Below are 42,059 nucleotides of genomic sequence, written 5' to 3'. Positions count from 1 at the left end.
CACTGCAATTAATTAATCCACAACACCTAAAAAATTGGTTTACAAATTGTTGTTACTGTACCTCATAAACCCCAAATATGCTGTAAGTGCAAGTGACGACCGACAAGTAAAGTCGAGCGAAATTATCCAGAAATACGATCCAGAAATATACTACTCAGAAATCAGCTATAGAAGGAAAAATTTGTATGTTATATATATTTCCATCTGTGCTGTTGACAAGATAAATGTGGGAGGTTATGAGATTTTTAGTAAGCCAAAGCTTCTAAAGTTTCCCGCAAGTAACATTGTACTTGTTCCTCTAAGGGCAATTTTTTTAGCTGATTATCTCCATCGTGTAGCCAGCGTTGGAAGCCAGAACTAGCGGCGATAGCAGATTTCAGGCTATACCAAATTTCATTATCACCAGAAAATAGTTGTTCGCTAGAAGCTAAAGTGTGATTCATAGTTTTGATCCTTGTATTTTTTTAGAGAATCAAGGAGAACAAGACTTGGGTAGATCCATAATCCGTATCTCCAGCGTGAAATATTGCTTAATACAATCTCAAGGTAATAGTTTTACAGTAACAAATTCTGTTTAATTGGCAACTAAATTTGCTTTTCTAAGATGTTTTTTTTATATCAACCGCATTAATTTTAACGCTTTGTAGAGAAGGATTCAGAATTCAGAAGTCATAAATTTAAATAAGAATTTATACTTTTAAATTCTTTTATGACCTTAAAAACTATCTTTGTGTCTTTATCAAAAGTTTTTCCAGCTTAATCTTACAAGAGTTGTAATCATAGCACTACATAATAAAGTTAGGGCATAGGTAAATCCTGTTTGTCCTACGGACACGCGCTTAGGTTAACGCCGACGCCATAAAAGCTTCAACTGTAGCCGCGCTACCTACGGTTAAGTCTTACTGCATTGCTGCGCTAACGTCGTCAGACGCGTGCATTCGTCTTTAGACGCGTCCAAACCGTTATGCTTTGCTAGACGCTAATGACTTACGCATAGCGCTATATATCGCTAACAACAAATCAAAAAACTGGAGTTCTGAAGGCAGAAATCTCCAGTTTTTTGGTATAGCTTGCAAACATAGAACTATTTGCAGCTAACCTTATGTAGGCGATGTCCCCGTAGAGGATGTGCGTAGCTCTTATGAGATGAGAGGGTCAACTCATCCCATTCCCTGATACTCACCTTGGGAATCATCTTGCAAGTGATAGAGTCCGGCGCTTAGTAACCATTTGGTAGGCTTCAATGACGTCACCTTCTTGCCAAGAATTGAATTTATCAATGCCAATACCGCATTCATAACCAGAATTCACTTCTCGGACATCTTCTTTCATCCGCTTGAGTGAGTCTAAGACTCCTTCGTAAATGACCCGATCACCACGGCGAACCCTCAATTTGGAGTTACGCAACAGTTTTCCGGATTGAATGTAACAACCAGCAACTGCTCCTCGACCCACAGGGAAAACAGCACGTACTTCGGCTTGACCCAAAGCTTCTTCTACTAGTTCCGGTTCCAGCAATCCTTCTAAAGCTCCCTGGATATCTTCTAGCAGTTTGTAGATGATATTGTATTCTCTTACATCCACACCTGCTTCATCCGCAGCATGTCTAGCTCCGCTAGCGTAAGTAGTATTAAAACCGATAATTACAGCACCACTCGCTGCTGCTAAGTCAATATCAGTTTGAGTTACTTCTCCTGGCGCAGCTAAAAGTAAACGAATTTGCACTTCGTTTTGCGGAATTTGTTGAAGCGATCCGAGAATAGCTTCGATAGAACCTTGAACATCAGCTTTAAGAATAAGGTTGAGTTCTTTTAACTCGCCTTCCTGTGCTTGTGCAGAAATTCCAGTTAAAGTAACGCGCCCCTGCATCAAACGAGATTGACGTTGCTTCTCAGCACGCTCACTAGCAAGTGCTCGTGCTTCTTTTTCATTATTGAAGACTTCGAATTCATCACCTGCTGCAGGAACATCATTTAAACCAAGAACCTCTACAGCAAAAGAAGGAGCAGCAGTTGTTACTCTTTCACTTCTATCATCAACCATAGCCCGCACTTTACCAAATACCGAGCCAGCAACCAAAATATCGCCGACTTTCAAAGTACCATTTTGGATTAGTAACGTAGCGACAGCGCCTTTGGCTTTGTCCAGATGGGCTTCGATAACGGTTCCTTTCGCCATACGATCCGGATTCGCATTAAGTTCTTCTACTTCTGCTACTAACAGAATCATTTCCAAGAGTGTGTCTAAGTTCTCACCCTTGATTGCACTTACAGGAACCATAATAGTTTCACCGCCCCATTCTTCAGGGGTTAGACCATACTGGGTTAATTCCTGCTTAACTCTATCTGGCTGTGCTTCTTCCTTATCAATTTTATTAACTGCCACAATGATTGGAACCTTGGCAGCTTGAGCGTGGCTGATAGCTTCAATGGTTTGGGGACGAACTCCGTCATCAGCAGCTACTACCAATATCGCAATATCTGTAACTCTTGCCCCGCGCGCCCGCATCGCTGTAAACGCTTCGTGACCCGGCGTATCTAAGAACACAATTTGTTCTTGTTTATCATTATGCTCCAAGTCTACGTGGTATGCTCCAATGTGCTGGGTAATGCCGCCTGCTTCTCCAGCTGCGACCTTACTTTTACGAATAGAATCAAGTAGGGTTGTCTTTCCGTGATCGACGTGACCCATAATTGTCACAACTGGCGGACGACGATGGAGATATTCCAAGTCTTCCAAATCGATCATTTCTGTGACCTTGCGAGCTTCAGCTTCTGGTTCTTGGGTTTCAACTTCAACCCCTGCTTCGTTCGCAACCAAAATCACTGTAGGAACATCCAGGTTTTGGGTAATACTTACTGCCATGCCTTTAAGGAACAGAATTTTGACAATTTCTGTATCTGCTATTGTCAATGCTTCTGATAACTCCTGCACAGTCATGGTGCCGGTTATTTGTAGTTTTTCAGGTCGCTGAGGCTTCTGCTCTGTTTCGCGACGGCGATTTTGATTTTGTTCGCCTTTAGATGTAGAAGGTTTTTTCGTTCTCGCGCTTGGGGTCGCTCTAGTAACTGCTTGTGCAGGTTTAGCGCTTTTTGGTTTGGGCGGACGAGCGATCGCGTTACTTACTTGAATTGCTTCTACTGTATCTTGATTTTCATCATCTAGGAGATCGTCATCTTCAAAATCATCAACGATTGGTTTTTGACGTTTATTTTTAGCTGGGCCTTTACCAACCTTACTTGATTCTTTAACTTCGTCTAAAGTATCTACTTCCGAATGACGTTTTTTACCACCTCTATTCAAACGCGGTGGTGTTGGACGCTTAAGTTCTATTGTTGTTTCAGTGACGACATCATTGTCATCATATTCTTCGCTAGATACTTCTGCTGGTTTATTTGGTGGAATTGCTTTGACAGGTGCAGGAACTGCTGAAGCTGCTGGATATTCCGTGGAACGTCCAGGCTTGCTCGGGCGCTGAGGCGATGCTGCCTTTTCAGACCTATTTGTCCTGATTTCTGGCTTACTCGGTGCAGAAGATGCCGAACGCACTGGTTTCTGCGGCAAAGGTTTGGCTGCATCAGCTTGTTTTTGCTGTTGCTGTTGCTTATTAACTTTTTGCTTGCCTTGCCCTTGTTGATCTTTATTGCGTCTGAGTATTGGTTTCTCAATGTTAACACCCGAAACATTTGCCGTTGGTTTTGGCGCTGCCGGTCTTTGGGGAGGAGCAACCAACTGTGGTTTTTCTACCGGACTGACTGCTTTTGGAGCAACTGCGGCCGGTTTTTCGGGTCTTGTTTTACTAGTATCTGCCGTTTGATTATTATTGCGATTACTGTTGCTATTGTTATTGGCAACAGCAGGTTTTTGTTGATTTTCTGATTGATTTTGTACTGGTCTAGTTGATGCCACAGGCTTCATTGGTGGAACGGTTGGAGCGAAAGGCCGGGGGGAAGAAAGAGGTTTAGCCTCATCATTATGAGCAGCTTGTTGGTCGGTAGCAGCCGACGCCTCTGGGTTGTTGGAGGCAGAATTTTTCACCACTTTGGGTTTACGAATCTCCAAAATTTCTGGTTTTTTAGGTGTAGCAGATCGAGAACGGGAGCCAGTTTGTGACGGATGATGTCTATTGGGTGGAAGTTTTTCGGCTGCCGACCGGATACGCTGGGCTTCGGATTCTGTAATCGTACTGCTGTGACTTTTGACCGCGATGTTGAGCTGGTCGCAAATTGCTAATAGCTCTTTGTTATCCAAATTCAATTCCTTTGATAATTCGTAAATTCTAACTTTGCCGTTGTTCATCCACTCTTCCCCTTAAATTTACAGCTTTAACGGATGGTTGCCAGATTAAAGCGACATCTCCATCCTTTGATACTGTGTAATAGTTGCCGTAGAATTTCATATTGGCAGCTATGCTTTAGGAAAGAGAGATGTTTCAGTTCAATGCTGGCATCTCACCTAAATTGATGGTTGACGCCACAATGGGTGTAGGCGCTACCCGTTGTTGGTTGTGTAGGTTTTTGTTTTGCAGATTTTGAGTTTTCCACGACACAAGCAAGTAAGACTTGTTGGAGGTTTGATTTCGCTGCTAAAAATTATTAGAGCGGGGTGTATGACACCCATATATATTCTACTCCGGCACTACATGAACCATCATAGAGGGTTTAATGACAGCCACAGGCAATAATGACTGTAATTTTTATTCGGAGTATGGATTGCTGCAAAAATAAGTTCAAATTATGAACATTTGGTATGGGAATTACTTTGATTTAGGCGTTCCCACAATGTCTGATACACCGTATCAGGGACAGATACACGCAGTGCTCGCCCTAGTCTATTTTTTTTCCCTGCCGCTTGCAAGCAGCTAGGATTCTGACAAATGTAGGCGGAGCGCCCCATACCCCTATCTAATTGTACCTGCCCGGATGAGAAGACTCTGACAATCCGCCAAAATTCCTCCTTCAAACCCACTTTGCGGCAACTAATACAACGCCGATAATTTGGTTTCATTAGTTTTGTGTTGTGGAATTTTTGGTAATTCTAGTTAAGTTTTAAAATTTCATTTATTTAAGTTTATACCGACTCTTCTTTAGTGGTCTCAAATATCTCATTTTCCTCTAATAATTCCGTTTTTTCTTGCTCTAAGTTTACTAGTTGTTCTGATAGCTGTTCCGATGAAAATTTCTCAAGGGGAATTTCTTCATGAATTCGTGTTTCTGTCGGGCTTACCTCTTCTTCTAGAATTTCTTCAACCTCATCAAATTCTTCTGATGCATGTTGTGCTCTTGTTTCTGCAAACTTAGCGTCCTCTGCTGCATAATCATATTTGGCTTTGTCTTTGATGTCTATTTTCCACCCCGTTAAGCGAGCAGCTAGGCGAACATTTTGTCCTTCTTTACCAATGGCTAAACTGAGCTGATCCTCGGCAACCAAGACATGAGTTTGTCTGGTTTCTGGGTCCATCAAACGCACCTCATCTACCCGTGCTGGGCTTAAAGCATTGGCGATATAGGTTGCAGGATCTGGCGACCAACGAATGACATCGATTTTTTCACCCCGTAATTCGTTTACTACCACCTGAATCCGCGAACCTCTTGCCCCAATGCACGCACCAACGGGATCTACATCGCGGTCGAGGGTATCAACAGCAATTTTGGTGCGAGGTCCAACATAACGTGATGGTGGATTAGCTTCTCGCGCCACCGCTACTATTCGCACGACTTCATCTTCGATTTCTGGGACTTCATTAGCAAACAAGTAAACGACTAAACCAGCATCAGCACGGGACACTAATAGTTGTGGACCTCTTTGCTGCCCCTGAGAAACTCTTTTGAGATAGACCTTAAATGTAGCATTCGCTCGATAGTTGTCATTAGGTAGCTGCTCGCGTTTTGGTAACTCAGCTTCTACTTCTGGTTGACCAAAATTGCTACTCACTGCCATAATTACTGACTGTCTTTCGAATCGCAGGACTCTAGCTTGCAAGACAGTTCCTTCTAAATCCTGAAATTCTTCTTGCACCATTTGGCGCTGTTGATCGCGGAGTTTTTGCGCCAGAACTTGTTTGGTTTGCATTGCAGCCATTCGACCGAATTCCCCTTGATCTGGGGTAACGTCCAATACTACTTCCTGACCGAGTTGGGCTTCATCACCGCCCATTTCTTGGACTTGCTTAAGGGAAATTTCGTGATCTGAATTGGTAACTTCTTCAACTATTGTTTTAGTTGCAACAACTCGAAAACCCTCATCTTCAACATCAAGTTGCACGTCGAAATTATTAAAATAGTCTTCATCAAATTGTTTGCGTTCCAAATTTTGGGCGCGGCGAAAACGTTCATATCCTTTAAGTAAGGCTTCCCTGATTGCTGATTGAACTGCTAGCCGGGGTAAATTCCTTTCCTTACTGATACTTTCAATTAATTCTTTTAATCCTTTTAAATCAACCATTGACATAATTAATCTCCATTGAAACAATAGGAAATAGGTAGAAAAACAAAAGAATAAGAAATAATATTCGCAATTGACTCCTTTTTCGATTTGAGGTAAGTTGTCAATTTTCTAGTATGTTCTTTTATCTTTTGCCCCCATTTCTTAGGCTTTTTAAGTCTATAAGAGTTAATTTTTCTTACTCCGAAACAGAGGTAAGACTTTTTTCGTCCGCCTGTTTCTCTGGGAACTAAATAATGTTTTGTTGGTAAAAGATTAAGATATCACCAACATAGGGGAATAGCTAATTGTTATCCCCAAAATACCTGTCCCAGAACTTAGATAAGAAGAAATTAATAACCCCTACATCTTTATCTCTCAACCTTCACTCAACTGGACTTTGGTCACAGAAGAGCGAGGAATACCAACTGTACGACCTTTACGATTCAAATACAACTTGCTTTCGTCACGACTAATTAACTGACCGCTCCACTCTTGCTTTCCGTTGTAGGGTGGAGAAGTGGATACAGTTATAGGGAATCCTTTGAAGGAAATAAAATCTCTTTCAGTGACTAGCAGTGGTGAAACACCAGGACTTGATATTTCCAAAACATAAGAATCTGGAATAACTTGTGCCGTATCTAAGCAAGCTTCCAAAGCACGGCTCATCCGTTCGCAATCATCCAGGCCGGTATCTTGCTGGGGGTTACGGATGTCTAAGCGCAAAACTGGCGGACGTTGGTTGGTGTGAAAGACAACGCCAACGACCTCTAATCCCAGTTGTTTGGCCACTGGTGTCGCTAATTCAATAATTTGCGGAACTAAGGGATGAGTCATGCAACAATTCCAACAAAAAAAGTGGGCTTCTACCCACTTCCGGTGATAAGTATATCTTCCAAGAAGTCTTGTCACGAATCAGTATTGATTCATTTCTATTCTGAGTTTAGCGCATTTCTTCTAGAGGAAGAAGGAAAGTACAAAATCAGGCGTTAATTTTTAAGATCCCTCAAAATCCTTCTTTTAAAACTAAAAAGATAATACTGGGAATAAAGAAAATAGCGATGGTTATATCTACTGCTATTTGATTTTTCTCATTTCTACTAGAGTAGAATTTTGCTTGACAACAGCGGGTACAGATACTTGATTTTTTAACTGCCTAGTTTTTTCTAATATTTGTTCCATGTCTTCCTGAGAAAGACGCTGTACGTAGTTAATTTTTACTTCCTCAAGAAAGTCGAACAATAAACTTTGGATTTCCGTTAAGATTTTTTTCCGCTGTATTTCGTCTCCCAAGCTTTCACCAAAACGCTGTATGAGGCGACTTGAGAGCTGCGCTGCAACTGGATCTTCTACTGCTGAAACTAAAGCTTTGTGCAGGTTAGTGGTAATTTCAGTCGCTAATTTCTCACTGAGTTGAGTTTGCATTTCTCCCATTCCTGGTAAGCTATGCAAGTTGCGATAGATCGGAGATTGATTCAGGGCGCTATCAATACTGTGTCGTAATAAGGCTACTATCTCTGGTTGGATTTTTGGTAAGACTTGATGTACCGTCGCTTTAACTACAATTCCACTAATCGCTTCAATTTCGTTGATATTATTAATATCTACATAAGTGTTTACACTACGGCTTTGTTTTAACCAGCGAGTCAAATCCCCGTTGTGGATGGATTGTTGAGTTTGATCGATTACGCGAATCACTACCATCTGGGTAATTTCTTCAGCAAAGTTAGCAACAATACCTTGCTCAATTTGTCGGCGCAATCCATGTAGTTTTAATAGCTGTGCTTTATCTAAGCGAAAAGCTACTGGTATGATTCGCAGCCACCGCCAAGCAGGTATCAGAAAAATTGCGTCATACCAATGCCACAAAATAGCGTTTAACCAACTAAAACTACTGTGACGGCGCTTGATGAAGTAACTGCGTACTATTAAGTCTAAAGTAAATAAAAGTACAATTGGCAAGTCATATAGCCAAAATCGATCGATATATTCACCATTTTCACCAATACGGCGGTAATAATTACTGGCAATTAAAGGCTTGATATTTCGAGCAAAAAATCCGATTTCTTTCGTAAAACTTTGTTTTGAGAGATACTCTTGAGACCAAAAAATACGGAAAGCTTCTTTTGCAGAATCATCACCGATGTGGGCACGCATTCGATTTTTGATTTTTTCCAAAGTTCCGCTTTTGGAAGCACTAGCAAAAGGATTTTCCTCAATCATTTCGACACTGAGGTTTTTTAAATCTTCAAGAGTTGCTTTGACTTGCGACGATTGCAAACCTGTATTGCTTATCTGGTTTTGCAATCGATTTACTACTTGGAGGTAGTTTTGTGTATCTCTGTGAGGTTCAATTCCTTTAACCGGATCGTAAACTTGGGTTAATTTTGGTAGATTGCGGAAATAAAAAGTTCGCCAAGGTACGTAGCTCAAATCGAATAAAACGAAACCTAAATTTATTGCAGCAATGATTGCCATAAATCTCTCAAACCAGAGATGATATCGCTTTGGGAGTTGATTCTGATTCATTACCATAAATAACCAATTTTGGCAAATACATTTATTATTTATTTAGTAAATATATCCAAAGAGGGATGACATTAAAAAAAAATGAGCAATCCCTCAAAAATAATTAATAAATAAAGACAAAAGCGTTAAACAAAATTAGAATGCAGCTACCAAGCACATATGTCTTGATAAAGATTGATTTAACCAATAGGAGTTTAAACCATGTGGTGTGGGATTCGTCGATCCACAAGTGCGAGAATAGCTACCATTTGTTTATTTGTTACTGGTATAGTGACTTCTAACACTGCCCTAGCGTTGAGGGAACGTAATTATACCCCTGAGGAATTTTGCGGTGTATTGCGTGGATTGGGTTATGAGGTTGAGATATCAAATACCTGCTTACAAGATTCCCAAACTAAAAAAGCAGTCGGTGAATTTCAACAAGGCTATAAGTTGGGTGTTGAGAGCGTTACTGGAGCAAAAACTCAAAATCACGCAGCCAGCATAGTCAAAATTCTTCAGACTAATTTAAATATGATTGTTAAGCCCGAACCACCCTTACCAGTAAATCAATTCTATGGTCCTCAAACAGCAGCAGCAGTCAAGAAATACCAAGAAAAATTGAAAATAGAACAAACTGGTATTGCTGATCTAGCTTTGCGACAACGTTTAGATAAAAAAGTTAAGGAAATGTTAGATACTCCAGAGTCAGGAGCAACAACTACTCCAAGTTCTGAAGTAACAACTCCAAAATCAGGAGAAACCACTACCCCGAGCCCTGAAGCAACAACTACTCCAAAACCAGGAGCAACAACTACTCCAAGTTCTGAAGTAACAACTCCAAAATCAGGAGAAACCACTACCCCGAGCCCTGAAGCAACAACTACTCCAACTCCTGAAGCAACAACTCCAAAATCAGGAGAAACCGCTACCCCAAATCCAGGAGCAACAACTCCAAGCTCAGGAGAAACCACCACCCCAAACCCAGGAGCAACAACTACTCCAACTCCGGAAGCAACATCTACTCCCAGCCCAGAAGCTACAAGTACCCCAACTCCGGAAGCAACATCTACTCCCAGTCCAACACCAAAACCTAAACCAGAATAGAAAGTAAAAGCTGAAACTGATAGCTAATAATCTACTAATGAGCAGTTAATTTTTTCATTCATTTGGCTAGGTTCTTCTAATGGTCTTCCCTTGGGAACAGGTAGAGTGGGACGACCGTCGTTATAAGGCATGGGAATGTACTGTACTGTCGGGCGTCCACCTTGCGGTTGAGGGTACAGATCCATCAGGTCGTAAACAGACCGGGGCAGTCCAACTGTAATGGGCAGCCCCATTTTCGTTGCTTCTTCAACGGTAATGGGATAATCATGGGTTACTTGTCCGGTTGTTAAAGCTTCGATGATCTCTTCGATATCTTCCGGTTTAACTTTTTGTTTGGGGATACAATCATTAAGTAAAGTACGGACAAATTCTTGTACTTGCTTAGTTGCTTTGCGGGCGATATCCGCCATAATTAGAGTTTGATCGTCAACTTCACCAATGGGTTTATCTTCGACGACTTTAATAATACTTGCGGCAGGATAATTACCAAGCTGAGGATCTACAGGTCCCAGCACAGCATTAGGATCCATGATTATTTCATCAGCAGCTAGAGCTAACATCGTACCACCACTCATTGCATAGTGAGGGACATATACAGTAACTTTTGCTTGGTGACGGATTAATGCCCTAGCAATTTGTTCAGTTGCTAAAACCAGACCACCTGGAGTGTGCAATATTAAATCTATAGGAACATCAGGGGGAGTAAGACGAATCGCTCGTAATATTTGCTCTGAATCTTCAATAGTTATATAGCGAGATAAAGGTATTCCGAGAAAACTAATAGATTCTTGGCGATGAATTAGAAGTATTACCCGACTCTTGCACTTTTTTTGAAATTCTTGAATTACGCTAAAGCGCCGATATTCTATTCGACGTTTTTGCCAAATCGGTTGGAGAGAAGACAATAATAAGAAAATCCAGAATAAATCAAAAATACCAAAATTCATAGAATAAATTCTTCAAAAATTAGATTCGCCGTCATTATTGTCACAACTTTTTCTAATTCTCAAGTCTATCTGGAGAAGGGGGTTGGGGTAGGCCTGCACTGCTATCACAGCGAATAGTGACTGGCGACTAGGGATGGGCATTGGGTTTGAACAGTTTAGTGAAGTAATTTATGTAACTATTATCTTAAATATCAAAAACTTACTACCCGCATTAAATATTGAGTCAATGTAAACGCATCTACCCCTAACTCTGTACGTTCTACAGCTGCTAATATCCCGGCTTGAGAGTGCCACCACGTAGCAAGTGCGGTAACCGTATCAGGTGCAATTTCACGAGAAATTGATTGTGCTAATAAACCACCCATTAAACCTGTTAATACATCGCCACTACCGCCACGAGCTAGAGCTGGAGTACTTTCAGGATTAATCCAAATTTCACCTTGGGGGTTTGCGATCGCAGTTCTTGGACCTTTTAATAATACGATTGCTCCACTTTGTTTAGCTGCTTTTTTCACAGCTTTGATCCGGTCTTGCTGTTTCTCATTTATTTTGGGAAACAAGCGAGAAAATTCACCAGTGTGAGGGGTCAAAATTGTGGTGGCTTTTCTTGTTTTATCTATAGTTCCTTGCTCGAGCCAAGGATTTTTCATTTGAGCCAGAATATTTAAAGCATCTGCATCTAAGATTAAAGGCACAGTACTATTCAATAGTTGTTTAACTACTGAAATTGCATCAGTGGTCAATCCTGGACCACAAGCGATCGCAGCAAATGAATTCAGGTCGATATTATTGGGTAATAACTGGGAAATTGCACCAGATTCGGTTTCCGGACAACTAAGAATTAAAGCTTCCGGTAATTTTGATACCATTAAATGCTTAAGGGATTCTGGTACCGCGACTGTTAGCATACCAACACCAGAAGCACGGGCACCCAAGCTAGTTAAAATAGCGGCTCCAGCATAGCGACTAGAACCACAAACCAATAATAAACGTCCTTCTTTATACTTGTGGGTAACAAGTTTACGAGGTAATAGAGTTGAATTTGTAGATGCTTTTTCTTTACCAATGATGGATCGTGCTACTTGTGTGGTAAAGCGTTTAATTTTCGGGGATTCTCCCAAAATTGCTTTTATGTCAGCTAATGGGATATCAAAGTCGATTAGTTCAGTTTTACCAAGGTACTCTAAAGCCGATTCTTGTAAGAGACCAAGTTTCCATAAGCCCAGACATAAGGTGTGTGTAGCGTGAATAGCAATTCCTAATACCTCACCTGTATCTGTATGCAACCCAGATGGTACATCAATGCTAACAACTGGTTTATTCGATTGATTGATTATATTGATCGCACTGGCGACAGGTTCTGCAATTGCTCTTTGCAAGCCAAAACCAAACAATCCATCAATAAATAGATCGCAATTTTTTAATTTTTCAACGGATTGATAGCAAGGAATACCTAAGCTTTCCACATATTTTAAATGCTGAGAAGTTAATTCTTTTTGTTTAAACAGTGGATGATACACATAAATTTCATATCCACGAAAGTGTAACTCCCGTGCAACAACCAAAGCATCGCCACCATTATGACCGGGACCAACTAATACCCCAATCCGATGGGAAGATAGAGGTGAAGATAAAGAAATAGGAAAAAGTTGCATAATGCGATGGGTAATAAGCCCTGCAACCTTTTCCATCAAAGCGGCTACAGGAATTCCAGCGGCAAAAATTCGTCCCTCAATATCCCGCATTTGTTGGGCTGTCACTACAAATTGCTCTATGGCTGCTTGTCTATACTGCATTGATTCTGGTATTGAGTTATCAGTTCAAAGTTAGCAGTTATCCTTAGCCATCGTTCTGCTCATTTATCTCTCCTCACTCATCAATCCCTAATTCTTTGAAAAAATTACAACTATTTACTATAAAGACCAATCAATTTATGCTTGTAGCTGTTAGGTTATATAGAGTCGCCTAGCACATTTACTAAGATGAAAAGAGTCGTAGTTGGTCTTTCAGGTGGCGTTGATAGTTCCACTGCTGCCGCCATATTGCACAATCAAAGTTATGAAGTAATTGGTCTCACCCTTTGGCTGATGAAAGGGAAGGGACAGTGTTGCTCTGAAGGTATGGTTGATGCGGCTTACATCTGCGAACAGCTAGGTATCCCCCATCATGTAGTTGATATTCGGGAAGTTTTTCAGACCAACATTGTAGATTACTTGGTAACTGGTTATAGTACTGGCGTCACACCTTTACCTTGCTCTCAATGTAATAAAACTGTTAAGTTTGGTCCCATGGTGCGTTATGCTCGGGAAACCTTGGACAGCGAAAAAATTGCCACAGGTCATTATGCTCGTATCCGCTATAACGAGAATAGCGGACGTCATGAATTATTAAGAGCTGCTGATCGCAATAAAGACCAATCTTATTTTCTGTACGATCTATCTCAGGATTTGCTAGCTGCTTCCATATTTCCCCTAGGAGAATTACAAAAAAGTGATACTCGGCGAATTGCTAGTGAATATGGATTGAAAACTGCTGACAAACCCGAAAGTCAAGATTTATGCTTGGTAGAAAGCAATGGCTCAATGCGAGCATTTTTAGATAAATATCTTGCCCCAAAAAAGGGCGAAATTGTTGATGCAAACGGTAAAGTGTTGGGTCAACATGATGGCGTTCATCACTACACCATCGGACAACGTAAAGGTTTAGGTGTTTCAGCTCCGGAACCTTTATATGTGATTGCTCTAGATGCAATTAATAACAAAGTGATTGTCGGCGATCGCACCAAGGCGACCCAGCCAGAATGCAATGTAGAAAGAGTAAACTGGGTTTCTATGGCTGAACCATCTGCTCCCATTAAAGCAGAAGTACAAATTCGTTATCGTTCTCAGCCCGTACCAGTCACAATTATTCCCTTAGAAAATTCTCGCGTCCGTGTAGTGTTTGACGAACCGCAATTCAGCATCACTCCCGGACAAGCTGCAGTATGGTATGACGGAGAAAAAGTGCTTGGTGGTGGAATAATTGAACGCTTTGATGGGTAATTGGTAATGGGTAATTGGTAATTAGACGAAAAACACTGAGTACAAACTACAGAAAATCAACTACAAAAAATCCCGCTTACCGTTGGTATCCGGGATTGTAAACACTGTTTTGAGTATAAGAGTATAAGGAACAGACAGAACCAAACAGTCCTGTCTAAGGAATTAGGTGTGGGTACAAGATAGCAATACATATTTACTATCGAGTAAAAGTAGTGATTAACTACTTGAAGGAAAAAAACTTTAATGTAATTGGTATTGGGACGATATCCTCCTATTTAAACTTTGTATGTCTTAAGCTTTGTTTGATTTAATTTTGACCGTTGTAGATTGCACGTTTCTGCTGTTTAGCAGATTGCATAATCCCATCTAGCTGCGACTGCTGTTCGGAAGAAAGGTTTAAATTACGGACAGCAGTTTTCATCTTTTGACCATTGTCCAAAGCATTTCTTAATTCTGCTTGCTGTTCGGCTGTTAAAACAGCTTCAATTTCAGAACGTGCGTTGTTTTTCACCTGCTCCAGTTGAGTTTTTTGAGCTTCGGTTAAGTTCGCTTTCCTAGCTTGGTTACCAGCGAAAACTGAAGTGGGAAAAATAAAAGTCAATGCAGCAGATGCAGCCAAAATTGGTAGCAGCTTAGATTTCATCTTGAGATAACCTCAAACATCTTTGAGCCTGACAATTTTTATATTGAGGGATGAATATGACATCAAGATGGCAAGGAGGAATTAATAGGAAATTTGAGGAATGACTGTGGGAAGTGTAAGAAGTGTAAGAAGTGTGTGAAGCGCGGGAAGTAGCGTAAGGGTAAATACTAAAAATTGCAATTGAAGCTTAAATTTAGGATTTGATATTACCCAATCCCCATATGGCTAACGCCACGCTATGCTAACGCCGTTAGGCGCGGGCTCACCCCAATCCCCAATCCCTAATCCCCAATAAATACTAAGATATTAAAAAAGCTTTATGAATCTTAACAATGACTGTAACTACACAGCACCTTTCAACACAAGATTCCTTTGAAAAACTATTTTGGACTTGGAAAGGTTACAAAATTCAATACAGCGTAATGGGTTCTGGACAACCCTTGGTTTTAGTACATGGTTTTGGTGCTTCTATTGGACATTGGCGAAAAAATATTCCAGTGTTAGCCAATGCTGGCTATCAAGTCTTTGTCTTAGACCTTTTGGGTTTTGGTGGTTCGGAAAAAGCAGCAATTGATTATTCAGTAGAAGTATGGGTAGAACTACTGAAAGATTTTTGGGAGCAACATATTCAAGAAAAAGCTGTATTTATTGGTAATTCCATTGGTGCACTTTTAAGCTTAACCGTAGCTGCAGAACATCCGGAAATTACTGAAGCAACAGTACTCATTAATTCTGCAGGAGGTTTGAGCCATCGCCCCCATGAATTAAACCCACCCTTAAGATTTGTTATGGGAGCTTTTAATAAGTTAGTTAGCCATCCAATAACAGGCAAATTTGTTTTTAATAATATTCGTCGTAAATCTCAAATTCGTCGCACTCTTTACCAAGTTTATCGTAACCGAGAAGCCGTCACCGATGAACTTGTAGAAATGCTTTATCAGCCTTCGTGCGATCCCGGAGCAAGAGAAGTTTTTGCATCAATTCTTACTGCACCTCCTGGACCTTCTCCTAATGATTTGCTACCAAAAGTAGATGTACCATTACTGGTTATTTGGGGTGCAGAAGATCCCTGGACGCCGATTACCGGAGCCAAGATTTATGAACAAGCAAAAGAAGCTGGAAAGCAGATTAGAATAGTCCCTATTTCTGGCGCTGGTCATTGTCCCCATGACGAAGTTCCAGATATTGTCAACCACCAAATTATAGAGTGGCTAGAATCTTTATAACTTTTTTGTAAACTACTCATAAAAAATGCAAAGATGTAAGAATTTTCTTATTATCTATACATCTTTGCGCTAGATTCACATTGTCGTTGAAAATAATTTATATACCCCAGACAGAAAGAATATTAAAATTTATTTGAATATTAATTATGGTTAATAGTTTTGTTTGTAAAAATGAAATAATTCAGTGATATGTCCGATAAATTTTATCATAATTTTTCCAATAGCAATCATCAAAATCAAAACAAAAATCAAAATGATCAAAACAAAAATCAAAGTAAAATAGATGGAAGTTTTCGTAAATATCCATACTTCTCTGTTAACGGCTATGAAGTTACTCAAGAGGTAGGCTGTAATCGAGAAGGAGGACGCATTACTTATATTGGAAAGATGACAAAATCTGGGATAGATGTGGTCATCAAAGAATTTCGTTTTGTTCAGAAAGACAGTAATTGGTCTGGCTTTAAAGCTTATCAACAGGAAATAGAAGTTTTAAAACAGCTAAATCATCCACGAATACCTCGGTATTTAGATTCTTTTGAAACTCCGGAGGGTTTTTGCCTTGTTCAGGAATATAGAAACGCTTCTTCTTTAGAGGAAAAAAATAGTTTTACTACAGAAGAAGTAAAAAAGATTGCAATCTCAATTCTAGAAATATTAGTTTATCTCCAGGAATTCAATCCACCAATTATTCATCGAGATATTAAACCAGAGAATATTTTAATCGACGAGCAATGTAATGCTTATTTAGTTGATTTTGGCTTTGCACGTCTACAAAATGAAAACGTTCCTCTGAGTGGAATTGTGGTTGGAACCCCAGGTTTTATGGCACCTGAAAATATTTGTGGTTATACCCTAACTCAGGCATCAGATTTATACAGTTTAGGAGTTACTTTAATTTGTTTATTAAGTAATACTCCTTCAATTGAAATTGGTAAATTAATGGATAGCAACTATCGTTTTGATATTGAAAAGTTACTACCAAAAATTACAAATAAATTTGCTAGATGGTTAACAAAAATGGTAGAGCAAAATATCGAACGCCGCTATCCAAATGCGGCAAAAGCTTTGAAAGAAATAAATTCTATAAATACTGTTGTTCGTTCTCAAAATAAAACAATATTAGCCAGCGTTATAAATAATAAAAAGCGACTAGCAATTTTTGGTATTCTTGGAATTGGGACTATAATAGCTAGCAATTTTACTACTTTCAAGTATGAGAAAAATCATTCCTTGACTCAACTACACAAAACTAAAGAGTGTCAGGCTTGTAACTTATCATTTGCTTACTTAGCATCTACTAATCTAAATGGTACAAATTTAGAAAACGCTAATTTAGAAAATTCTAATTTAGAGAATTCACAACTAAAAAATGCCAATCTGAAAAAGATTAATCTCAAGTCATCCAATCTTGGAAGTGTAAACCTAGAAGGTGCAAATCTTCAAGGTGCAAACCTTGCACTGAATAATTTGGTAGATGCAAACTTGCAAGGTGCAAATCTAGAAGGTGCTAACTTGGAAAATTCCAATTTGGTACATGCTAACCTTGAAGCGGCTAATCTTATGAATAGCAATCTTCGGAATTCCAACCTGTGGGGAACAAATCTTAAGGATGCAAATTTAAAGGGTGCAAATTTAAAAAATGCTAATTTAACCGGTGCTAATTTAGATGGTGCTAATTTAGATGGTGCTAATTTAGACGGTGCAATTATTGCAAGATAGTCGTCCCAAGATGGTAATTAGTGTTAGCGCAAGCGTGACGCGTTAGCATTCGCCGCTCGCGGTGCGGTCTAGCGGGACACGCAAGTGTACACAGCGTCATATGGTAATTGGTAGCAATTATTTAAATTTGTATACTTAAATTTGTAAGTAAAATTTGTAAGCAAAATTTGTAAGCAGCGCTCAATAAAGAGTGACTATTATTTTTTAAGCCTTAACTTTTTCTCACCGTATTTGCGCTTCATCCAATATCCCATAGTTCCTGCAATTGCAGTACCAGCTAAACTCAAGGGTTCGGGTACCGCTTTTTTGTCTGGAGGTATATCATTATTTTTATCTCCGCGCTGAAAGTCATTGTGAATTAAATTTTGCTTTTTATCACCATCTCTAAGCATATCTGCTAAGGTTATTAGCAATGGCATGTAGCACAGCAATGAAGATTTTTCAGAATCGGAATCATCCTCATCCTCAGAAGTATGGGCATATAAGCATAAAGATATCATTGCTCCCACTGGAAGAAGGGTACCTAAGCTAGTACCACCATCATCACCAAAATTTTGCAGATTTCTGACCAAATCTTTAGCAGCTATATTCTCTTGATTTTGAATACCTTGCTTTATGCTATTTCTATTATTGCGATCGCGAGATAGTTTTTCTTCCGATTGGGAATCTCGATTTAAAGAGTTTTGTTGTAGTTGCAAAACTATTTCTGTGATGTCTTGTCTATTCTCAGAAGCAAACTCTTGCTCTAGGTTAATTTGTGCTGCTTGTACTGATAGGGTTGGTATACCGCAAAAGCCTACAAAACAGATAGCAATAGTTAAATTTTGCTTACTAAAGTTCTTCAAGGTGGTATTAATATTTTTGAGATTCATCATTTGATTAAAATTTGAAAGATAAGCGTGCAGATATAGCAAAATACTCTGCTAATTCGAGCAGCTAAGACCGATAGATATGCGTAAATGAATTACCTGAAAATCCTTGTCGAAAAGTTACTATGTCTTGCAATATGCTTCACTAAAGATTTCCATATGATGGACTGCGGGTAGAAAAGAAACTCCCAGATAACTAGTAAGCAATAACAAACCTAGTTATAATCAATCCTTTGTGATGTATATTACTTTTAAGTAAACCAAAACTGCAGTAAGTACACCCTTGACTTGAAGTGTATGTCAATCAAAACTCTGAGTACACAAAAAACGATGTGTTTTAAGTTACTTTATACTTAGGATGGCAATATAAATCCTAAAATGTAAAGCTAATTTAGTTTATTTACAGAATCATTACATTTACTTCTTCGTCATATATCAAGCAATAAATCTTAGAACTAGGAATTTATCCTAATTAACCCCACTGTTAAAATTTTTGACGATATGAATTTTTCTTGAATTTTACTGCCTAAGAGTAGTTTGTGTGAACTTATTAGATATTGTTTCTATTTGAGTAGGTTAATATTATTTGTTTTTTAAAGTATTATATAAAACCCAAAGATAGTTAAGAGCTTATTATTCTATATCAATAACGATATAAATATATATTTAAGCAATAGTACTATTGTTCTGGATTTAAAGGTTGAACAGTAGTATTATTAAGGATTATTTTCCGCTGCTCCTTCACTCTGTTGATATGTCAGAAACCAAGCCTACTGTTTCCTTGAACGGACATCTTCCCCATCTGCATCATAACGGTCAAAATACTATCCGCATTCGGGGTGCCAGACAACACAATCTTAAAGATATCGATCTAGAATTGCCAAGAGATAGTCTGATTGTTTTTACAGGCGTATCAGGTTCTGGTAAATCTTCTTTGGCATTTGATACGATTTTTGCAGAAGGGCAGCGTCGATACGTAGAATCCTTGAGTGCCTACGCACGGCAGTTTTTAGGACAAATGGATAAACCGGATGTGGAAGCCATTGAGGGGTTAAGTCCGGCAATTTCTATCGACCAAAAATCTACTTCCCACAACCCCCGTTCAACCGTGGGAACAGTAACCGAAATTTATGACTATCTACGATTGTTATTCGGAAGAGCAGGGGAACCCCATTGTCCAATTTGCGATCGCTCTATTGCTCCACAAACCATAGATCAAATGGTAGATCGAGTAATGGCTTTACCCGATCGCACCCGTTTTCAAATTTTGGCACCTGTAGTCCGGGGTAAGAAAGGTACTCACCGCAAATTAATCTCGAGTCTTGCTTCTCAAGGTTTTGTTCGAGTTCGAGTTGATGGTGAAATCAGAGAATTATCTGATTCCATTGAGTTGGACAAAAAATATACCCATACCATTGAAGTAGTCATTGATCGCTTAGTGAAGAAAGATGGTATTAATGAGCGCTTGTTTGATTCCCTTTCTACTTGCTTGAAGCAATCTAACGGAATTGCAGTCATTGATATCAATCCTTCGTCAAAGCCAGAAGAGAAAGATAAGGAAAAACAGGAATTAGTATTCTCCGAAAATTTTGCTTGTCCCGAACATGGTGCAGTAATGGAGGAACTATCACCGCGTTTATTCTCGTTTAACTCACCTTACGGTGCTTGTTCTCACTGTCATGGTTTGGGTACTCTCAAGAGGTTTTCCCGAGAATTGGTAGTCCCAGATCCAGATGCACCTGTTTATGCTGCGATCGCTCCATGGTCAGAAAAAGATAATTCTTACTACTTGGAATTGCTTTACAGTTTGGGACAAGAATATGGGTTTGAATTACAAACACAGTGGAACAAGTTAAATGAAGAGCAACAAAGTGTAATTCTCCATGGGGAAAAGGAGAAAAAAACTACAGAAGAACAAAAAGCACAAAGAATATTCAAAGGGGTACTCCCCATATTACAGCGCCAGTATGAAGGCGGTACGGAGATAATTAAGCAAAAATTAGAGCAGTATTTAGTTGACCAACCCTGTCCGGTTTGTCATGGAAAACGCTTGAAACCAGAAGCATTGGCTGTTCAGTTGGGACAATACGGGATACTAGATTTAACTAGTGTTTCCATCCGAGAATGTCAACAAAGAGTAGACGATCTCAAGTTGAGTCCGCGCCAAATGCAAATCGCCGATCTGGTGTTACGTGAAGTTCGGGCTCGGTTAAAGTTTCTCCTCGATGTTGGGTTAGATTATCTGACACTAGATCGCCCAGCAATGACCTTATCTGGTGGTGAAGCTCAGCGAATTAGGTTAGCAACACAAATTGGTTCTGGTTTAACTGGAGTACTTTACGTATTGGACGAACCAAGTATTGGTTTACATCAAAGGGATAATGGTCGCTTACTACAAACCCTGAAAAGATTGAAAGATTTAGGTAATACCTTAATCGTAGTCGAGCATGATGAAGAAACTATCCGTACAGCAGATTATATTGTTGATATTGGTCCGGGTGCAGGGGTTCATGGTGGAAAAATTACCGCCGAAGGCGATTTACAATCATTATTAGATGCGAAAGAATCCCTAACTGGGTCATATTTATCGGGACGAACAGTAATTGAAACTCCAGTTCAACGTCGGGAAGGAAATGGAATTAGTTTAATTCTCAAAAATGCCTGTCGCAACAATCTGAAAAATATTGAAGTGGGAATTCCTTTAGGTAAACTCGTTGCTGTCACTGGTGTTTCTGGTTCTGGTAAGTCTACCTTAGTAAATGAATTACTTTACCCCGCACTGCAGCATCACCTCACCAAAAAAGTCCCATTTCCTAAAGATATAGAAAGCGTTCAAGGACTTAAAGCCGTTGATAAAGCAATTGTAATTGACCAATCCCCCATTGGCAGAACTCCCCGTTCTAACCCCGCAACCTACACAGGGGTTTTTGATGCAATTCGCCAAGTTTTTTCCGAAACAATTGAAGCTAAAACTAGGGGTTACAAACCGGGACAATTTTCCTTTAATGTCAAAGGTGGACGTTGTGAAGCTTGCGCTGGACAAGGTGTAAACGTAATTGAGATGAACTTTTTACCCGATGTTTACGTGCAGTGTGAAGTATGCAAAGGTGCCAGATATAATCGCGAAACCTTACAAGTTAAGTATAAAGATAAGTCGATTTCCGATGTCCTCAACATGACAATTGAGGAAGCATTGGAATTCTTCCAAAATATTCCCAAAGCAGTTAACAAACTACAAACATTACTTGACGTTGGTTTGGGATACATGAGATTGGGACAACCTGCGACAACTTTATCTGGTGGTGAAGCACAAAGGGTGAAACTCGCAACCGAATTATCGCGTCGTGCGACAGGTAAAACACTTTATCTAATTGACGAACCAACCACAGGTTTATCTTTTTATGACGTACACAAGTTACTAGACGTTTTGCAAAGGCTAGTAGATAAAGGTAACTCAGTTTTGGTTATCGAACACAACTTGGATGTCATTCGTTGTTCTGACTGGTTAATAGATCTAGGACCAGAGGGTGGCGATCGAGGTGGTGAAGTGATTGCTGCAGGTACACCTGAAGATGTTGCAAAAAATCAGAGGTCATATACAGGAAAGTATGTGAAACAGGTTTTGGCGCAATATCCAGCGAATAAAGCAGCAAGTAAGGTTGGGTAACAGTAACGGGCGAAGTTTTCTAGCCGATGGTGAGTTAATGTTTGTATGTCGTGTTGCAGTATGGGTGAGTCAATTGTGCGTTATCTAAAGTTGCACGATCGCTCTTCTGCTTCACTAGAAAAATAATACCAATTTATTTTAAGATTGCGACACTTGGAACGCAGCAAGCCGAACGCTTACAAAAGAAAGGGAACAGCGCGATACCCCGCAGGTTGGGAAAGAGTCGCAAGACAGGGAACGAGGAACAGTAAACTAATGTGTGGCGTTGTTTTTTGAAATTGGTATAAAAAGATTGAAAAATAAAAAGTAGTTCTTGTCTTAGACTGCAAACAGCATGATAAAATCTAAAATCTGAAAACCCGTTAGCTAAAAGGCTTTCACAGGAGTGATGATATGCAAATCAAACAGACAGAAGTAATGATTTCCACTCCTGACGGAAAAATGCCTGCATTTTTGTGTGCACCCACTGAGGGTAATCGCAAACCAGCAGTCATTCTCCTCATGGAAGCATTTGGCTTAACATCTCATATTCGAGATATAGCAGCCCGAATTGCGAAAGTCGGTTATGTTGTCATAGCTCCAGATCTGTATTATCGCGAGTTGCCGAACAACAAATTTGGTTACGATGAGCTTGAACCAGCGAAGGCGATGATGTGGCGTCTTGATTTTGATAAGTCTGTAGAAGAAGATATTAGAGCTGCTTTGGCTTATGTCAAGTCATTACCAGATGTTTACCCCGATAAGGTGGGAGTGACTGGATTTTGTTTGGGTGGTGGACTAACTTTTCTTACCGCTTGCAAGTTGTCGTCCGAAATAGCTGCTGCTGCACCTTTCTATGGTGTAGTTCTTGATGAGTGGATCGAGGCAGTGAAAAACATCACTGTGCCTGTATACTTGTTTTTTGGTGGTGTCGATCCATACATTCCCCTCGAACGAGTTAAACAAATCGAATCCCGGTTCCAAGAAGTTGGTAAGGAAGCTGGTAAAGATTATACATTAAAGGTTTATTCTGATGCTGACCATGGATTTTTCTGCGAAGAGCGTTCTTCTTACAATCGCTCAGCAGCAGAAGACTCTTGGCGAGAAGTCACTGAGTTTTTCAATAAACATCTGGGGAAAATTGTTTAGTGTTACTAAATGAGTCAATATCCCAGACATAAGTCCAAAATTCATGATGTTGTTTGCAGCCCAAAATAGGTATGATATTTTTCTGTCCTTAGAGTAATAACAGAGGACTAGAAAAGCCTAATGAAAGATTCAAACAAACATCAAAATTGGTTTGTGTTAGTTGGTTCCGTCATCATCGGATTCGTTGCAACTGCTTGTATTATTGGTCTCAACCAAAATGCAAAGCAGCATAAACATGCTGAAGGACTGATGACAGCAATTGAAGGGCAACTTTACAAACTCAGTGCTGTAGAATGGGAGGCAATAGCTAAAGCAAAATTTGATCGGGAAACACAGGAAAAAGTTAACACAATTCGTCAGAACATCTCAGAGTTATTCCTAGAAATTCAATTAAATCATTCCACTCAACCAAAACTTTCCAAACTGATTAATTCTTATAACGAGTACAATCAATTTTTAGACCAGGAATTTGAGTTTCTTAAAGTTGGAGAAGTAGAAAAAGCAATTGCTATTGATGAAGAAAAAGTCGATCCAAAGTTTGATGAAATTTCAGAGCAACTAGATGTATTAAGCTCCTCTTATAAAAGCAACTTTGAAGCCGTTTATCGAAATGCTAACATTGGCACAGGATTTTCCTTAACTTTAGCTGGAATTACCATCGGCTTATTATTTTGGCGTTATAATTACCGCTTATGGCAGAGCAATAATGAACTTAACCGTACCTTGAAAGAACTCCAAGCCAGTCAAGCTCATTTAATTCAATCTGAGAAAATGTCCAGTTTAGGGCGAATGATTGCAGGAGTTGCTCACGAGATCAATGGTCCAGTCGGTTTTATTCACGGTAATTTAAACTATATTCAAGATTATATCCAGGGTTTGTTAGGTTTAGTGCAGTTGTATCAGCACCACTATCCCAATCCAGTTTCTGAAATTCAAACCGAAGCTGAAGAAATCGATCTGGAGTTCATTCAAAACGATCTACCTAACATCCTCTCCTCAATGCAAATGGGTAGTCTTCGCATTTGCAAAATTCTTTCGTCTCTACGTAATTTCTCCTATCTGGGTAAAGCCGAAATCAAACCAGTTAATATCCATAAAGGACTTGACAACACTCTGGTAATTTTGAACAATCGTCTCAAAGCTCAACCAAAACGACCAGAAATTCTGGCGATCAGAGACTACGGTACTCTTCCAGAAATCGAATCCCATCCGGGGTTACTAAATCAAGTGTTTATGAACATTCTTAGCAATGCTATTGATGCTTTGGAAGAGAAAATTGAGAAACAAACACCTCAGGAGCGTCAAGAAAGTCCCAGTTATATCAAATTAAAAACATCTCTAATCAACGACCAGTCAGTGCAGATTGCGATCGCAGATAATGGTCCTGGTATACCTCAAGAGATTCAACAATATATCTTCGAACCTTTCTTTACAACTAAATCTATTGGTAAGGGAACAGGAATAGGAATGTCCATCAGCTATCAAATTGTAACTGAGAAACATGGGGGAAAGTTAGAGTGTTTCTCTGAATTTGGAAATGGAACAGAGTTCGTAATTCAAATTCCTGTTCGACAGACAGTCGGTGGTAGAAGCTAACGAAAAACTAACGAATCGTTGAAATTTTGCTGTATTCTTATACAGTATTAGGATAAAATCGTACTTTGTCAGAGATTATCCTGAATTACAGAATAATTAAAAGTATCAAATTACATATAATCACCATTGGTGCGTACTGATCCCCTAGCTAGATTGAAGCTACATTATGAGGGATAACCTATGGTGGGAAGAAATTATGGAAGGTGCTTATCCATAATCATTATTCTATGTGGCGGGTTGTGTGCAATCTTTAGTATTGGATTACTCAGTCATTTACTTAAACTGCAAGCATCCCATGAAACCCGAACTAATAAAAAATCTATTTATTCTGTAAAATATAAATCCGTTGTATCTGAAAATAAACCCAAAAAAACAGTTATCATCCAAGCGGTCGGGGACATTATACCCGGAACCAACTTTCCCGATCACCGACTACCACAAAATAAAAATCAGTTAATACCTCAATCGGTAAGAAAGTATTTCAAAAAAGCAGATATTCTTTTCGGTAACTTTGAAAGCAGTCTAACCAATCATCCTTACAGCGCTAAAGATATTAGTCGCGGTCAAGTTTTTGCTTTTCGTTCTCCTCCTGAATATACCAAATTATTTACTGATGTTGGATTTGATATTTTTAACATTGCAAATAATCATTCCTTAGATTTTGGTAAAATTGGTTTTCAAGATACAAATAAGAATCTGAATAATGCTGGGATAAAAACTTTAGGTCATAAAAATCAAATTCTAATTTTAGAAAAGAATGGTATTAAAATTGCAGCAGTTGGCTTTGCTCCGTATGAATTTTATAATTCAATTCACGACCTCAAAACTGCCACAGCATTAATTCAAAAAGCAAGCAAAAAAGCAGATATCGTAATAGTTTCAATGCATGCTGGAGCAGAAGGGACTCAAGCATTACACGTAAAAAACAAAACAGAAGTTTTCTACGGAGAAAATCGAGGTAATTCCATCAAGTTTGCTCGAAATGCAATTGATGCGGGTGCAGATTTAGTCATTGGACATGGTCCCCATGTTCCTAGAGCAATGGAGATGTACAAAGGAAAGCTAATTGCTTATTCTTTAGGAAACTTTTTAGGTTACCGTACTTTATCCACAGTCGCTCAAACTGGTTACTCAATGATATTGGAAAGCAAGCTCGACTCAAAAGGAAAACTAGAGTCAGCCAAAATTATCCCTGTGAGGATGAGTAAACAGGGAATTCCATACATAGACCGACATTTCAATACAGTCAAACTAGTACGTTACTTAACACATCAAGATTTTCCCAAAACCCCACTAAGAATTAAAAGAACAGGAGAAATTATCTATAATTAAATAAAATTTTGGTCACTCGCTCCGACACTCTAAATTTTTTACTTTAAACTTTAAAACTTTAAACTTTAAGTAAAAACAGCATAATATTATACTAGTATCGGCGTTGGTGAGTGCGTAATGCTTTTGGTGCAAATATCTACGAAAAATTAATGTTTCAATAACTTAATTTCTTGATTAGCATTCTCTATTCAGCAACGCCCTAATATCTATTATGTTAATCTACTATACTTAGTGTTATATTTCTGAATTTGTACGTTTTTGATGTAGTGGTTTAATTCTATTAAACATATATGAATATATTATCTACAAATTATACTTCAGTTGCATAAGCATAACTAAATACACTTTTTAAAGTGCATTAGTAAGTTAATAATAACTCGCTTTAGAATGCTCATACCAAATCGGATTTTTAAATATACTGTATCGGAATTTTTCTATACCTTCTACACATTATACATTTTCCAAACTATTCCCCTCATTCTTAAAAGAGGTAATAAACATGGGTTTAGTACCAAAAGAGGTAATAAACGTGGGTTTGGTATCAATTGTGTACCTAAGGGGAAATTTGCTTAAATAAATAAAATTAATATAATCGAAATTAGATAGTAATTTAAATTATACAGCAAAGGGAGTAGGACTCATTTTATAATGGTATTAATTTTATAATTTCGTTTTACTTGGTTATTGCTAACGTAGATAATAACTTCATGTCGATGAATTTCAAATTTAAAATAAAAAAGATATTCAGATTAATCAAAAAATCTAACTTTAAAAAAATATTATTCCCGATTATATTTGCAGTATTTATCTATATCTTAATAACCGTTGGTTTAAAATTTATAGGTTTAGAAAGAGCTCAAATCTGGATAAAAAACACAGGTAATTGGGCTCCAATCTTGTTTGTTATCTTATGTATAATGAGTCTGGTATTAGCTCCCTTAAGTGGTAGTTCGCTATTTATTACTGGGGGTACACTATTTGGTAAAGAATTTGCTTTTATACTCAGTTTTGTGGCTTCAATTATTGGATGCAGTATTAACTTTTGGATCTCAAAAAAATTTGGTCGCCGGGTAGTGTGTCATTTTTTGGGTAAAAACAATTTAGGAGAATTAGATAAATTTATTTCTAGACTCAGAAGCAGGCATAGTATCCTGTATATAACATTTATTATGCCATTATCACAGGATATTGTCAGTTATGCTGTTGGTTTAACCAAAATTAAGTACACCCATTTCCTAATATCTTTAATCTTCAGTGCAACTGTGGTAGTTGGAGGCTATATTTATATTGGGAGTAGTTTGTTAGAAGTTTTAATTAGCAATTAACTATTAAGTTTTACTATTGACTTTTATAATTAAAAATAGACTTTAAATCAATAAAACAGATAGATTGTTAATTAACAAATATACAAATATCACAACTATCGGTATCAAAATATTATCGACTTCCTTAGGACTAAAAGCTTCTGTAAGAGTTGCAATAATACTCACAATTAAAATTTGGATTATATCTAGTTGATTCGGTAAAATTAACCACACAAAAAATATGCTTGCAGCGAAAGCAAAAATCAACATTGATAAACTTCCTTCTAGGCTTTTGTCGCTAAGAATTTTATACTTTAATCTTCCATATCTTGTTCCAATAATTGGTGCGATACCATCACCCCAAGCAAGAATTGACATTGCTACAATTCCTGGAATTGTTTTATAAAATAAAGTACCGCAAATAGTCGCCACAATGACAAAATAAAGTGGACCTTTTAATAGTTCACTCCGATCGCCATTACGAGTCATCGTTCTCACAGCTTCATCATCTTCATCTGCAAATAATCCCTTAAAGATAAGTAAGAATATCCAAACAATAAAAATAGCTACATTTAAATATTTAGACCAGTGGGAATCATCATAGAGAAACAAAAATCCAATTATCGACCCAGCACCGATATGGGTGATCTTACGACTAATATCTGTTGGTAAAGCAAACTTAGTAACGTAATAATTGAGCAGTGCAACTAAACCAAAAACATAAATAAATGTTAATGCTGTTACTACTAAATTTCCTAAAAATGGATTTAAACCTAAAAAACCAAACAACATCAGTAAATCAAATCTTAATGTATATTTATATTTTAAATATCAAAAAATATTGAATTATTTGTTTATGATTCTGTATTTATTCATTGGGGAATAATTTCAAATACGATACTAAATTACATCATACGTACATAGTATTTTTAAGAAAACTTATTTTTAGAGAAACTAAATATTAGTTATTTAAGTTATATGAAGTGATATTGATCCATGTAATAACACTAACTATTTTTAGGCAAAAACTGTCGCAGAATTTCCGTTGGTTTGCTTTCCCAAGTATCGATATGTTCAAATATTAAACCTTCAGGAGTAAGCTTATAATTCGAGTAACCGTCAAAAAGCATTTCTGCTTTCCAAGGAAGTCTTAAGTTTCCACGGACCGTCCATTTTGCCACAATCATATCTTCAGTCGATTGATATACATCATGCAAGTTAAAGTTAATTTTTGTGAAGAATGCTTTTGCATGAAATCTGAGAGTCCAATAGACAATTCTATATTGAAATTTGCCTGTATATTTATTTATTGGATCTTGAAAATAAATATCTTGAGTGTAAATCTCATAGCAAATATCCTGTTCAAAAAGTTTTGGTAAATCCTGCTTTAAAGTGGATATGACTTTTTGAATCTGGGACTGGTATTCAAGTTGCATTTACTAAAAATTGTATTTACTTGTATTTATTTAAACGAAGTAGTAATTAACTGCCTTAATCAATAGATATATTATTTTCAATAGTTTACAGCACTTTTATCTGGTGCACATTTAAAATATATTTTCCCATAATTTAAGCAAGTTGATTTTTTTCTTCCGTACACTATGGTTAACTGGATTATCTTTTAATTCACTAAGAGTTGGAAATCTAGCTGTTTCAGAGTAGCCATGGGAATATAACACTTTAGCCAGGGCGTCATTATTTTTTCGCAAACCTTCATAGAAAAAGAAAACTTCCCCTAAAACTCCACAATAACGGTTATATTCAATCATTTTGATTAAATTTTCCGAACTGATCAAATAAGAACCAACTTTCATTAAGATTCCTGGTGCTAACTTTAATTTATTTTGACCTCTAAATTGCTGGGCTAATAATTTATCGATCGCACATTTATAAGCAAGAAAATCTCTACGGTAAAGCTGTGGGTGGATAATATCAACCACTTCTTTTTTTAACCAAGTTTCAGAATCTTGTAAATATTCTTGAAATCCCCAATGATGTATATTGGGAGCCATTGAAACCAGCAAATGAGAATTTACGGATTTTACTTCTCCATATAGACGCGATAAAAACTCAGTCAGAATATCAGCTCGCCATTGCAACCATTTTTTATCCTTGGGGTTGGATGGTGGATTTGTACCAAACTGTTTATAGTAAAGCTGGACTGTCATGGAATCGTAACCACCTTCACAGGGTAATGCAGGTAAGCGGTCGTCTCCTTGAATACCATCAATATCGTAGTTTCTGACAACTTCTAAAATCAAACTTAAAATAAAATCTTGTACTTCTGGGTTTAAAGTATTAAGCCATTCAAAACCATTTTTTTTAAGTAGATTACCCCGACAATCGCAAGCACCCCATTCTGGTTTTTTCTGAATTAATTTACCGCCATTCAAATTGTAAGAACTAGCAAATCCATATTCAAACCAAGGAATAACTTTAATATTTACCTCATGAGCTGCATTCACTATTTCCGCTAAAGGGTCACGTCCTTGATATCTGGAGTCAATTTCCCAGCCAAAAGTTTGTTGCATTACCTTTGATGGATAAAGAGTCGCAGCTTTATTCCAGACAACAGGAAAGACTACATTAAACCCCATTTTTGCTAGAAACTCTATGGCTTCAACTATAGTCTCCTGAGAAGATAAAACGCTGCTATCAGTATTAGTAAGCCATACACCACGAATTGCTATTTTAGTCATTTTTTGTATATCAAAGTATCCTTTCAATAAACACTTTAGTTATACTTTTCAAGTAATTTTATTTATTCACATAATATATCAATGTCAGAAAACTCTTGGAAGCACGAATATATCACCACTAACAACATCAAACTACATTACGTTACCCAAGGTAGTGGTCCTCTGATGTTAATGTTGCATGGATTTCCTGAATACTGGTATTCATGGCGACATCAAATTCCAGAATTCGCTCGGGATTATCAAGTGGTAGCTGTTGATTTACGGGGATATAACGATAGCGATAAACCCACAAAGAATTCAGCATATGTGATGAATGAATTTATCCAAGATATCAAAGGAGTCATCCAAGGCTTAGGATATGAAAAATGTGTACTGGTTGCTCATGATTGGGGTGGAATTATTGCTTGGAATTTTGCTTATACTTACCCTGAAGTGCTTGAAAAACTAATTGTCCTAAATATACCTCATCCCGCAAAATTTATTGAAGGTTTATGGACTTGGAAACAGTTACAAAAAAGCTGGTATGTCTTTTTCTTTCAACTTCCTTTTTTCCCAGAACAATATTTGCGGGCTTCAAACTATCAAAAAATCGAAGAAATATTTGCAGGTATGGCGATCGACAAAACAGCTTTTCCCCCAGAAGTTATAGAAGCTTATAAACAAGCTGCAGCAAAGCCAGGTGCTTTAACAGCAATGATTAATTATTACCGCAATGGTCTTGATTTAAAAAGTCGCGGTCGGAGTTGGGATATTTTATCAGTACCAACACTAATGATTTGGGGAGAAGAAGATACTGCTTTAGGTAAAGAGTTAACCTATGGTACAGAAGCTTATGTCAGAGATTTTCAGATTAAATATATTCCCAACTGTAGCCATTGGGTACAACAAGAACAACCCATATTAGTAAATCAGTACATGCGAGAGTTTTTGGGAGTTTGATTAAGATTGCGCTATGCCAAATTTAGAATCACTTTTACCTCAAAATTATGCTTAACTGAGTAATGTTTAGAGCCAGCTAAATTTAACCATCAGAAAAAATTATGTCTGCTGAATTTTCTCATGAGGTCAGTTCCCGTATTTGCAAACACATGAATGAAGACCATGCAAATGCTGTACTATTGTATGCTCAACATTTTGGTGGCGTAGCAAATGCGACAAAAGCTGAAATGTTAAAAATTGATTCTGTGGGTATGGACTTAACAGTGCAAGTTAGTGAAGAGACTTTACCCCTACGTATTGAATTTGACCATAACTTAGTTGATTCAGAAGATGCCCACCATACATTAATCGCTATGGTAAAACAAGCAAGGACAAGCTAAACATCTGCTGATAAAATTTGAGATTCATATTAAAAACTCTCAGAGAATAATTGACTCGTAATCATAGCCTATTATTTATGGAGATGTAGCAACACTTACCCTAAATAGTTAAATGCTTTTTATTCGTAGAATCCTTCTATTTAGGGCTCACAATTAACAATCATAATTGTAATTAGTTCATATTAACTTAATAAACAACAAAACATTTATACACCCACAACAAGCTATATTTGAGTTCCAAACAAACTCTCTTTTTGCTTGACCTAATATATATTCACAATAAATATATTCACAATAAGAAACTTTTAATTTATTCCAAGCATCCAAATTAAGGATTAGGATATGTGTAAATTTCCTACACTCAGATTTATGCAAATAATCAAGACGATATCAGGTTCTTAAATATTTCTGCTGTTTATAAGTTTCTTCTTCTACCTGATATTTCTCATGAATTGCGTGTATCATTACTGTTTACTCCCAACAGATAATTACTACTTCCACAAATAAATAATTGGGAGCATCGACAACTAGGAGAAATTCTACAACATATATAAATAGGATAACCTGAATCGTTGGTGATTAACTTTATTTTTAAAGATTGCAAAATAATTACTTGACAATTTTAAACGATTTATTATTTATTAATTATAATTCTTCATTATCTTCCTATAACTTAATCTATTTCTTATTGCTTATAAATGTAAATTCTGCCACCATAAAATATAATTTGATATGTTTTAAGCTTATGTAGTCTTCAAGATAAATTTAATAAAATTTCAAGTTCAATAAACGCACTACTTCCTGAGAAATACTATCTTTTTAAGAAGATAAGAATGGCGAGGAACTTGATATACGTAAGTATAGTCCACTTTAGAATGTTCAAATAGTACATCATACAGCTCGGTAACAGGTAAATAATGTATAATACGAATTTGTTAAAAAGAATCTCTCAACCAGTTGCAGGTTTTGCTTTTCTTGTTTCTGTAGGAACTGCTTTACCATCTGTAAGTCTCGCCCAGGAAACAACTAATCCTACCGCTACAGCTGCACAATTAGATAACACTTATACTTTGGGAGGCGGCGATCGCATAGCTGTAAATGTACTAGAAGTTCAAGAATATAGTGGTGAATATCAAATTCCTCCTGGTGGAGCCATAAACTTACCTTTAATCGGTAGCGTACCAATCCAAGGTTTAACTACAGAACAAGCAGCAGATTTAATTGCAGAAAGATATAGGGTTTTTCTCAAACGCCCAATAATATCAGTTAATCTCTTATCTCCTCGTCCCATAAATGTTTTAGTTTCAGGTGAGGTAACTAGTCCTGGAGCCTATACCTTAAGTTTACAAGGAGGAGCAGGTGACAACCCTGGGGTACAATACCCAACAGTACTAGCAGCACTACAAACAGCCCAAGGGGTAACAGCAAGCGGTGATATGGCTGAAGTGCGGGTAACGCGGCGTATCGGAAATAACAGAACGCAGACTGTTAACCTTAACTTGAAAGATTTGATCCAAAAAGGTGTAGCACCATCAGACATTACCTTACGCGATGGGGACAAAATTCATGTTCCCACAGCTACTAATATAGACCTTGCAGAGGCGCGTAATTTAGCAGCTGCTAACTTTGCTGCAGATCCTAGCAGACCTCGGAACGTAGCCGTAATCGGCGAGGTAGTTCGTCCTGGTTCATATTTAGTCACTTCCGGTGCAACGCAAGGAGGACAAAATAATCCCACTGGTGCACCTGGGGTTACAGGACAACCAACAATCATGCGCGCGCTTCAACTTGCAGGGGGAGTTACTCCACAAGCAAATATTCGGGATGTCAAAATCCGAAGATTAACAAGAACCGGTAAAGAGCAAGTTATAAATCTTAATCTTTGGCAGCTACTAGCTAGCGGAGACATAAGTCAGGATCTTCTTCTCCAAGATGGTGATACAATCGTTTTTCCTACAGCAACTGAAATTAACCCTGCAGAAGCTACTCAGTTAGCAACTAGTACTTTAGCTCCATCACAAATTCAAGTTAGTGTTGTTGGTGAGGTCAAAAGTCCGGGAGCAACAAACCTTCGACCCAATACTCCATTAAATCAAGCGATTTTGGCTGCAGGTGGATTTAATGATTCCAGAGCAAGAAGAGGTAGGGTTGAACTAGTTCGTCTCAATCCTAACGGTAGTGTCACCAAGCGGAAAATTAAAATTGATTTATCTGCTGGAATTAATGAGAAGACTAATCCCATTCTCCGTAACAACGACGTTGTTTTAGTGCGACGCTCTGGACTCGCCAAAGTCACTGACCCATTCCGTCTCGTTGCTGGTCCATTGGGTACTATCGTGAATCTAGTTCGCTTCATTACCAATCCTTAAATTTATTAACGCTGATGGCTAATAAGCGCGCCCCAAGCAAAGAGCATGGTGTTGTTTTATTGGTAATTGGTAATTGGTAATTGGTAGTTGAGAATTAATATCCTGCTGAGTTTTTGGTTAGGATATTAATGTTTTTTGTATTCTACTTGCTGAAGACTAAGGTAACCAACGTGGATGAAATCCCAACAAGGAGAGCTTTTGGGGTTTAGTTTTGGCTGTATCACTAGAGTCACTGACTGGTAACAACGGCATTAACCATAAACTACTACTAGTAATTGCACTACCAGTTCTAGTTTGGATTGAATTTTCGTTGGATGTGACGCTTGTATTAGTCTCTGGTACAGTTTGATCCAATAATAAACCCAAGCCATCCGGCGATAAACTAATTTCTAAATTTCTTTGCTCAGCAGGAAAAATCAGTAAAGGCTTTTGTTCCCCAGTTTTCAAATTAATTGCAACTAAATATGGTTGCTCTTGATAAAGTTCTCCAGATAATAACTGGGTGAGCAAACAATAGAGAGTTGGAGAAGCCGTATCAAACTGACATTTTAAAATTCTACCGTCGGTGCGTAATAGTTGCTTTTCTTCACCTTGATTTGTGACTAAAAATAAATCTCTTGTAAAATCAGTATTGAATTTCACCATTGCAGCTTTGGAACCGTCTCTGGAGAAAGCTTTAACTAACCCAAATTGTGGGAAAAAATCTAAAGGTGTGGTTGAATCCTTTTGTAGAGGTAAAATTGCTGTTCCCTTACCTTGAGCGATCGCTACAGCTTTACTGTCTGGGGTAATCATAAAATCTCCTCCTGGTGAAGTTTCTATTTCCTGGAGGCTTTTTTCATCCCGGTTAACATCCATAAACCATAAGCCGAAATCCCCTGTTTTACTTCTGCTCGCCCTTTGAATAACAATTTTTTCTCCATCAGGGGACAGGTCAAATTTCAAATTTTGATACTTTTTATTATTGATTATCAGGTCAACTTTCCCAGGTGCAGCTGTTTTCCTAGAAAAAACAGTTGGTACGCCAGTGGTAACAGTATAAACTTTTGCTGCTAATAAATCTTGAGTTCTAGATGGAATCGCAGAGAATAAAATTTTGTCGCCATCTGGGAATGGTTCAAAGTCAATTACAACTAAATCTTTAGATGTCAGAATTTTCTTTTTTTCTTGAGTTAAATTATAAAGAATTAAGCGTCCTTTTTCTTCTTTTTCCGATCCAATGTAGAGAATAATTAGGTCGCGAGTTTTAAAACTGGCTTGAAATGGTTTTATCGTGTTTTTTTCTCCTTCCTTAACACTAATTCTGTCCCGCGCACCTTCCAAACTCAATGTGTAATCAGCACCATAAGGAGCAGGGGTAAATAATGTATAAACCATTCTTCTACCCGCCCAACTTATTTTACCTGCCAGTGGTGGATCTATTTTTAAGTTTTTCTCAACACTTTTAACATCCATAGGACGGGTAAAGGTCATACTAAAAGATGTATGATCTTTACTTATTTTGACGTTATCACTATTGGAATTATCATCTGTTAATGATATATCTTTCTCTGGAATTAATTGATGTTGCCAAGTAAGGTCGCGCACTCGAGCAGCTACAACATTACCTTGAGAAACAACTAAGAGAATTATTATACTCAACAGTAACATTAAAGCGATCGCAACCCGGTCTATTGGTAATAGAGATCCTTTTTTATTAACCATTCTCATTGGTTATTTATTATTGGTAATTGGTAATCAATCAATTGGGAAGGTAACGTTAAATAGTAATTATTAATCAGTTTGTATATATTATGTAGTTGCTATTTTTCTAGCAATACTATTGATGGATTACTAAGTATAAATTATTATTATTTTATTATTTATTTTTGATTATTTTTTTATTGATAATGATAGATTAAATCAATAAAAATAAATTTTAGTAACTATAGGGTTTAGTAACTATAGGGGTTTTTCGGTCGTTCTATTTTCTTAACTGATTTAGCTGCAATAGTAAGTTGACGTTTACCTGCAATTTTTTGTGTAATCATTTCTCCTTCTACTTCCACCCAAGTATCGAGGGGATATTTTTGACGATTTCCTTCCAGTTTCACTGGTAACCCAATAGGATAAGCGTCAGCAGCACAACAAGTAAGTACAAATCTTGCTAAAAAGAAATATTCTTCTCCAATATCCTCTGAGTGCATAACAAAACCTTTTACCCTAGCTTTTTGTCCAGAATATTTATCTGGTTCTGGATAAACTTTGAGAGTACGTACCCAGTCTACAAGCGTTCTATCCTCTGAATTAACTGTAGTACGGCGAAACTCTTGGGGTTGAACCCGCGTACTTGATAGTAAATCCGCAGTATCAGTTTTTAAAGCCTTATCGCTAGCAAAAACGCGGGGTGTCACTACTAAACCTAGGATTGCTGTAAACAATAATAATCTGCTACCCAAACCGGGAGGGAACAAAGTTACATGTTCAGTATTAGGAGGAGGATCGGTTAGCTTCGAATTTTTGACCTCAAGAAATCGAATTATGCCAATGATAGTTAAAATTATGCCACTCCCAGTAACCAATTCAAAATAATTAGGATGAATTAGTAAATATAACTTACCGCTAAAACGATAGTGTAACATTACAATTCCCCAGGCTAGGATTGCCATAACGTCTACCCAGGGATTTAAGCGATTTAAAAATTTTAATATCTTAAATTTGCGAATGTTGATTCCTTTCATGGATAATTATCATTAATAATTTCGCGGAGAATTAAGTGAGAAAATATTACTCAGAACCTAAAGCTTAAAAGTTAGGGTTTATGATAAAGCATAGAACATATATCTATATAAAAAATTGACAGTAAATTCTAAAACTTTACCCATATATTTTTACCCATACATCAACAGTCAAGAAAGTATCGGTCGACTTTGAATAGTTATCCAACAAAAATTTCAAATAATTACTATTAATTCAGTTCAAAGAGAGCATAATAAAGAATATTTTTAGTCTATCAAGTAAAATTTTAAGCATATAAAATTCTGGAAATAAATTTATCTACGAAGCAGTCACAAATCATTTTTCATCGTATTCTCACAGTAAGTGTAAGTTAATGTAGAGAGTAAACAAAAATGTTAGTTGCGCAGCTAAAGCAAATAGGTAAAATACTGCTCGAGGCTTAAATATAGAAAGCATTAAACCTATACCTTTAAGGTCAATCATGGGACCAAACACTAGAAATGCTAACAAAGAACCGGTAGTAAACGTAGAGGCAAATGACAATGCAAAAAATGAATCTACTGTAGAACAAATTGATACTACTGTTGCTAATATTAGCATCGTTACAATGGAAGTAATTGGGCCGCTACCCAAACTTAAAATTAACGACCGGGGTGCTAGCACTTGAATCGCTGCAGCAATTGCACTTCCCAAAATCAGTACTGCTCCCAACTCTCGAAATTCCTGAATTGTATTATCTATTACTTGCTGCCATTTTTGCGCTCGGATCGCTTTAGGACTTTGTGCTACATTAACACCAACATTAACAGAATCCATTGGTATAGTACCTCCAGATTTACCGCCAAGAATGTAAGTACCTGGTTGTAACAAAGTAGAAGTCACACCTTGTTGTTTTTCCGAAGTTTCCTTTGAAGTATCTTTCCTTGCAAATTGCTGCGGTGGATTATACTTCAAATAACGTGCTAAAGCAGGCTGAACAATAGGTTTTAAATCCTTTTGAAAACTAAATACGAAACCAATTATTGTGGCAATTAATAGTGAAAGTATAACCCTTAATACTACTATTTCTGGCTGATCGCGAAATGCTGTCCAAGTAGCCCAAATAACAATTGGGTTGATAGTTGGTGCTGCAAGCAAAAAGCCAATTGCTACTGGTGTAGGAGCTCCCTGCATTATTAAGCGGCGAGCAACAGGTACGTTACCACACTCACATACTGGGAACAGAAAGCCTACTAAAGAGCCTACGAAAGCACCAAGTAATGGATTTTTAGGCAATTTTTCTGCTAGTTTGCGCTCATCTACAAAAAAAAGCAGCAAACTAGAAAGTAACACTCCCAGTAATAAAAATGGGATTGCCTCTACTAGTAGACTAAGAAATAGAGTGAAACCATTGCTTAGTTGATTCATGGGTATCGCTTGTTCAAGCGGTGTTAATTCTCAAATTTATGTGTACGATATTTTAACTGTTTTCGATGCTGCATAATTCTGCCAGGACGATTAAATGCTGAGTGAATATATTAAATAGCAGAATTCATAAAAAACTAGTTAATAAAACTGGGATGTGAGTGATTTGCTGTAGGTAAATTCACAATTCTCTTGGAAAGATTTATTCAGCCTCAATTTTTCGTAGATGATTTTCATTCTGTGACTTCGCTACTTTCATTCGCTACTTTCAAAAGATAATAAACTACATTCTTAATTTTTAAAATGGGCTTAACTTGAACCAATACTTTTCTAAGTATTACATGCTCAAATTTTTCTCTACAGCAAATATACCTGGATATCTGTTACATATGATGCATTTGAACGAAAATTTTCCTGAAATTATATATTTAGCAGTAGAAATTGTTTCATCAATCAAATTCGTACCCCAAATACTTATTAGGTGTTAAGTCATTTAGTAATATTGGTGGTTTTGAGTTTTGTCTATTGTTTTTACTATAAAAACGATGGTGTCGCAAGGTTATAGACCTACATATATAACCTGAATCAAATGAAAATAATTAAAAATACTTTTTTTATTTTAATTTGGTTGTAAGTTTTTTTTATTAAAATTTTATATAATTTACATGTAATTTTTAATATATCCCCAAATTTTAAATATTTAATGTCTTATGCTAGCAGTTAGATGTTAACTAGTAGAAGGCGTGAGGTTATGTATAGGAATATATAAACTAGAAGTATTTACTTCTCTAATTTTTATGGTTGAATTTACATTATCCACAGCAATTTAATTCAATAAAATCAGCAAATTAAGTTATAGATATTTATATAAGTTCTACAGGTAAAGTAACTCTATTTTTCAATTTTCGCTTTGAAAGAGATATTTTTTATTTACGATGTTTATTGTTAACATAATCAATACGACTAATTTTTTCAGTATGTATGATTTTTTAGCTTAGTCGCTAGTTTACAATCAGTATTTAACTATTGCCTCAATTCTTATTATTTACTTTATTCAGCAAAAATATTCAATAATTTATGTACTTGCTTAGTCTATTTCCTAGTTAAATTAGAAACAATATGAGAATAATACGCGCAATTGAAATAAAAATAATTTTAAAAGTTGTAAATTAGATAATTTCAGTTTTAAAAAAATTAATTGGCTTTGCCCAGCCAGTTCTAGCAATTTTATAAATATAATCTACTCAATATATATATTAATACATCAGTAAAATAGTACTGACAAAATAGGAGAATAGTATTAGTGGAAAACGAACGGCAAGACAATCTTCCAAGAGCAGCTTCAATACTTTGCTTGGGAACTGGTTGGTTCCCAACAGCACCAGGTGGGTTGGAACGGTATGTTTATGAATTAACTCGCTGTTGGGCTACTAAGCAAGACAACGTGGAATTATGCGGAGTTGGAATACCTGAAGCAACAGAGGATTTCCCCATTAAATTGAATAATTTAGCATCACCTGATTCTCCCATTTGGCAAAGACTTTGGTCTATCCGTCAAAATTTTCGTCAAACAAGAAATGCTAAACCAGATGCAATCAATCTGCATTTTGCTCTCTACAGTTTTCCGTTACTGGATATTTTTCCAAAGGAAGTACCAATTACTTTTAACTTTCATGGACCTTGGGCTTCGGAAAGTAAACAGGAGGTGATGCATCGCAAAATCAGTAACTTTTTGAAATATTGGCTGATAGAGAGAAAAACTTATCATAGCTGCGATCGCTTCATAGTCCTCAGCAAAGCATTTGGTAACGTACTCCATCAGGAATACCAAATTCCTTGGGAGAAAATTAATATTATTCCTGGTGGGGTTGACATAAATAACTTTAAAGCAAATTTTTCCTTACAGGAAGCACGTCTTCAACTAAACTGGCCTCAAGATCGACAAATCATCTTCACTTCTCGTCGTTTAGTACATCGAGTAGGAATAGATAAACTTTTAACAGCTTTCGCTACAATTAGAACAAAAATACCTGATGTATGGTTAGCGATCGCCGGACGGGGTCCCCTTGAAGCGGAACTTAAACAGCAAGTTAAAGACCTAGAACTTGAAGATCGAGTTAAATTTTTAGGATTTTTGCCCGATGAACAACTACCCATTGCTTATCAGGCTGCTGATTTTAGTATTATGCCTTCTCAATCCTTCGAAGGGTTTGGTTTAGCAATAGTTGAATCTTTGGCTTGTGGAACCCCTGTGATTTGCACTCCTGTGGGTGGAATGCCAGAAATCTTAACACCATTTTCTCCCCAACTCATTACTTCTTCAATTAGCGCTAATTCAATTGCAAAGAAATTGGAACAAGCTTTACTAGCTAAAGTATCCATTCCATCAAAAGAAGATTGCCGTCAATATGCCTCTGCAAATTTTAATTGGAATAAAATTGCAAATGAAGTTAGAGGTGTTCTTTTAAGTCCTTAGTAGATTATTTAATTTTAAAATATAAAAAAATAAATTACTTCTGAATACTTATTAAATTTATTTAAAATTCAAAAAATCAGCTTAAAGGAGATTTAATTGCGATTTTTAATTGATTTTAGAGTGATACTATTATTTGGAATAAAGGAATTAATAAGCGATATAGACTAATATTAACTACCAACCGATAAAATTGTGTTGTTGTCGTATATAAATAATTAATTTTAATTATCTATCACTACAGCATAACCCATAGAGTAATTGCCAACCTTGACTCTAAACTGATTGAAAACGCTTTTTTACGAAGATTAACATTTTTAAATAATATTTATAATTTTCTGCTCTGCTCAATAATAAGGATTAAAGTTGATATTTTAAATTGCATCGAACAACGGATATATTTGTCACAGACAATCAATAGAAATTAATTTTACACATACTAACGCTATAAATTATCTACGCACTTTTCTGATGACTGATAAAACCTAATTGTTACTGATACCGGTTATATTCGAATACTAATAGCGAGTGAGTATATGAAAATTAAAAAGATTGGCTTGTAACTATAACCTACAAATTATTTTGTATCGAATTAATAAAGATTTAGCAATAATTTATTCTAGTCTGTAAATAATAGTCAAAGCGGCGTAGTATATATCACTCAAGCGATAGATAGATTTATAATTTTACGTTAACATAAATAACGTTTGAATCACGTAAATATGAGTCTAAATAGTGATGAAGCTGAGCGTAGTCATACCTTGCTTCAATGCAGGTAACACCATCGGCATGCAATTAGATGCCTTAGCAAAGCAGAAATGGTCTCAACCTTGGGAAGTAATCATTGCAGATAATGGCTCCACAGACGACACTCTGACTATAGTCCAGGAGTACCAACAAAAAATTCCCCATCTTCGCATTGTCGATGCATCTCTAAAATCTGGAGCTGCATATGCTCGTAATATTGGGGCAAAAAGTGCTCAAAGTGAGGCTCTAGCATTTTGTGATGCTGATGATGTAGTTGCTCCTGGTTGGGTTGCAGCTATAGGCGAAGGGCTAGCAAAATATGATTATGTCGGTGGTAGAAATGAACACTGCAAACTCAACGAATCTTGGCTAGTTAAAGCCTATGGTTGCGAAGAAAGTAATGGTGTGTTTTTCGATCATCCATATTTACCGCTAGTAAGTGGTAATAACTTCGGTGTTAGAAGGAAGCTTCATGAAGCGATTGGTGGTTTTGATGAAAAACTGTTAAAACTTCAAGACGTGGATTATGGCTGGAGATTACAAGAAGCAGGAGCCAAAATTCATGAGATAGAAGAAGCATTAGTTCATTTTAGATTCCGTAAAACCATATCAGATATATGTCGCCGTGCGTGGCAAAGCGGCTGTCATGAAGCCTTACTTTACAAAAAGCATCGAAAAATGGGAATGCCACAACTCATATGTTGGACTACCCTGATTAAGACAGCAATCATGTCTCCTATATGGTTTATAGCGAGAGTTCGCGATAAAGCTAGTTTGGTCAAACTTTTAATGGAGTTATGTTGGCGTGCTGGTCAGCTAC

At 37.2% G+C, this 42,059-nt stretch carries 30 protein-coding genes (1 of these 30 only partly in view); 14 read left to right on the top strand and 16 right to left on the bottom strand.

Going from position 1 to position 42,059, the window contains the following annotated elements:
* Positions 1-245: 245 nt before the first annotated feature.
* The 6 genes from BC008_RS27125 to BC008_RS27105 form a co-directional block, all read right to left on the bottom strand.
* Positions 246-443 (bottom strand): hypothetical protein, encoded by a 198-nt coding sequence (locus tag BC008_RS27125; protein ID WP_058183995.1) that lies wholly within the window; start codon positions 441-443, stop codon positions 246-248.
* A 748-nt stretch (positions 444-1,191) separates the two neighbouring features.
* Entirely contained in the window at positions 1,192-4,299 is a 3,108-nt protein-coding gene (gene infB, locus BC008_RS27120) for a translation initiation factor IF-2 (RefSeq protein ID WP_027845605.1), read from the bottom strand.
* 435 nt (positions 4,300-4,734) lie between these two features.
* On the bottom strand, positions 4,735-5,007 hold the full coding sequence (locus BC008_RS46765) for a YlxR family protein (protein ID WP_072207768.1): 273 nt from the start codon (positions 5,005-5,007) through the stop codon (positions 4,735-4,737).
* A gap of 63 nt (positions 5,008-5,070) precedes the next feature.
* A complete protein-coding gene (nusA, locus tag BC008_RS27115; protein ID WP_036267399.1) occupies positions 5,071-6,444 on the bottom strand; it encodes a transcription termination factor NusA in 1,374 nt (457 codons plus the stop codon).
* Between the two features lie 357 nt (positions 6,445-6,801).
* Positions 6,802-7,260, bottom strand: a complete 459-nt coding sequence (gene rimP / locus BC008_RS27110; RefSeq protein ID WP_027845607.1) for a ribosome maturation factor RimP — start codon at positions 7,258-7,260, stop codon at positions 6,802-6,804.
* 240 nt (positions 7,261-7,500) lie between these two features.
* Complete coding sequence (locus tag BC008_RS27105) at positions 7,501-8,952, bottom strand: hypothetical protein (protein ID WP_027845608.1); 1,452 nt, start codon at positions 8,950-8,952, stop codon at positions 7,501-7,503.
* A gap of 270 nt (positions 8,953-9,222) precedes the next feature.
* On the opposite strand from BC008_RS27105, the gene BC008_RS27100 reads away from it, so the two are divergent.
* Complete coding sequence (locus BC008_RS27100) at positions 9,223-10,038, top strand: peptidoglycan-binding protein (RefSeq protein ID WP_321170093.1); 816 nt, start codon at positions 9,223-9,225, stop codon at positions 10,036-10,038.
* A gap of 23 nt (positions 10,039-10,061) precedes the next feature.
* Here BC008_RS27100 and BC008_RS27095 read toward each other — a convergent pair whose 3' ends face one another.
* Together BC008_RS27095 and BC008_RS27090 are read right to left on the bottom strand one after the other, a co-directional pair.
* Positions 10,062-10,985, bottom strand: coding sequence for an SDH family Clp fold serine proteinase (locus tag BC008_RS27095; protein WP_027845019.1), 924 nt, complete (start codon positions 10,983-10,985; stop codon positions 10,062-10,064).
* 191 nt (positions 10,986-11,176) lie between these two features.
* The gene (locus BC008_RS27090; RefSeq protein WP_027845018.1) at positions 11,177-12,781 is read right to left on the bottom strand and encodes a bifunctional ADP-dependent NAD(P)H-hydrate dehydratase/NAD(P)H-hydrate epimerase; all 1,605 of its coding nucleotides are present in this window, start codon (positions 12,779-12,781) and stop codon (positions 11,177-11,179) included.
* A 186-nt stretch (positions 12,782-12,967) separates the two neighbouring features.
* On the opposite strand from BC008_RS27090, the gene mnmA reads away from it, so the two are divergent.
* The gene (mnmA, locus tag BC008_RS27085; protein WP_027845017.1) at positions 12,968-14,026 is read left to right on the top strand and encodes a tRNA 2-thiouridine(34) synthase MnmA; all 1,059 of its coding nucleotides are present in this window, start codon (positions 12,968-12,970) and stop codon (positions 14,024-14,026) included.
* A gap of 307 nt (positions 14,027-14,333) precedes the next feature.
* Here the strand turns inward: mnmA and BC008_RS27080 are convergent, their stop codons facing one another.
* Complete coding sequence (locus tag BC008_RS27080; protein WP_058183998.1) at positions 14,334-14,669, bottom strand: hypothetical protein; 336 nt, start codon at positions 14,667-14,669, stop codon at positions 14,334-14,336.
* A 332-nt stretch (positions 14,670-15,001) separates the two neighbouring features.
* Here BC008_RS27080 and BC008_RS27075 point away from each other — a divergent pair, with 332 nt between their 5' ends.
* Together BC008_RS27075 and BC008_RS27070 are read left to right on the top strand one after the other, a co-directional pair.
* Positions 15,002-15,895: an alpha/beta fold hydrolase gene (locus BC008_RS27075; protein WP_027845016.1), complete on the top strand. Its 894-nt coding sequence runs from the start codon at positions 15,002-15,004 to the stop codon at positions 15,893-15,895.
* A gap of 189 nt (positions 15,896-16,084) precedes the next feature.
* Positions 16,085-17,614, top strand: a complete 1,530-nt coding sequence (locus BC008_RS27070) for a protein kinase domain-containing protein (RefSeq protein WP_082650627.1) — start codon at positions 16,085-16,087, stop codon at positions 17,612-17,614.
* 197 nt (positions 17,615-17,811) lie between these two features.
* Here the strand turns inward: BC008_RS27070 and BC008_RS27065 are convergent, their stop codons facing one another.
* The gene (locus BC008_RS27065) at positions 17,812-18,489 is read right to left on the bottom strand and encodes a PEP-CTERM sorting domain-containing protein (protein ID WP_027845014.1); all 678 of its coding nucleotides are present in this window, start codon (positions 18,487-18,489) and stop codon (positions 17,812-17,814) included.
* 748 nt (positions 18,490-19,237) lie between these two features.
* On the opposite strand from BC008_RS27065, the gene uvrA reads away from it, so the two are divergent.
* The 5 genes from uvrA to BC008_RS27040 all read left to right on the top strand — a co-directional run bounded on the left by uvrA (position 19,238) and on the right by BC008_RS27040 (position 27,531).
* Positions 19,238-22,150, top strand: coding sequence for an excinuclease ABC subunit UvrA (gene uvrA, locus BC008_RS27060; protein WP_027845013.1), 2,913 nt, complete (start codon positions 19,238-19,240; stop codon positions 22,148-22,150).
* Positions 22,151-22,543: 393 nt separating this feature from the next.
* Entirely contained in the window at positions 22,544-23,278 is a 735-nt protein-coding gene (locus BC008_RS27055; protein WP_027846653.1) for a dienelactone hydrolase family protein, read from the top strand.
* Positions 23,279-23,398: 120 nt separating this feature from the next.
* Positions 23,399-24,874, top strand: a complete 1,476-nt coding sequence (locus BC008_RS27050; RefSeq protein WP_058183999.1) for a sensor histidine kinase — start codon at positions 23,399-23,401, stop codon at positions 24,872-24,874.
* 180 nt (positions 24,875-25,054) lie between these two features.
* Positions 25,055-26,206 carry a CapA family protein gene (locus BC008_RS27045; RefSeq protein ID WP_027846654.1) on the top strand — a complete coding sequence of 384 codons (1,152 nt, stop codon included), beginning with the start codon at positions 25,055-25,057 and terminating at the stop codon, positions 26,204-26,206.
* Positions 26,207-26,919: 713 nt separating this feature from the next.
* Positions 26,920-27,531: a TVP38/TMEM64 family protein gene (locus BC008_RS27040; RefSeq protein ID WP_058184000.1), complete on the top strand. Its 612-nt coding sequence runs from the start codon at positions 26,920-26,922 to the stop codon at positions 27,529-27,531.
* Between the two features lie 42 nt (positions 27,532-27,573).
* On the opposite strand, the gene BC008_RS27035 is transcribed toward BC008_RS27040, so the two are convergent.
* The 3 genes from BC008_RS27035 to BC008_RS27025 form a co-directional block, all read right to left on the bottom strand.
* On the bottom strand, positions 27,574-28,302 hold the full coding sequence (locus tag BC008_RS27035; RefSeq protein WP_027841469.1) for a diacylglycerol/polyprenol kinase family protein: 729 nt from the start codon (positions 28,300-28,302) through the stop codon (positions 27,574-27,576).
* Positions 28,303-28,517: 215 nt separating this feature from the next.
* A complete protein-coding gene (locus BC008_RS27030) occupies positions 28,518-28,946 on the bottom strand; it encodes a DUF2358 domain-containing protein (protein WP_027841468.1) in 429 nt (142 codons plus the stop codon).
* 111 nt (positions 28,947-29,057) lie between these two features.
* Positions 29,058-30,209 (bottom strand): glycoside hydrolase family 10 protein, encoded by a 1,152-nt coding sequence (locus tag BC008_RS27025; RefSeq protein WP_027841467.1) that lies wholly within the window; start codon positions 30,207-30,209, stop codon positions 29,058-29,060.
* An 81-nt stretch (positions 30,210-30,290) separates the two neighbouring features.
* On the opposite strand from BC008_RS27025, the gene BC008_RS27020 reads away from it, so the two are divergent.
* From BC008_RS27020 to BC008_RS27010, 3 genes are all read left to right on the top strand, one after another.
* Positions 30,291-31,148, top strand: coding sequence for an alpha/beta fold hydrolase (locus tag BC008_RS27020; RefSeq protein WP_201026178.1), 858 nt, complete (start codon positions 30,291-30,293; stop codon positions 31,146-31,148).
* Positions 31,149-31,249: 101 nt separating this feature from the next.
* Positions 31,250-31,528, top strand: coding sequence for a DUF2470 domain-containing protein (locus BC008_RS27015; protein ID WP_027841465.1), 279 nt, complete (start codon positions 31,250-31,252; stop codon positions 31,526-31,528).
* Positions 31,529-32,445: 917 nt separating this feature from the next.
* On the top strand, positions 32,446-33,897 hold the full coding sequence (locus tag BC008_RS27010; protein WP_027841464.1) for an SLBB domain-containing protein: 1,452 nt from the start codon (positions 32,446-32,448) through the stop codon (positions 33,895-33,897).
* A gap of 156 nt (positions 33,898-34,053) precedes the next feature.
* On the opposite strand, the gene BC008_RS27005 is transcribed toward BC008_RS27010, so the two are convergent.
* The 3 genes from BC008_RS27005 to BC008_RS26995 form a co-directional block, all read right to left on the bottom strand.
* A complete protein-coding gene (locus BC008_RS27005; protein WP_027841463.1) occupies positions 34,054-35,601 on the bottom strand; it encodes a hypothetical protein in 1,548 nt (515 codons plus the stop codon).
* A gap of 230 nt (positions 35,602-35,831) precedes the next feature.
* On the bottom strand, positions 35,832-36,545 hold the full coding sequence (locus tag BC008_RS27000; protein ID WP_235595937.1) for a TIGR03943 family putative permease subunit: 714 nt from the start codon (positions 36,543-36,545) through the stop codon (positions 35,832-35,834).
* Between the two features lie 424 nt (positions 36,546-36,969).
* Positions 36,970-38,022, bottom strand: coding sequence for a permease (locus tag BC008_RS26995; RefSeq protein ID WP_027841461.1), 1,053 nt, complete (start codon positions 38,020-38,022; stop codon positions 36,970-36,972).
* 1,300 nt (positions 38,023-39,322) lie between these two features.
* On the opposite strand from BC008_RS26995, the gene BC008_RS26990 reads away from it, so the two are divergent.
* Both BC008_RS26990 and BC008_RS26985 read left to right on the top strand, forming a co-directional pair.
* Positions 39,323-40,495 carry a glycosyltransferase family 4 protein gene (locus BC008_RS26990; RefSeq protein WP_027841460.1) on the top strand — a complete coding sequence of 391 codons (1,173 nt, stop codon included), beginning with the start codon at positions 39,323-39,325 and terminating at the stop codon, positions 40,493-40,495.
* 735 nt (positions 40,496-41,230) lie between these two features.
* Positions 41,231-42,059, top strand: the 5' portion of a protein-coding gene (locus tag BC008_RS26985) for a glycosyltransferase (RefSeq protein ID WP_027841459.1). It continues 35 nt past the right edge of the window; only the first 829 of its 864 coding nucleotides appear in the window; its start codon is at positions 41,231-41,233; the stop codon falls past the right edge of the window.

Origin of the sequence: Mastigocoleus testarum BC008, from assembly GCF_001456025.1 — a bacterium.
GTDB lineage: Bacteria > Cyanobacteriota > Cyanobacteriia > Cyanobacteriales > Nostocaceae > Mastigocoleus > Mastigocoleus testarum.
Note: the sequence above shows the minus strand (reverse complement) of the source record. Positions and strands in the feature narration are given on the sequence as shown.

Bases quoted from the DNA above. Each gene is read 5' to 3' on its own strand.
- BC008_RS27125 (WP_058183995.1), bottom strand. From the start codon at position 443: ATGAATCACACTTTAGCTTCTAGCGAACAACTATTTTCTGGTGATAAT.
- infB (WP_027845605.1), bottom strand. From the start codon at position 4,299: ATGAACAACGGCAAAGTTAGAATTTACGAATTATCAAAGGAATTGAAT.
- BC008_RS46765 (WP_072207768.1), bottom strand. From the start codon at position 5,007: ATGAAACCAAATTATCGGCGTTGTATTAGTTGCCGCAAAGTGGGTTTG.
- nusA (WP_036267399.1), bottom strand. From the start codon at position 6,444: ATGGTTGATTTAAAAGGATTAAAAGAATTAATTGAAAGTATCAGTAAG.
- rimP (WP_027845607.1), bottom strand. From the start codon at position 7,260: ATGACTCATCCCTTAGTTCCGCAAATTATTGAATTAGCGACACCAGTG.
- BC008_RS27105 (WP_027845608.1), bottom strand. From the start codon at position 8,952: ATGAATCAGAATCAACTCCCAAAGCGATATCATCTCTGGTTTGAGAGA.
- BC008_RS27095 (WP_027845019.1), bottom strand. From the start codon at position 10,985: ATGAATTTTGGTATTTTTGATTTATTCTGGATTTTCTTATTATTGTCT.
- BC008_RS27090 (WP_027845018.1), bottom strand. From the start codon at position 12,781: ATGCAGTATAGACAAGCAGCCATAGAGCAATTTGTAGTGACAGCCCAA.
- mnmA (WP_027845017.1), top strand. From the start codon at position 12,968: ATGAAAAGAGTCGTAGTTGGTCTTTCAGGTGGCGTTGATAGTTCCACT.
- BC008_RS27080 (WP_058183998.1), bottom strand. From the start codon at position 14,669: ATGAAATCTAAGCTGCTACCAATTTTGGCTGCATCTGCTGCATTGACT.
- BC008_RS27075 (WP_027845016.1), top strand. From the start codon at position 15,002: ATGACTGTAACTACACAGCACCTTTCAACACAAGATTCCTTTGAAAAA.
- BC008_RS27070 (WP_082650627.1), top strand. From the start codon at position 16,085: ATGTCCGATAAATTTTATCATAATTTTTCCAATAGCAATCATCAAAAT.
- BC008_RS27065 (WP_027845014.1), bottom strand. From the start codon at position 18,489: ATGATGAATCTCAAAAATATTAATACCACCTTGAAGAACTTTAGTAAG.
- uvrA (WP_027845013.1), top strand. From the start codon at position 19,238: ATGTCAGAAACCAAGCCTACTGTTTCCTTGAACGGACATCTTCCCCAT.
- BC008_RS27055 (WP_027846653.1), top strand. From the start codon at position 22,544: ATGCAAATCAAACAGACAGAAGTAATGATTTCCACTCCTGACGGAAAA.
- BC008_RS27050 (WP_058183999.1), top strand. From the start codon at position 23,399: ATGAAAGATTCAAACAAACATCAAAATTGGTTTGTGTTAGTTGGTTCC.
- BC008_RS27045 (WP_027846654.1), top strand. From the start codon at position 25,055: ATGGTGGGAAGAAATTATGGAAGGTGCTTATCCATAATCATTATTCTA.
- BC008_RS27040 (WP_058184000.1), top strand. From the start codon at position 26,920: ATGAATTTCAAATTTAAAATAAAAAAGATATTCAGATTAATCAAAAAA.
- BC008_RS27035 (WP_027841469.1), bottom strand. From the start codon at position 28,302: ATGTTGTTTGGTTTTTTAGGTTTAAATCCATTTTTAGGAAATTTAGTA.
- BC008_RS27030 (WP_027841468.1), bottom strand. From the start codon at position 28,946: ATGCAACTTGAATACCAGTCCCAGATTCAAAAAGTCATATCCACTTTA.
- BC008_RS27025 (WP_027841467.1), bottom strand. From the start codon at position 30,209: ATGACTAAAATAGCAATTCGTGGTGTATGGCTTACTAATACTGATAGC.
- BC008_RS27020 (WP_201026178.1), top strand. From the start codon at position 30,291: ATGTCAGAAAACTCTTGGAAGCACGAATATATCACCACTAACAACATC.
- BC008_RS27015 (WP_027841465.1), top strand. From the start codon at position 31,250: ATGTCTGCTGAATTTTCTCATGAGGTCAGTTCCCGTATTTGCAAACAC.
- BC008_RS27010 (WP_027841464.1), top strand. From the start codon at position 32,446: ATGTATAATACGAATTTGTTAAAAAGAATCTCTCAACCAGTTGCAGGT.
- BC008_RS27005 (WP_027841463.1), bottom strand. From the start codon at position 35,601: ATGGTTAATAAAAAAGGATCTCTATTACCAATAGACCGGGTTGCGATC.
- BC008_RS27000 (WP_235595937.1), bottom strand. From the start codon at position 36,545: ATGGCAATCCTAGCCTGGGGAATTGTAATGTTACACTATCGTTTTAGC.
- BC008_RS26995 (WP_027841461.1), bottom strand. From the start codon at position 38,022: ATGAATCAACTAAGCAATGGTTTCACTCTATTTCTTAGTCTACTAGTA.